50 protein-coding genes and 2 tRNA genes (1 of these 52 only partly in view) are annotated in these 57,159 nt (G+C 64.3%); 28 read left to right on the plus strand and 24 right to left on the minus strand.

What is annotated here, in order from left to right:
• The 5 genes from OIK40_RS00630 to thiE all read left to right on the plus strand — a co-directional run.
• Positions 1-978, plus strand: the 3' portion of a protein-coding gene (locus OIK40_RS00630) for a phosphoglycerate kinase (RefSeq protein WP_273675345.1). 225 nt of this gene lie to the left of the window's left edge; the window shows 978 of its 1,203 coding nt (coding positions 226-1,203); its start codon lies beyond the left edge, outside the window; it ends in the stop codon at positions 976-978.
• Position 979: 1 nt separating this feature from the next.
• Positions 980-1,405, plus strand: coding sequence for a DUF4440 domain-containing protein (locus tag OIK40_RS00635; RefSeq protein ID WP_273675347.1), 426 nt, complete (start codon positions 980-982; stop codon positions 1,403-1,405).
• A 10-nt stretch (positions 1,406-1,415) separates the two neighbouring features.
• Positions 1,416-1,868 carry a PaaI family thioesterase gene (locus OIK40_RS00640; protein WP_273675350.1) on the plus strand — a complete coding sequence of 151 codons (453 nt, stop codon included), beginning with the start codon at positions 1,416-1,418 and terminating at the stop codon, positions 1,866-1,868.
• A gap of 158 nt (positions 1,869-2,026) precedes the next feature.
• Complete coding sequence (locus OIK40_RS00645) at positions 2,027-2,911, plus strand: fructose bisphosphate aldolase (protein WP_273675352.1); 885 nt, start codon at positions 2,027-2,029, stop codon at positions 2,909-2,911.
• Positions 2,912-2,952: 41 nt separating this feature from the next.
• Entirely contained in the window at positions 2,953-3,585 is a 633-nt protein-coding gene (thiE, locus tag OIK40_RS00650) for a thiamine phosphate synthase (protein WP_273675354.1), read from the plus strand.
• Here the strand turns inward: thiE and OIK40_RS00655 are convergent.
• A complete protein-coding gene (locus OIK40_RS00655; RefSeq protein WP_273675356.1) occupies positions 3,582-4,004 on the minus strand; it encodes an elongation factor P in 423 nt (140 codons plus the stop codon). The genes thiE and OIK40_RS00655 overlap by 4 nt on opposite strands.
• A 169-nt stretch (positions 4,005-4,173) precedes the next feature.
• On the opposite strand from OIK40_RS00655, the gene efp reads away from it, so the two are divergent.
• The 5 genes from efp to OIK40_RS00680 all read left to right on the plus strand — a co-directional run bounded on the left by efp (position 4,174) and on the right by OIK40_RS00680 (position 8,964).
• A complete protein-coding gene (efp, locus tag OIK40_RS00660; protein WP_273675358.1) occupies positions 4,174-4,737 on the plus strand; it encodes an elongation factor P in 564 nt (187 codons plus the stop codon).
• 11 nt (positions 4,738-4,748) lie between these two features.
• Positions 4,749-5,567 carry an inositol monophosphatase family protein gene (locus OIK40_RS00665; RefSeq protein WP_273675360.1) on the plus strand — a complete coding sequence of 273 codons (819 nt, stop codon included), beginning with the start codon at positions 4,749-4,751 and terminating at the stop codon, positions 5,565-5,567.
• 55 nt (positions 5,568-5,622) lie between these two features.
• Positions 5,623-5,707 (plus strand) — tRNA-Leu (locus OIK40_RS00670).
• Positions 5,708-5,773: 66 nt separating this feature from the next.
• Positions 5,774-7,609: an SLC13 family permease gene (locus tag OIK40_RS00675; protein ID WP_273675362.1), complete on the plus strand. Its 1,836-nt coding sequence runs from the start codon at positions 5,774-5,776 to the stop codon at positions 7,607-7,609.
• 29 nt (positions 7,610-7,638) lie between these two features.
• Entirely contained in the window at positions 7,639-8,964 is a 1,326-nt protein-coding gene (locus OIK40_RS00680; protein WP_273675363.1) for an amidohydrolase, read from the plus strand.
• Positions 8,965-9,059: 95 nt separating this feature from the next.
• Here the strand turns inward: OIK40_RS00680 and OIK40_RS00685 are convergent, their stop codons facing one another.
• Positions 9,060-9,245 carry a hypothetical protein gene (locus OIK40_RS00685; protein ID WP_273675364.1) on the minus strand — a complete coding sequence of 62 codons (186 nt, stop codon included), beginning with the start codon at positions 9,243-9,245 and terminating at the stop codon, positions 9,060-9,062.
• Between the two features lie 93 nt (positions 9,246-9,338).
• Positions 9,339-10,937: an isocitrate lyase gene (locus OIK40_RS00690; protein ID WP_273675365.1), complete on the minus strand. Its 1,599-nt coding sequence runs from the start codon at positions 10,935-10,937 to the stop codon at positions 9,339-9,341.
• 176 nt (positions 10,938-11,113) lie between these two features.
• Between OIK40_RS00690 and OIK40_RS00695 the strand changes: the two genes are divergently transcribed.
• The 6 genes from OIK40_RS00695 (at position 11,114) to OIK40_RS00720 (ending at position 19,939) form a co-directional block, all read left to right on the plus strand.
• Positions 11,114-12,466: a helix-turn-helix domain-containing protein gene (locus OIK40_RS00695; protein WP_273675366.1), complete on the plus strand. Its 1,353-nt coding sequence runs from the start codon at positions 11,114-11,116 to the stop codon at positions 12,464-12,466.
• 121 nt (positions 12,467-12,587) lie between these two features.
• Entirely contained in the window at positions 12,588-13,973 is a 1,386-nt protein-coding gene (locus OIK40_RS00700; protein ID WP_273675367.1) for a TIGR03013 family XrtA/PEP-CTERM system glycosyltransferase, read from the plus strand.
• Complete coding sequence (prsK, locus tag OIK40_RS00705) at positions 13,952-16,099, plus strand: XrtA/PEP-CTERM system histidine kinase PrsK (RefSeq protein WP_273675368.1); 2,148 nt, start codon at positions 13,952-13,954, stop codon at positions 16,097-16,099. The genes OIK40_RS00700 and prsK overlap by 22 nt, the downstream gene beginning before the upstream one ends.
• Positions 16,099-17,463, plus strand: a complete 1,365-nt coding sequence (gene prsR, locus OIK40_RS00710; RefSeq protein WP_273675370.1) for a PEP-CTERM-box response regulator transcription factor — start codon at positions 16,099-16,101, stop codon at positions 17,461-17,463. Before prsK ends, prsR begins: the two co-directional genes overlap by 1 nt.
• Positions 17,447-18,928 (plus strand): tetratricopeptide repeat protein, encoded by a 1,482-nt coding sequence (locus OIK40_RS00715; RefSeq protein ID WP_273675372.1) that lies wholly within the window; start codon positions 17,447-17,449, stop codon positions 18,926-18,928. The genes prsR and OIK40_RS00715 overlap by 17 nt, the downstream gene beginning before the upstream one ends.
• Before the next feature lie 48 nt (positions 18,929-18,976).
• A complete protein-coding gene (locus OIK40_RS00720; RefSeq protein WP_273675374.1) occupies positions 18,977-19,939 on the plus strand; it encodes a bile acid:sodium symporter family protein in 963 nt (320 codons plus the stop codon).
• Here the strand turns inward: OIK40_RS00720 and OIK40_RS00725 are convergent.
• Together OIK40_RS00725 and panB are read right to left on the minus strand one after the other, a co-directional pair.
• Positions 19,917-20,984 carry a DUF475 domain-containing protein gene (locus OIK40_RS00725; protein ID WP_273675376.1) on the minus strand — a complete coding sequence of 356 codons (1,068 nt, stop codon included), beginning with the start codon at positions 20,982-20,984 and terminating at the stop codon, positions 19,917-19,919. The two genes, OIK40_RS00720 and OIK40_RS00725, sit on opposite strands and share 23 nt — an antisense overlap.
• 62 nt (positions 20,985-21,046) lie before the next feature.
• Positions 21,047-21,919 carry a 3-methyl-2-oxobutanoate hydroxymethyltransferase gene (gene panB / locus OIK40_RS00730; RefSeq protein WP_273675378.1) on the minus strand — a complete coding sequence of 291 codons (873 nt, stop codon included), beginning with the start codon at positions 21,917-21,919 and terminating at the stop codon, positions 21,047-21,049.
• Between the two features lie 138 nt (positions 21,920-22,057).
• Here panB and OIK40_RS00735 point away from each other — a divergent pair, with 138 nt between their 5' ends.
• The 7 genes from OIK40_RS00735 to OIK40_RS00765 all read left to right on the plus strand — a co-directional run bounded on the left by OIK40_RS00735 (position 22,058) and on the right by OIK40_RS00765 (position 32,606).
• Positions 22,058-23,461: a sodium-dependent transporter gene (locus tag OIK40_RS00735; RefSeq protein WP_273675380.1), complete on the plus strand. Its 1,404-nt coding sequence runs from the start codon at positions 22,058-22,060 to the stop codon at positions 23,459-23,461.
• Between the two features lie 208 nt (positions 23,462-23,669).
• A complete protein-coding gene (locus OIK40_RS00740; RefSeq protein WP_273676040.1) occupies positions 23,670-24,368 on the plus strand; it encodes a recA-like protein in 699 nt (232 codons plus the stop codon).
• Complete coding sequence (locus OIK40_RS00745) at positions 24,265-25,881, plus strand: DUF6504 family protein (protein WP_374211768.1); 1,617 nt, start codon at positions 24,265-24,267, stop codon at positions 25,879-25,881. The genes OIK40_RS00740 and OIK40_RS00745 overlap by 104 nt, the downstream gene beginning before the upstream one ends.
• 56 nt (positions 25,882-25,937) lie before the next feature.
• Positions 25,938-26,270: a PilZ domain-containing protein gene (locus OIK40_RS00750; protein WP_273675384.1), complete on the plus strand. Its 333-nt coding sequence runs from the start codon at positions 25,938-25,940 to the stop codon at positions 26,268-26,270.
• An 84-nt stretch (positions 26,271-26,354) separates the two neighbouring features.
• On the plus strand, positions 26,355-27,593 hold the full coding sequence (locus tag OIK40_RS00755; RefSeq protein WP_273675386.1) for a putative DNA modification/repair radical SAM protein: 1,239 nt from the start codon (positions 26,355-26,357) through the stop codon (positions 27,591-27,593).
• Between the two features lie 94 nt (positions 27,594-27,687).
• Positions 27,688-29,130: a UdgX family uracil-DNA binding protein gene (locus tag OIK40_RS00760; protein ID WP_273675388.1), complete on the plus strand. Its 1,443-nt coding sequence runs from the start codon at positions 27,688-27,690 to the stop codon at positions 29,128-29,130.
• Positions 29,130-32,606: an error-prone DNA polymerase gene (locus OIK40_RS00765; protein WP_273675389.1), complete on the plus strand. Its 3,477-nt coding sequence runs from the start codon at positions 29,130-29,132 to the stop codon at positions 32,604-32,606. Before OIK40_RS00760 ends, OIK40_RS00765 begins: the two co-directional genes overlap by 1 nt.
• Positions 32,607-32,622: 16 nt before the next feature.
• Here the strand turns inward: OIK40_RS00765 and phoB are convergent, their stop codons facing one another.
• The 8 genes from phoB to recJ form a co-directional block, all read right to left on the minus strand.
• Positions 32,623-33,312, minus strand: coding sequence for a phosphate regulon transcriptional regulator PhoB (gene phoB, locus OIK40_RS00770; protein ID WP_273675391.1), 690 nt, complete (start codon positions 33,310-33,312; stop codon positions 32,623-32,625).
• Positions 33,313-33,428: 116 nt separating this feature from the next.
• Complete coding sequence (gene phoU / locus OIK40_RS00775) at positions 33,429-34,097, minus strand: phosphate signaling complex protein PhoU (RefSeq protein WP_273675392.1); 669 nt, start codon at positions 34,095-34,097, stop codon at positions 33,429-33,431.
• The gene (gene pstB, locus OIK40_RS00780; RefSeq protein WP_273676042.1) at positions 34,097-34,864 is read right to left on the minus strand and encodes a phosphate ABC transporter ATP-binding protein PstB; all 768 of its coding nucleotides are present in this window, start codon (positions 34,862-34,864) and stop codon (positions 34,097-34,099) included. The genes phoU and pstB overlap by 1 nt, the downstream gene beginning before the upstream one ends.
• A gap of 17 nt (positions 34,865-34,881) precedes the next feature.
• Positions 34,882-36,192 carry a phosphate ABC transporter permease PstA gene (pstA, locus tag OIK40_RS00785; RefSeq protein ID WP_273675393.1) on the minus strand — a complete coding sequence of 437 codons (1,311 nt, stop codon included), beginning with the start codon at positions 36,190-36,192 and terminating at the stop codon, positions 34,882-34,884.
• Positions 36,189-37,574 (minus strand): phosphate ABC transporter permease subunit PstC, encoded by a 1,386-nt coding sequence (gene pstC, locus OIK40_RS00790; RefSeq protein ID WP_273675394.1) that lies wholly within the window; start codon positions 37,572-37,574, stop codon positions 36,189-36,191. Before pstC ends, pstA begins: the two co-directional genes overlap by 4 nt.
• A gap of 113 nt (positions 37,575-37,687) precedes the next feature.
• Positions 37,688-38,917: a sensor histidine kinase gene (locus tag OIK40_RS00795; protein ID WP_273675395.1), complete on the minus strand. Its 1,230-nt coding sequence runs from the start codon at positions 38,915-38,917 to the stop codon at positions 37,688-37,690.
• A gap of 118 nt (positions 38,918-39,035) precedes the next feature.
• Positions 39,036-39,110: transfer RNA gene (locus tag OIK40_RS00800), tRNA-Glu, on the minus strand.
• 92 nt (positions 39,111-39,202) lie between these two features.
• Complete coding sequence (gene recJ / locus OIK40_RS00805) at positions 39,203-41,002, minus strand: single-stranded-DNA-specific exonuclease RecJ (RefSeq protein ID WP_273675396.1); 1,800 nt, start codon at positions 41,000-41,002, stop codon at positions 39,203-39,205.
• Between the two features lie 85 nt (positions 41,003-41,087).
• Here recJ and OIK40_RS00810 point away from each other — a divergent pair, with 85 nt between their 5' ends.
• The 3 genes from OIK40_RS00810 to OIK40_RS00820 all read left to right on the plus strand — a co-directional run bounded on the left by OIK40_RS00810 (position 41,088) and on the right by OIK40_RS00820 (position 43,039).
• Complete coding sequence (locus OIK40_RS00810; protein ID WP_273675397.1) at positions 41,088-41,582, plus strand: flavodoxin family protein; 495 nt, start codon at positions 41,088-41,090, stop codon at positions 41,580-41,582.
• A 266-nt stretch (positions 41,583-41,848) separates the two neighbouring features.
• On the plus strand, positions 41,849-42,520 hold the full coding sequence (locus OIK40_RS00815; RefSeq protein WP_273675398.1) for a hypothetical protein: 672 nt from the start codon (positions 41,849-41,851) through the stop codon (positions 42,518-42,520).
• A complete protein-coding gene (locus tag OIK40_RS00820; protein ID WP_273675399.1) occupies positions 42,521-43,039 on the plus strand; it encodes an AHH domain-containing protein in 519 nt (172 codons plus the stop codon).
• Positions 43,040-43,046: 7 nt separating this feature from the next.
• On the opposite strand, the gene OIK40_RS00825 is transcribed toward OIK40_RS00820, so the two are convergent.
• The 4 genes from OIK40_RS00825 to OIK40_RS00840 all read right to left on the minus strand — a co-directional run bounded on the left by OIK40_RS00825 (position 43,047) and on the right by OIK40_RS00840 (position 47,142).
• Positions 43,047-44,051: an NAD(P)H-dependent flavin oxidoreductase gene (locus OIK40_RS00825; RefSeq protein ID WP_273675400.1), complete on the minus strand. Its 1,005-nt coding sequence runs from the start codon at positions 44,049-44,051 to the stop codon at positions 43,047-43,049.
• Positions 44,052-44,140: 89 nt separating this feature from the next.
• Entirely contained in the window at positions 44,141-45,184 is a 1,044-nt protein-coding gene (locus tag OIK40_RS00830) for an amidohydrolase family protein (RefSeq protein WP_273675401.1), read from the minus strand.
• A 60-nt stretch (positions 45,185-45,244) separates the two neighbouring features.
• On the minus strand, positions 45,245-46,024 hold the full coding sequence (locus OIK40_RS00835; protein WP_273675402.1) for a DUF2189 domain-containing protein: 780 nt from the start codon (positions 46,022-46,024) through the stop codon (positions 45,245-45,247).
• A gap of 77 nt (positions 46,025-46,101) precedes the next feature.
• Positions 46,102-47,142: a TIGR00341 family protein gene (locus OIK40_RS00840; protein ID WP_273675404.1), complete on the minus strand. Its 1,041-nt coding sequence runs from the start codon at positions 47,140-47,142 to the stop codon at positions 46,102-46,104.
• 184 nt (positions 47,143-47,326) lie between these two features.
• Here OIK40_RS00840 and OIK40_RS00845 point away from each other — a divergent pair, with 184 nt between their 5' ends.
• Positions 47,327-48,172, plus strand: coding sequence for a CPBP family intramembrane glutamic endopeptidase (locus OIK40_RS00845; RefSeq protein ID WP_273675406.1), 846 nt, complete (start codon positions 47,327-47,329; stop codon positions 48,170-48,172).
• Here the strand turns inward: OIK40_RS00845 and leuA are convergent.
• The 7 genes from leuA to miaA form a co-directional block, all read right to left on the minus strand.
• Positions 48,169-49,848 carry a 2-isopropylmalate synthase gene (leuA, locus tag OIK40_RS00850; RefSeq protein ID WP_273675408.1) on the minus strand — a complete coding sequence of 560 codons (1,680 nt, stop codon included), beginning with the start codon at positions 49,846-49,848 and terminating at the stop codon, positions 48,169-48,171. The two genes, OIK40_RS00845 and leuA, sit on opposite strands and share 4 nt — an antisense overlap.
• Positions 49,849-50,041: 193 nt before the next feature.
• Positions 50,042-50,488 (minus strand): hypothetical protein, encoded by a 447-nt coding sequence (locus OIK40_RS00855; protein WP_273675410.1) that lies wholly within the window; start codon positions 50,486-50,488, stop codon positions 50,042-50,044.
• Between the two features lie 102 nt (positions 50,489-50,590).
• Positions 50,591-51,739, minus strand: a complete 1,149-nt coding sequence (locus OIK40_RS00860; protein WP_273676044.1) for an alpha-hydroxy acid oxidase — start codon at positions 51,737-51,739, stop codon at positions 50,591-50,593.
• A gap of 67 nt (positions 51,740-51,806) precedes the next feature.
• Positions 51,807-52,826, minus strand: coding sequence for a ketol-acid reductoisomerase (gene ilvC / locus OIK40_RS00865; protein ID WP_273675412.1), 1,020 nt, complete (start codon positions 52,824-52,826; stop codon positions 51,807-51,809).
• Positions 52,827-52,865: 39 nt separating this feature from the next.
• Positions 52,866-53,387 carry an acetolactate synthase small subunit gene (ilvN, locus tag OIK40_RS00870; protein ID WP_273675414.1) on the minus strand — a complete coding sequence of 174 codons (522 nt, stop codon included), beginning with the start codon at positions 53,385-53,387 and terminating at the stop codon, positions 52,866-52,868.
• A 10-nt stretch (positions 53,388-53,397) separates the two neighbouring features.
• Positions 53,398-55,185, minus strand: coding sequence for a biosynthetic-type acetolactate synthase large subunit (gene ilvB / locus OIK40_RS00875; protein WP_273675417.1), 1,788 nt, complete (start codon positions 55,183-55,185; stop codon positions 53,398-53,400).
• A 146-nt stretch (positions 55,186-55,331) separates the two neighbouring features.
• A complete protein-coding gene (miaA, locus tag OIK40_RS00880) occupies positions 55,332-56,288 on the minus strand; it encodes a tRNA (adenosine(37)-N6)-dimethylallyltransferase MiaA (protein WP_273675418.1) in 957 nt (318 codons plus the stop codon).
• On the opposite strand from miaA, the gene serB reads away from it, so the two are divergent.
• Positions 56,281-57,153, plus strand: coding sequence for a phosphoserine phosphatase SerB (gene serB, locus OIK40_RS00885; protein ID WP_273676046.1), 873 nt, complete (start codon positions 56,281-56,283; stop codon positions 57,151-57,153). The genes miaA and serB overlap by 8 nt on opposite strands.
• The last annotated feature ends 6 nt before the right edge of the window (positions 57,154-57,159 follow it).

The following is a 57,159-nucleotide window of genomic DNA, read 5'->3' on the forward strand; positions in this document are numbered from 1 at the left end:
ACCAGCATGGTCATCGGCGATGTCGAGAAGGTGCTTGGCAAGGAAGTGATGTTCATTCCCGAAATCGCAGGGCCGGTCGTCGAACAGTCAATCGGCATCCTGCGTGCAGGGGACATTGGCCTGCTAGACAACACCCGTTTCTGGCCGGGCGAGGAAAAGAACGATCCCAACCTTGCACAGGCCATTGCCGCGCACGGTGATTTCTACGTCAACGATGCCTTCAGCGCTGCGCACCGCGCGCACGCCACCACCGAAGGTCTGGCACACTTCCTGCCCGCCTATGCAGGCCGTTCGATGGAAGCCGAACTGAAGGCACTGGACGCCGCGCTGGGCACGCCGGAACAGCCGGTCGCCGCAGTGGTGGGCGGGGCCAAAGTCTCGACCAAGCTCGCCGTGCTCGAAAACCTTGTCGGCAAGGTACAGCACCTCATCATCGGCGGAGGGATGGCCAACACCTTCCTCGCGGCGCGCGGGGTCGATGTGGGCAAGAGCCTGTGCGAGCATGACCTTGCGCCTACCGTGGCAAAGATCATGGACGAGGCGGATCATGCCGGTTGCACCGTTCACCTGCCTTACGATGTGGTGGTGGCGAAGGAATTCGCGGCCAATCCGCCGTCCTTGCGCACCTGCAACGTCCACGAAGTCGCCGCGGACGAGATGATCCTCGATCTCGGTCCGCAGGCGGTCGAAGCGCTCGCAGATGTGCTCAAGACCTGCCGCACGCTGGTGTGGAACGGGCCGCTGGGGGCCTTCGAGACCGAACCTTTCGATGCCGCTACCGTGGCGCTGGCACGTACTGCGGCGGCGCTGACGCTTGAAGGCTCGCTCACCAGCGTTGCCGGGGGCGGAGATACCGTCGCGGCGCTGGCGCAGGCCGGGGTGGCGGAAGAATTCTCTTATGTTTCAACAGCTGGTGGCGCATTCCTTGAATGGATGGAAGGACGCGTTCTACCTGGCGTCGCCGCGCTCGCAAGCTGATATGGCGGATGTTGCGGTCGAGATCGAAGCACTCGAACTGCGCCTGATGCGCGCATGGGTGGCTGGCGACGCCAAAGAGGCGAAGAAGCTCACCACGCGCGATTTTATGTGCATGGTCGGCACGCTGCCGCCGCAATTGCTTGACCGACCGAGCTTTGTTGCTGGTATCGAACGCGGTTTCGCCTGCACAAAGTTCGCCTTCCGCGAGGTGGTTGCGCGCCAGCACGGCAAAAACGCATGGTTCGTCGCCGGTGCCGAGCTTGAACTGGGCCTGGGCAATAAGGTTTGGTCGGGCCCGTTTCTGGTGACGGGGCTATGGCGCAAGGGCGCGATCGGCGGCTGGAAGCTGGCCGAGCGCAGCATTGCCCGGCTGGAGGAAGGCGAGGGTCTCGCCGCCGCAGTCGGCAAGCTGCAATTGTGGAAATAGGGGCAGCGCGATGAGCGAGATGATGGAGGCCAGTTACGGCCAGCTTTCCACCATGGACAGCGGCGAGTTTGCCGGGTGGCGATATTGGCAGGGCGATCCGTTCGAAACCCGCTCCGGCCCGTTCTATTACCGCCGCGAGGACGACGGCTCATATGTCAGCGCCTTCCGCGCCGAACCGCGCCACATGAACGGCGGCGGGTTCATGCATGGCGGGTGCATGATGACCTTCGCCGATTTCGCGCTGTTTGCGATTGCGACCGATGTTCTGAATGGCGATCATGCGGTGACGCTGAACCTGTCGGGCGATTTCCTCGGCCCGATCGCCAGCGGCGCGCTGGTCGAGGCGCGCGGCGAAGTCACGCGCGGCGGGGGCAAGACGATCTTCGTACGCGGTCTGGTGACCGGTGACGGCCAGCCTGCGCTCAGTTTTACGGGTATCATTCGCCGCCTTGCAAGGCGCTGATTCCCGCATCCTGCGCAGCCTTTTGTGCACATGCAGCATGGCCTGTTGCAGCGGCGCGAGGGCGGCGCTAAGGGCGCGGGCAAGCGGCTCTGCATAGGTATGCACAGGCGGGCCGCACCGCACCGGATTTCGCTTTTGCGCCACTGGAGAACGCCGCAATGAACACCCAGACCATGACTGATCGTATCGCCACCGGACAGGGGTTCATCGCCGCGCTTGACCAGTCGGGCGGATCGACGCCCAAGGCGCTGCGCGGTTACGGTGTCGAGGACAGCGAATGGTCGGGCGATGACGAAATGTTCGCGCAGATCCACGCGATGCGCGCGCGCGTCATCACCTCGCCGTGCTTCGGCAGCGGCAAAGTGATCGGCGCGATTCTGTTCGAAAAGACCATGGACGGCATGGTGGACGGCAAGAGCACCGCCGATGCGCTGAAGGATCGCGGCATCGTTCCTTTCATCAAGGTCGACGAAGGTCTGGCTGAGGAGGCCGACGGCGTGCAGCTGATGAAGCCGATGACAAAGCTTACGGCGCTGCTCGAAAAGTCGGTTGCCGCAGGGATGTTCGGCACCAAGATGCGCTCGGTTATCAAGGCGGCGAACCCCGCTGGTATTGCAGCCGTGGTCGCCCAACAGTTCGAGGTGGGCAAGCAGATCATTGCCGCCGGCCTGATGCCGATCATCGAGCCCGAATATGACATCACCTCCGATGACCGCGCCGAGGGAGAGAACATCCTGCTGGCCGAGATCACCAAGCAGCTCGAAGCGCTGCCGGAAGGCCAGCAGGTGATGCTCAAGCTGTCGATCCCGGCGACGGCGGGCCTTTACACCCCGCTGGTCAACCATCCCAAGGTGCTGCGTGTCGTTGCGCTGTCGGGAGGCTTTTCGACGGATGATGCCTGTTCGCGGCTTGCCCAGAACCCCGGCATGATCGCGAGCTTCAGCCGCGGCTTGCTCCAGGACCTGCGCAAGAGCCAGTCGGACGAGGAATTCAACACCGTGCTCGGCAAGGCGATCGACCAGATCGCCAGCGCGAGCGTGTGAACAGGTGACAGCTGACGCCTGAGCGATTAGCGAGGCGCGCCATGACCGACACCCAGCTTTATCTCATCTCGCCGCTCGACGTCGGCGGCGACTTTCCCCTGCGGCTCGAACGCGCGCTGGCGGCGGGGAAGGGGCTTGTGACCGCCTTCCAGTTTCGCGTGAAGGGGATCGACCAGCACGAGGCTGCCCGTCTTGCCGAGCCGCTTCAGGCGATCTGTGCGGCGCATGACGTGGCATTCATCGTCAATGATTCGGTCGCTCTGGCAAAGCGGCTGAAGGCGGACGGGGTGCATCTCGGGCAGGGCGACGGCTCGCCCAAGGATGCGCGCGCCGAATTGGGGCGCGATGCGCAGATCGGGGTCACCTGCCACGCCAGTCGTCATCTGGCGATGGAGGCGGGTGAGGCGGGGGCCGACTATGTCGCCTTCGGGGCGTTCTTTCCGTCCTCCACCAAGGATAAGGGCGATGCGGAACGACCCGCGCCCGAACTGCCGGACTGGTGGACGAACCTGTTCGAAATCCCCTGTGTCGCCATCGGCGGGATCACGCCGGAAAACTGCAAGCCGCTGGTAGAGGCCGGCGCGGACTTTCTGGCAGTATCGGGCGGGGTGTGGAACGGCGACGAAGTTGCCGCGATCGCAGCTTTTGCCGAAGCGATTGCGGCAGCGCGTTAACCCACGCTGCCCAGCCGGGTGCAGATCAGCTTTGACAGTGTGCCATCGGGGTTCATCTTCTGCAGGGTGTTGTCGCCCAGCACCTGGAAGCGTTCGTCCTTCTTGGGGCCGCGGGTGAAAACCAGTTCGGTGCCGCGCAACAGGTAGATGCCGTTGCCGGACGCGTTGCGGTAGCTCGAGGCATTGCCGATGCGGAAGCCTTCTTCGGGCAAGACGACATAGGCCTCGCCCCCGGCATCGCCGGGCAAGGCGCATTCCCATTCGCCGCGCTGCAAGGTGCCCAGCATTCCGCCACTGGGCGCAGCGGAGCGGCTAGCGGGTACCGCATCCTTGCGATCTTGCGCCCCGCCGATGCCCGAACCAAAGGCGGCGAGCGCGGCTGCACAAAGCGCGAGGATGATGATCGTGCGGGTACGCATGACGACGGCCCTACCAGCGCGCCGAGCCGGACGCCACGCCTTTCCGTTCGGATTTTGGCGGTGCTTGCCGTGTCGCCAGCTATCGGCTATCGGCGCGCATCATTTCCGGGCGAGCGCCTTTTGCGGTGCGGAGCCCTCCCGTCTCCCTTGCACAAAGGCCCGTAGCCCCATGAAGATCAGCGGCGTCGATATTCGCCCCGGCAATATCCTTGAATACGAAGGCGGCATCTGGAAGGTCGCCAAGATCCAGCACACCCAGCCCGGCAAGGGCGGGGCCTACATGCAGGTCGAAATGAAGAACCTGCAGGATGGCCGCAAGACCAACGTGCGCTTCCGCAGCGCCGACACGGTTGAGCGCGTGCGGCTCGACACCAAGGAATTCCAGTTCCTCTATGCCGAGGGCGAGGATCTGGTGTTCATGGACAACGACACCTACGAACAGATCACGCTGCCCGGTGACCTGCTTGGCGATGCGCGCCCGTTCCTTCAGGACGGGATGCAGGTGAACCTTGAGCTGTGGGACGAAAAGCCGATTTCGGTCGAGCTGCCCGCGCAGGTTGAAGCCACCATCGTTGAGGCCGACGCCGTGGTGAAGGGGCAGACCGCCTCGTCTAGCTACAAGCCCGCGATCCTCGATAACGGCGTGCGTATCATGGTCCCGCCGCACATCGGCAGCGGCACCCGCATCATCGTCGATGTGTACGAGCAGGCCTACGTCGGCAAGGCCGGCTGAGGACACGTCAGATGGCAGCTATTTCCGGCCTCATCCGCGTCATGGAACGCGCCGCGCGCAAGGCGGGCGGGCGTCTGCGTCGCGATTTCGGCGAAGTCGAGCACCTTCAGGTCTCCCGCAAGGGCCCGGCCGATTTCGTCAGCAAGGCCGATATGCGCGCCGAGCGCACGCTTTATGACGAACTCTCCGCCGCGCGGCCCGGCTGGGGTTTCGTGATGGAAGAGGCGGGCGTGATCGAGGGTGATCCCGGCATGCCGCGCTGGATCGTCGATCCGCTCGACGGCACCAGCAACTTCCTGCACGGCATCCCGCACTTCGCGATCTCGATCGCTGCGCAGGAACCGCGCCCGGACGGCAAGGGCTGGGGCGAAGTCGTGGCCGGTGTGATCTATCAGCCGGTTACCGACGAAACCTATTGGGCGGAAAAGTCGCGCGGTGCATGGCTTCACGATGCCCGCCTGCGCGTCTCGGCACGCTCGCGACTGACCGACGCGCTGGTGGCGACCGGCATCCCCTTTTTCGGCCATGGCGACTTTGCCGAATGGAGCCGCATCTTCGGTGCGATCGGGCCGGAAGTGGCCGGTATCCGCCGCTTCGGCGCTGCCTCGCTCGATCTGGCCTACGTGGCGCAAGGGCGCTTTGACGGGTTCTGGGAAAGCGGTCTCAATGAATGGGACACGGCTGCCGGGTGTCTGCTGGTGCGCGAGGCGGGCGGGTTTGTCTCGGACTTCCGCGGCCGTTCGGCCCCGATCCACGCCGATCAGGTGCTTGCGGCCAATGACGTCCTGCATTCGAAGTTGCACAAGCTGTTGGCGGGCAGTTTGCGGTAAGCCTTGTTGATTTGCGGGGGGCGGGCGGTTAACAGCCTGCCTGTCCGCGCGGGGCGCCCCTGTGGTGGAATTGGTAGACGCGACCGACTCAAAATCGGTTGGAGAAATCCGTGCCAGTTCGAGTCTGGCCAGGGGCACCACCCGCAGCACTTTCCCACAATCCGCTTGTCTTTGCCCCAAGTGATTGGCTAGCCACAGGGCTGACGATGCTGGAAGCCCCATCCTATCACGCGATAGCGGCCATGGCGGTGACCATCGCTATGTTCATCGCGTTTGCGCGCGGGCGCTATACGGTCGAGATCATCTCGCTCATCACTATCGCGGTGATCGGCGTTGGGCTCTATTTCGCGCCGCTCGAAGGCACCAAGCCGACTGACGGGCTGGCGCTGGCCTTCGGCGGGTTCGGGCATCAGGCGCTGATCACCATCTGCGCGCTGATGATCATGGGCCGGGGTCTGGTGGTGACCGGCGCACTGGAACCATTTGCCCGCCTGCTCGAACGCGTGTTCCGTACCAACGGCCAGATCGGGTTGCTGTTCGCACTGGTGATCGCCTTCACCCTGTCGATGTTCGTCAATGATACACCGGTGATGGTGCTGATGTTGCCGATCCTGGTTGCGCTCGCCGGCAAGGGCGTTGTCGCCTCGTCGAAGACGCTGATGCCGGTCAATGCCGCGGTGCTGATCGGCGGGATGGGGACTACCATTGGCACCTCGACCAATATTCTGGTGGTCAGCATTGCCGAGGATATCGGGATGGAGACCATCGGGGTTTTCCAGTTCACTCCGATCGTGCTGATCGCGGCGGTGGCTGCGTTGCCCTATCTTTGGCTGGTGATGCCGCGCCTGCTGCGCGACAACAGCGTGATACCGGAGAATGTCCGGCGCATCTTTCACACGCGTCTGCGGGTCGGCAGCAGCAGCCTGCTGGCCGGGGCGGAACTTGCCGCAGTTCAGGACAAGCTACCGCAAGGGATCATTTTTCACGATCAACCGACAGGCGCGCTCCAACCGCAGCAAAGGCTGCATATTTCCGGTACGCATGAAGCGATCGAGGAAGCCGCGCGCGCCTTGAAGGGCGAGCTCGCGCCCAGCTGGGTGCTTGACCGGATTCGCCGCGTTTCCAAGGATCAGGGCGAGGATATCGTCGCGGTCGAGATGACGGTGACGGCGGATTCGCGCCTCATCACCCGCACGCTCGCCAGCTCGGGCATTGCCGATCTCTATGGCGTGGCGGTGCTCGGCATTCACCGGCCCGACCGGGTGCTGGGCGAACGCGATACCTATTCCGAAGCGGGCGATCTGCGCATTCTCGAAGGCGACGTGCTGCTGGTGATGGGGATCGAGGAAGACCTCCAGAATTTCGCCAATAATGATGGCCTGCTGCGGCTTGAAGGCGCGCGCGAGCTGCCGCGCCGGTCAAAGGCGGTGCTGGCCGGCGCGATCATGCTGGGGGCGATTGCCACGGCCTCGCTCGGCCTGCCATGGTTTGATGGCGGTTCATATACCCCGATCAAGCTGCCGATTGCCATTGCCGCGCTGGCGGGTGCGATCCTGATGTTCGTGACCGGATGCGTGAAGTTCGACCGCGTGGGCCGCGCCCTCTCGGCCAAGGTGATCGTGCTGATCGCGGCCAGCATCGCCATCGGCCGCGTGATCGACGCCAGCGGTGCGGCAGAATTTCTGGGACAAGCGCTCGCGCTCGGCTTGGGCTACCTGCCGCCCGCGCTGGTGCTGGGCGCGATCATGCTGTTCGTGACCGTACTCACCAATTTCGCGTCAAACGCCACCGCCGCGACCATTGGGACGCCGATTGCCTTCAGCATTGCGACCGAGCTGGGAATGCCGCCCGAGCCGCTGGTCCTGGCGGTGCTGTTCGGCTGCAACCTCGCCTACGCCACCCCGATTGCCTATCAGACGAACATGCTGATCATGTCCGAAGGCGGATATGAATTCGGCGATTACACGCGGGCCGGCGCGCCACTGGTGGCGCTGATGGTCACGGTGCTCTCGGTGATATTGGTGCTGTGGTACGGGCTGTGAAAGCAATCGGGTCAAACAGGGAGAAGACCATGAAAATCGGTTTCGCATTGGCAGGGGCGAGCGCGCTGGCGCTGATCGCGGTGCCCGCGCAGGCGGACGAGTTGCGCGACGCGGTGGCGGCGGACATGCCTGCGCTTGTCGAGCTTTACAAGGATCTGCACGCCAATCCGGAGCTGTCGTTTCAGGAGGTCGAGACCGCAAAGAAGCTCGCCGCCCGCGCCCGCGCGCTGGGTTTCGAAGTGACCGAAGGCGTTGGCAAGACCGGCGTGGTCGCCGTGATGACGAACGGCGACGGTCCGGTCGTGATGTTGCGCGCCGATATGGACGGGCTGCCGGTGATCGAGCAGACCGGGCTACCCTACGCCTCCAAGCGCAAGGGCATTCCCGCGAGCGGGATCGAGACCGGCATTATGCACGCCTGCGGTCACGATACCCATATGACCGCGTGGATCGGCACCGCGCAGCTGCTGGCCGAGCGCCGTGACCAGTGGTCGGGGACGCTGGTGATGATCCTCCAACCGGCCGAGGAAATCGGGGAGGGCGCCAAGGCGATGCTCGACGACGGGCTGTATACCCGCTTTCCCAAGCCCGATTATGTGCTCGCCTTCCATGATGCGGCGCAGGCCCCCGCGGGCTTCATCGGCTATTCCAAGGGCTTTGCGCTGGCCAATGTCGATTCCGTCGACGTAGTGGTGCCCGGGGTGGGCGGCCACGGCGCCTACCCGCATACAACCAAGGATCCGATCGTGATCGCCGCCAGTATTGTCAGCCGGTTGCAGACGCTGGTGAGCCGCGAGCTTGATCCGCAGGAACCGGCTGTGGTTACGGTCGGCAGCTTCCAGGCCGGGGCAAAGCACAACATCATTCCCGATGAAGCGCGGCTCCAGATCACTGTGCGCAGCTATGCCGACAAGACGCGGCAGCACCTGCTCGACGGGATCGCCCGGATTGCGCGGGGAGAGGCGCTGGCGGCCGGGATGCCCGAGGACAAATTGCCCAAGGTGACGGTGCAGGATCCCTATACGCCCGCAACCTACAACACCCCGGAATTCACCGACCGCGTGATGGCGGGCCTCAAGACCCGTTTTGAAGGTCGGGTGATGGAAACCCCTGCGGTGATGGGCGGGGAGGACTTCAGCCAGTTTTACCGCGCCGACCGCGAAAACGTGGAGTCGCTGATCTTTTGGGTCGGCGGGGTGCGGGAAACCGAATGGGAAAAGGCGCAGAAAGGCGAGATCGAACTGCCTTCGCTCCACTCGCCCTTCTGGGCGCCGGATGCCCCTGTGGTGATCGCCACCGCCACCGAGGCGATGACCGCAGCGACGCTTGACCTGATGCCGAAAAAGGGCGGGTAGACAGCCGCCAGAAACGATTACGGCCGCCGGAGCGCCTCCTGAAAGGAAGCATTCCGACGGCCGTTTCTCCTCCCCAGGAGAACTTTTGAATTGGGTTATTCCGAAGCGGGCACGTAGGTCCCGAGGCGGTGGTGCAGGGCGTTGATCTTCGCCAGCTCTTCACGGTCTTCGGTGTTGCGCGCATGGCTTTCAAGCGCGCGGCGCAGCAGCTTCATATCCGCAGTCGAGAGCAGCGCACGGGCGCGGGCGGGTTCGGTCTTCGGGGTATCGGTATCGCTCATGGTCACTCTCCTCGGGTGAATATCCCGAGTCCTTAGGCGGCTTTGCGGTCAACCGGAAGGCCGCAAAACAGCGACCTTCCGGCAAACCACAAATTACGCAGCCTCGAACTGGTTCATGGTGTTGTGCGTTCCACCGGCCTTCAGCGCGGCTTCGCCAGCGAAGTACTCCTTGTGATCATCGCCGATGTCCGAACCGGCCATGTTCTGGTGCTTCACGCAGGCGATGCCTTCGCGAATTTCCTTGCGCTGCACGTTCTTGACGTAGCCAAGCATGGCCTGCTCGCCGAAGTACTCGCGGGCGAGATTGTCGGTGCTGAGCGCGGCCGTGTGATAGGTCGGCAGCGTGATGAGGTGGTGGAAGATGCCCGCCCGTGCAGCGCCATCGCGCTGGAAGGTGCGGATCTTCTCGTCGGCTTCGGCAGCCAGATCGGTGCCGTCGTAGTCCACGCTCATCAGGCGGTCGCGATCATAGGCCGAGACATCCTTGCCGGCTGCTTCCCACGCATCGAAAATCTGCTGACGGAAGTTCAGCGTCCAGTTGAAGCTGGGCGAGTTATTGTAGACCAGCTTGGCATTGGGCACGACTTCGCGGATCCGGTCGACCATCTTGGCGATCTGTTCGACGTGCGGCTTCTCGGTCTCGATCCACAGCAAGTCCGCGCCGTTCTGGAGCGAGGTGATGCAGTCGAGCACGACGCGGTCCTCGCCCGTGCCGGGACGGAACTGGTAAAGGTTCGACGGCAGGCGCTTGGGAGCGAGCAGCTTGCCGTCGCGGCTGATAAAGACCTGGCCGTTGGTGATGTTGGCCGGATCGACTTCATCCGCATCAAGGAAGCTGTTGTACTGGTCGCCCAGATCACCCGGCTCCTTCGAGAAAGCGATCTGCTTGGTCAGGCCGGCACCGAGCGAGTCGGTACGGGCGACGATGATGCCGTCTTCCACACCCATTTCAAGGAAGGCATGGCGGCAGGCGCGGATCTTCTGGAGGAAGTCCTCGTGCGGCACGGTGACCTTGCCGTCCTGGTGGCCGCACTGCTTTTCGTCCGAAACCTGGTTTTCGATCTGGAGCGCGCAGGCACCTGCTTCGATCATCTTCTTGGCGAGAAGGTAGGTCGCTTCCGCGTTGCCGAAGCCGGCGTCGATGTCGGCAATAATGGGCACGACGTGGGTTTCGTAATTGTCGATCGCGTTTTCGAGCCGCTTGGCCTCGACGGCGTCACCGGCTTCGCGGGCCTTGTCGAGCGCGCGGAACATCATGCCGAGTTCGCGGGCGTCGGCCTGCTTGAGGAAGGTGTAGAGCTCTTCGATCAGCGCGGGAACGCTAGTCTTTTCGTGCATCGACTGGTCGGGCAGGGGGCCGAATTCGCTGCGCAGCGCGGCGACCATCCAGCCCGAGAGGTAGAGGTAGCGCTGCTTGGTGGTGCCGAAGTGCTTCTTGATCGCGATCAGCTTCTGCTGCGCGATAAAGCCGTGCCAGCAGCCCAGAGACTGGGTGTATCGCGCGGGATCGGCATCATAGGCGGCCATGTCGGCGCGCATGATCTTGGCGGTGTGCTTGGCGATGTCGAGGCCGGTGGCGAAACGGTTCTGGATCACCATCCGCGCGGCGTTCTCGGGGTCGATTGCAGCCCAGCTCGGCCCGTTGGCGGTGACGATTTCGCGCATCCGGGTGATCGTGTTCTGGTAGGTCATATTCATCTCCTGTCCGTCCTGGGGAGCGGCGGGCCGTCGAAGACTCGCGCCATCGGATGGGCAGGGTTTGCCGTGTTGCGGCGCAGCATGACAGGAAAACTTACAAAAAATCGTGTCGCTATGCCGACATTCGGCTGTAATCTTGTGTCAATCAGTAAAGTAATTTACAAAGCGGAATGGCTGATACCAACCTCCTCGCCGGACCCGCACTGCGGCGTCTGCGCAAGCGCGAAGGGCTGACTCAGGCGGCGATGGCTGCCGCGCTCGGCATCTCGCCTTCCTACCTCAACCTGATCGAGCGCAACCAGCGGCCGCTGTCCGCGCGGGTGCTGGTGCAGGTCATCGAACGGTTCGATTTTGACCCGCGTTCCCTGCGTGAGGACGAGGCGATCGGCGGGCTCGACGGGTTGGTGCGGCGTATGACCGACAAGCGTTTCGCCGACCTCGCGATCGACCGCGAGGAAGTGCAGGAATTTCTTGCTGCTGCGCCGCAGATCGCCGCCGCATTTGCGCGCCTTTACGATCAGGCGGGCAGCGGGCGGCCCGAGGGAGAGGATGCCGCCGGTGCCGCGCGCCGCGCGATCGAGCGCTGGCAGAACCATTTTGCCGATCTTGATCATGCCGCCGAGGATCTGGCCGACGAATTGCGCCTGTCGCGCGGGGAGATCAGCGCAGCATTGGGCGAACGGTTGCGGGAAAAGCATCGCATGACTGTGCGCGTCCTTCCGGCAGAGGTGATGCCGGGGCAGGTTCACCGGCTCGATCTTCATGCGCGCCAATTGCAGCTTTCCGAAATGCTTCCCGGCGCAGCGCGGCGGTTCCAGATCGCCCGGCAGGTCGGCGCGCTGGAAATGCGCGAGGCGATTGAAACATTGGTGGCCGGGGTCAATCTGCCGTCGCCTGAAGCTCGCGAAATCTTCCGCGAACACATCACCGATTACCTCGCCGGTGCGTTATTGCTGCCCTATCGCCGCTTCCTGCGCGCCTGCGAGCAGACCGGTTACGATCTTGCGGTATTGCAACGCCGTTTTGCCGTGAGTTTCGATCAGGTCGCACAGCGGCTCACCACGCTAGGGCGGGTGGGCGAGCGCGGACTGCCGTTCTTTACCGCGACCATCGACCGCGCCGGACGGCTTGCAGGATTTACAGCGGGTGGTGCCGGAGCGCTCTATCCTCTCGACGGTGCGCGTTGGCCTGCGTGGATCCCCTATGCCGCCTTCGAACGGCCCGGCGCGGTGCTGACTCAGGCAGTGACCTTCAGCGAGGGCGAGGCCGCGCCGCGCCACTGGTTCACGATCACACGCACGGTCGACGGCGATGGCGTGATGTGTGCGGCCCGCCGCGCCGTAGTGCTAGGGATCGAAGCGCGCTTTGCTGGGGAACTGGCGCTGGCACGCGGTGTCTCGCTTGATCCGGCCGATGCGGTGCCGCTCGGGACACCTTGTCTGCGTTGCGGGCGGGCCGAGTGTCTCACACCCGCTCCGGCGCGCATGGCCAGCGCACCGTCGCGCCCCAGAGCGGGGTTCTGAGTGCGGTGTTAACCTTCGAAAACCGCGGAAAAGCAAGCCTAGCCAGAGGTGTAAAGTTTACCGACACTTAAGGTCTCATCGCTAAAACCGGGCCTCGCATGCACCAGAGGCCCGCTTCGTCATGATCCGCCTGTTCAAGCATTACATCCCGCACGCCGTGCTGCTGCTCGGCCTGCTCGATCTGTGCTTGCTGGTGTTGGCCAGCGAGCTGGCGTGGCAATTGCGCGCGGGCCAGATCGGGATGGAAATCGATCATTTCGCGTTGCGCTGGCTTCCGTTGACCGGCACGGCGATGATCATCTGGCTGGCGATGATCGCGGTCGGGGTCTACGGCCCCAACGCACTCAGATCGCTACGTTTTGCGGGCGCGCGGGTGCTGGTCGCGATCAGCCTCGGCATTATTGCGCTGGCAGTGATCGACTTCATCGTACCGAGCGACTTCTTCTGGCGATCGACGCTGCTCTACACCATGGGCCTCGCGATCCTTGTGCTCGTGGCCGACCGCTTGCTGCTGACCAGTTTCCTCGGTTCTTCGGCATTCCGGCGGCGGGTGATGGTGCTCGGCGCCAGCGACCGTGCAGTGCGGCTGCGCGACCTTGGCGACAGGCCCGAATCCGGCTTCGCGATCGTCGCCTTCATCGCCATGAGCGAAAGCGACCGCCGGTTGGACGAGGCGATCCCGCGCGCCGCGATTCACGATCTCGGCCGCTTCGTCGAAAACCTCGGCGTGTCCGAGGTGGTGCTGGCCTTGCAGGAACGCCGAAATGCGCTGCCGCTGAAAGACTTGCTGCGGATCAAGACCAAGGGCGTGCACGTCAACGATTTTTCGAGCTTTATCGAACGCGAGACGGGCCGCGTCGATCTCGACACGATCAACCCCAGCTGGCTGATCTTCTCCGATGGATTTTCCAGCGGGCGGATGTTTTCGAGCGCGGTGAAGCGCATCTTCGACATCATCGCCAGTTCGGTGCTGCTGGCTCTGACGCTGCCCGTCATCCTCCTGTTTGCGCTGCTGGTGAAGCTCGACAGCAAAGGGCCGGCTTTCTTCCGCCAGCAGCGCGTTGGGCTTTACGGCGAGCCCTTCACGCTCATCAAGCTGCGTTCGATGCGCACCGATGCGGAAAAGGACGGGGCCAAGTGGGCCGAGGAAAACGATCCGCGCATCACCCGGCTTGGCCGCTTCATCCGCAAGGTCAGGATCGATGAACTGCCCCAGACCTGGAGCGTGTTGAAGGGTAACATGAGCTTTGTTGGCCCGCGTCCCGAAGTGCCTTCCTTCGTAGAAAGTCTCGAAGAGGAAATTCCGTTCTACGGCGAACGGCACATGGTCAAACCCGGCATCACCGGCTGGGCGCAGATCAACTATCCCTATGGTGCCTCGGTCGAGGACAGCCGCCGCAAGCTCGAATATGATCTCTACTATGCCAAGAACTACACGCCTTTCCTTGATCTGGTGATCCTGCTCCAGACGGTGCGGGTGGTGCTGTGGCCGGAGGGCGCACGGTGAACGGCCTGCCGGAAACCATGGCGCTGGCCGCATGGTTCGCGTGGATCGCCGGTGCGGTGCTGAGCGGCGGTGCGCTGGTCTGGATCTGGAACTGCGGCGATCCGGCGCGTCCCGACCGCGTGCCGCTGGCGATCGCCAGCGCGACGGGCTGCGCGGCCTGCACTCTGTTTGCGGGGCTTGGCCCCGATCACGTGACGGGCACGCTTGCGATAATGGCGCGCAACCTTGCACTGATCGCGGCGATTTTCTTCATGTTCTCCGCCGACGGCCGTGCCGCCAGCCTCAAACCGATCCGTCCGGTGATCATAACGCTGGTGATGGTGCAATTGTGCCAGCTGCCGGTGCTGGGCCTCGAACTGCGTGGTGCGGGTTTCCCGGCCATTGCCAGAGCCGCTTTCGAAGTGCGGATGCTGATCGATATGCTGATGGCGATCGGCGCGTTGATGCTGCTGCACAATCTTTACGCCGGCGCTGCCACAGGATCGCGTTATATTCTACGGTGGTCGGTGATCGCGCTGTCCGGCATTTTTGCCTACGATCTCAACCTTGCAACCATCGCCTATCTGGGCGGCGACTATCCGGGCCTCCTGCGTGACGGCCGCGGGGTGTTCGCGGGTGTCATGGGTGTGCTGTTCGCGCTGGGCATCAGTCCTGCAGGGCCCCGGGTGCAGTTCAGCCCTTCGCGCGCGGTGACCTTCCGCACGCTGTCACTGGTGCTGATCGGGGTTTATCTTGCCTTGATGGTGGTGGTCGCGAAGTCGCTGCCGCTGGTGGGCGGGGACTTTGCGCGGACCAGCCAGATCGCCTTCATCGCCTTGGCCGCTGCTGCGGCGATTGCCGTTCTGCCGTCGCCGCGCATGCGCGGCTGGCTGCGGGTTACGGCGACAAAGCACCTGTTCCAGCACCGCTACGACTATCGCGAGGAATGGCTGCGGTTCACACGCACGATCGGCCATGGCGGTGCGGGGGGCGCGAGCCTTGAAGGGCGCGCGGTCAAGGCATTGGCCGACATCACCGAAAGCCCCGCCGGCCTGCTGCTGATGCCGAACGAAGAGGCCCAGCTGGAACTGACCGCGCGCTGGAACTGGCCGACCATTGCAGTGCCTGCCGCTGCCGCGGAACACGGGCTGGCCGGGTTGCTCGAACAGCATAATCTGATCATCGCGCTCGACGAGGTACGCGGGGGCATCGACCATCAGGGCGAGACTGCCCATCTGCCCGAATGGCTGGTGGAGGCGGAGGATGCCTGGGCGCTGGTGCCGCTGATCCATTTCGACCGGCTCGTCGGCGTCATCATCCTCGCGCGTCCGCGGATCGAACGGCGGCTCGACTGGGAGGATTTCGACCTTCTGCGCGTTGTGGGCCAGCAGCTCGCGAGTTATCTCTCGGAGCAGGCCGGCCAGCAGGCGTTGATGGACGCCAGCCGTTTCGATGACTTCAACCGCCGCATGGCATTCGTCATGCACGATATCAAGAACCTTGCCAGTCAGCTTTCCCTGCTGGCGAGCAATGCCCAGAAGCACGCTGATAATCCCGATTTCCGGGCCGACATGCTGGTGACGCTGCGCAATTCGGCCGACAAGCTTGCGGCGCTGCTCGCCCGGCTCGGCCGCTACGGCGCGAGCCCGTCGCATGAATTGGTGTCGATCGATCTGGCGCAACTGGCCCGCAAGATCGCCGAGCGGTTCCGTCCGGTGCACCCTGTCATGCTTACCCGGGAGGACAGTGTGGAGGTGATGGGCGATCCAGAAGCGCTGGAACAGACACTCGTGCATCTGGTGCAGAATGCCGTCGACGCCAGCGGGCCGGGCATGCCGGTCTGTCTCGATGTCACCACTCAGGGGCTTAACGGGATGATCGACGTGATCGACACCGGCTGCGGCATGAGCCCTGAATTCGTGCGTAGCGGCCTGTTCAAACCCTTTGTATCGTCCAAATCGGGCGGGTTCGGCATTGGCGCCTTCGAGGCGCGCGAATTGGTCAAGACGATGGGCGGCCGGGTAGCGGTTGAATCCCGCGAGGGGCTCGGCACCCGCTTTTCCGTCGTGCTGCCGCTGAGCGATGCAGCACGTTTGATCGGCCGCGCTACGCAATCCGATGATCCAACTTCCCGGGAGGTCGCCTGATGGCTGACAAGAAACCCCCGCTGCTCGTGATCGAGGATGATCCGGGCCTGCAGGCACAGCTGAAATGGGCCTATGACGATTTCTCGGTGATCATCGCCGGGGATCGCGACAGTGCGCTGGCCGCGCTGAGGGCCGAGGCGCCCGCTGTGGTCACGCTCGATCTTGGCCTGCCGCCCGATCCCGACGGCACCAGCGAAGGCTTTGCCGTGCTCGACGCGATCATGGCGCTGAAGCCCGATACCAAGGTGATCGTTGCCAGCGGCCATGGCGCGCGCGAGAGCACGCTGCAGGCGATCGAGCGCGGGGCTTATGATTTCTACCAGAAGCCGCTCGATATCGACGCTCTCGGGCTGATCGTGCGGCGCGCCTACAACCTGCACCAGATCGAGGAGGAGAACCGCCGCCTGCTTGCCAGCGCGAGCGCCGACAAGACAGTGCTCGGGCGGCTGATCACCGGTGCGCCGGAGATGGTGAAGGTTGCGCGCACGATCGAGCGCGTTGCCAAGACCAGCGTTTCGGTGATGCTGCTGGGCGCAAGCGGGACGGGCAAGGAGCTGCTGGCCAAGGGGCTGCACGATGCGAGCGACCGTGCCGATGGCCCCTTCATCGCGATCAATTGTGCGGCGATCCCCGAAAACCTGCTCGAAAGCGAGCTGTTCGGGCATGAAAAGGGCGCGTTTACCGGGGCGGTCAAGACCACCGAGGGCAAGATCGAGAGCGCCCATGGCGGCACGCTGTTCCTTGACGAGGTGGGCGACATTCCGCTGCCCTTGCAGGTCAAGCTTCTGCGGTTCCTTCAGGAACGCACCATCGAGCGCATCGGCGGGCGGCGCGCGATCGCGGTGAACACCCGGATAGTGTGCGCAACCCATCAGGATCTGGAAAGCATGATCACGGCGGGCACTTTCCGCGAAGATCTGTTTTACCGCCTCGCTGAAATCGTGGTCCGCATTCCCGGCCTTGCCGAAAGACACGGCGATTCGGTGCTGCTGGCCAAGGTGTTCCTCAAACGCTTTGCCGCCGAAATGAACCCGCAGGTGACCGGCTTTGCCCCCGATGCGCTGGCCGCGATTGATGCGCATGACTGGCCGGGCAATGTCCGAGAGTTGGAAAACCGGGTGAAACGCGCGGTGATCATGGCCGATGGCAAGCTGGTTCATGCAGAGGATCTCGATTTCGGTGACGCGGACGAGGAAAGCGCCGAGGTGCTCAACCTCAAGGCGGCACGCGAGGCCGCCGATCGCCGTGTGATCCGTCATGCGCTTGCTCGCAGCGAGGGCAATATCTCCAGTACCGCCAAACTGCTCGGGATAAGCAGACCGACATTATACGATCTGCTCAAGCAATATGATCTTCAGGCTTAGGCCTATCGCGCTGCTGTTGGCGCTGGCGTTGGCTGGATGCTCTGACAGCCGCAGCACTCCGCCGGAACAGGCCGCTTCTGGTGCGCCGGAGCCTGCCTTCGCGCGCTTGCTCGATGATGCCGATGCGGCCATGGCGGGTGGTCGGCTGGCTGAAGCCGGGCGCATCCTCGACGAAGCGCGCGCGCGTGACCCCGATGATCCCGATCTGTGGGTTGCGATTGCCCGTCTGCGGTTTCGCGGAGGCGAGCATCTGACCGCAATCGCGGCGGCCGAGCGGGCGCTGGAGCTCGGCCCGGATCATGCTCCGGCGCTGCTCATGCGCGCGCTGATGGTGCGCGACGCCCATGGTTTTGCCGACGCGCTGCCGTGGTTCGAGGCCGCGCTGACCGCGGATCCTTCCAACGCCGATGCGCTGGCGGAATATGCCGCGACGCTGGGTGATCTAGGCCGGCACCGCGACATGCTGAGGGCGGTGCGCGAGCTGGCTGAAATCGCGCCGCGCGATCCGCGGGTGTTCTATCTGCAGGCCGTTCTCGCACAGCGCGGCGGTAAGCCGGTGCTGGCGCGCAGCCTGCTGGAACGCAGCGGGATGACTGCGCGCGGCGTCCCTGCGGCGTTGTTGCTTGATGCGCTGATCAGCCTTGATCAGGGCAATGATGCCAGCGCGGCGCAGCAGCTTGAACGCCTTGCCGCGCGCCAGCCTGCCAATACACGGGTGCGCGATCTGTTTGCCCGCGCCTTGCTGCTGAGCGGGCGCGAGGGGGAGCTGGTGGAACGCTTCTCGGCTGAGGCGGCCAGGCCCGAAGCTTCCGCCTATCTCGCGATGCTGGTGGCGCGCGGATACGAGCGGCTGGGTGATCGCGTCCGGGCGGCGCCTTTGCTTGAGCGTGCTTATGCGTCGGGGGAGGATGTTCCGGCGACGCTGGCATTGCGTCCGGGCTTACCGCAACCGGTGGCCGAGCTGCGCGGATTGGCGGTGGCGGGCAATTGGGTGGCTGCGCGTGGCACCGCGCAGGCTTATCGCGCGCGGTTTCCGGCTTCCGCGGATTTTGCCCAGCTGTCAGGTGATGCAGCCCTAGGCAGCGGACAGCCTGAGGTTGCGCTGGCAGATTACGCATCTGCGGCGCGTGTCCGGCGGCCTTGGCCGCTGACCCGCAAGGCCGTTCATGCGTATCGCCTGATGGATGACGATGTAGCGGCCGATACGCTGTTGGCCCGCCATGTCGCAGGCGAGCCGCAAAATGTTGCAACAATCCTCGCGCTGGCACAGACGCTGGCCCGTCGCGGAGAATGGCAGCGCAGCGCGATGTTGCTCGATCATGCGATTGCTATGGGCGGAGGGCATGATCCGGTGCTGCTTGCCCTGCGTGCCCAGGCCGCCCGCGAGCTCGGACAGAGTGACGAGGCCGCACGCTTTGACATCTTGCGCGCCGAACTTCGCCCGCCGCCGCTGGCGAAGCGCTGAATCGGGGCGCTCGACAATTGTCTTGAGGCGGGGCAGGGCGCTCGTCCCATGCTGCTGCGTCGTCTGCCTTTGCTGTCCGATCCGATGATCGCCGTGCTGTTGATCGCAACGGCGCTGGCTTTTGTCGTGCCTGCCGCAGGCGAAGGGCGCGATGTCGCGCGCCACGTTTCCAATGGCGGCATTTTCCTGCTGTTCCTCGTCAACGGCATGCGCATCCGCCGCAGCGAGATTGCGCGGGGGATCGCCAACTGGCGCTTTTTCGGACCGCTGATGCTTTTCGTGTTCGGGGGCATGGCTCTCGCAGGACTGGGCTTTGCGAGCCTTGCCGCGGGCATGCTGACGCCGCTGGTGGCAATGGGATTCATCTATCTCGGCTGCCTGCCATCAACCATCCAGTCTGCAACGTCCTATACCAGTCTGGCGCATGGTAATGTCGCGCTGGCGGTCGTGGGCGCCGCGCTGATCAATATCGCAGGCGTGTTCATCAGTGCGCCGCTGTTCGCGCTGCTAGGCGGCGGCGAGGCGGGGGAGATCGGCAGCGAGGCGATTATCCGTATCGGCCTGATCCTCGTGCTGCCCTTCGTGATCGGGCAAGTGGTGCAAGACCGGGTGATCGAGCGCATTGCCGCGCACCGTGCGCGCATCGCGTGGCTGGATCGTGCGGTAATCGGGCTGGCGGTCTATGTCGCCTTTTCGGGTGCCGTCGAACAGGGACTGATGCGCCTGTTCGCGCCGGCCGACTGGGCGGTGCTGGTGACGCTGGTGCTGGTGCTCCTGGCGCTGGCGCTGGGGGCGGCGTGGGGCACGGGCGGACTGCTGGGCCTACCGCGTGCGGACCGCATCACTTTCCTGTTTGCCGGATCGCAGAAGAGCGTGGCCATCGGCGCGCCGCTGGCGGCGATCCTGTTTCCGCCCGATAATGCAGGCTTCGTGATCGCCCCGCTGCTGCTTTATCACCTGGCCCAGCTGGTGCTGGCCGCGCCGCTGGCTACGCGTCTGGCGCGGGGTTAGCGAGGCGTTCGGCCTTCTGGTGGCGCACCGACCACCAGAACGAAAGCCCGATCAGGATCGCGCCGATCAGACCGGTTATGGTCTCGGGAATGTGTACCACCGCCGAAACCAGCATGATCGCGCCGAGCACCACGATCGCCCAGAACGCGCCGTGTTCGAGATAGCGGTATTCTGCGAGCGTCCCCTGCCGCACCAGATGCACTGTCATCGAGCGCACGAACATCGCGCCGATCGACAGGCCCAGAGCAATCACGATCATGTTGTTCGACAAAGCGAAGGCACCGATCACGCCGTCAAAGCTGAAGCTGGCGTCAAGGATGTTGAGATACAGGAATCCGCCAAGCCCGCTGCGTACGACCGCGCCGGCGGCGCGCGCCGCCTCCTCGCGCATTTCGAGCCAGTGGCTGACCGCTTCAACTGCGATGAAGGTGACGAGGCCCAGCATCCCGGCGACGAGGAAGGTGTGGGCATCCTCAACGGGAAGCAGCGTCGAAATGCCCCACATTCCCAGCAGGAGGACGGCGATTTCGATGGCCGGTAACGCGGACACTTTCGCAAGCGCCTGCTCGATGCTGTCGATCCAGTGAATGTCCTTTTCGGCGTCGAAGAAGAACTTCATCCCGACCATCGCCAGAAACGCGCCGCCAAAGCCGGCGATGCCGATATGCGCCGAACTCACCAGTTCTTCGTACTTCGCCGGATCATTGAGCGACAGATCCAGCGCCTCCATCGGGCCGATATTGGCGGCTATCGCGACGATCGCGAGCGGGAAGACGATCCGCATCCCGAACACGGCAAAGGCGATCCCCCATGTCAGGAAGCGCTTCTGCCAAATCTCGTCCATTTCCTTGAGGACCGATGCATTGACCACGGCGTTGTCGAAGCTGAGCGAAACCTCGAGCACTGACAGGATCACGACAATCCAGATCACCTGCGCCATGCCGATCAGCGTGCCGGAACTGGCCATGCCGTACCACGCGGCAAGGCCGAGGCATACGACGGTGAATATCAGCGAGAAGGTGTAATACCGGAACAGCGTTTGCATGATGCAAATCGGACCTTGGATGGGCAGGCCGGATGGGCGCGTGCCGTTGATAGTGAAAAGGTTCAGTCTTTGGGCTGGTAGGTCTGCTCTTCGCCCGGGAAAGCGCGGCTGCGCACTTCCTTGGCATAGTGCGCAACGGTGCGGTCGATCACCCCGGCAATGTCCTCGTACCGCTTCACGAAGCGGGGCACGCGTTCGAACATCCCGAGCATGTCCTCGGTCACCAGCACCTGACCGTCGCATTGCGCCGAAGCACCGATCCCGATGGTGGGGCAGGATACCGCCTGCGTTGCGGCGATGGCGATGGGTTCGACGACGCCTTCGATGACGATCGCGAAGGCACCAGCCTCATCAAGCGCCTTGGCGTCGGACACGATCTTTTCCGCTTCCGCGTCGGAGCGTCCGCGCGCACCATAGCCGCCCAGCACGTTGACCGCCTGCGGCGTGAGGCCGACATGGCCCATCACCGGGATCCCGCGGCTGTTGAGGAATTCGATCGTCGGCGCCATCGCCGCGCCGCCTTCAAGCTTCACGGCCGCCGCACCCGTTTGCTTCAGAAGATAGGCCGCGCTTTCGAAGGCCTGCTGCGGCGATGCTTCGTAGGAGCCGAAAGGCATGTCGACCACAACCACCGAGTGATAGGAACCACGCACCACCGCCGCGCCGTGATTGGCCATCATCTCCAGGGTCACCGGAATGGTCGAAGGCAGGCCATAGATGACCTGACCGAGCGAATCACCCACCAGCAGCAGATCACAATGCGCATCGAGCAGTTGCGCCTGACGGGCGGTATAGGCGGTGAGCATCACCAGCGGTTCGGTTGTGACGCCGTCCTGTTTGCGGGCACGGATGCGCGGCACAGTCAGGCGACGCATAGGCTGCGGGGTGGGATTGGCCCGGCTGGTGCTGGTGTCGAGCTGGAAAGTGGTGGACATGACGCCGCCTTTAGCGTTCGTGCGTGAAGAACGCAAAACCTCCCCCTTGGCGCGGCCCTCGAAACATTGCACACAGGCGACAAATGCGCTGACGCGTCGCGACGCGTCCGGGACAGGCGACAAGAGGGCTTTTCAATAATGGTAGCGACTTCGGGAACACCGCGCGACGGCTGGTCATCGCGCACGGCTTTCGTGCTGGCGGCAATTGGTTCGGCGGTCGGGCTGGGCAACCTTGTGCGCTTTCCGGCAGAGGCCGGGGCCAATGGCGGCGGGGCCTTTGTTCTGTTCTATATCCTGTGCATTGTCCTGATCGGCCTGCCGGTGCTCTTGTGCGAAACCCTTATCGGGCGGCACGGACAGGCCGCCGCCCCAGAAAGTTACCGCAAGCTTGCGGTGGAATCGGGCGCGTCCAAGGTGTGGGAACTGGTTGCCTCGCTGGGCGTGTTCTCGGCTTTTCTTGTGCTCAGCTTCTACTGCGTTCTGGGCGGTTGGGTGCTCTATTACATCGGGACCTTCGCCGCCGATCTGGTAGCGACCGGCGTGACGGGTCCGGCGTTCGACGGTGTTCCTGTCGAAGAGGTCGAGGCGCTGTTTCCCGCAATGATCGGTGACGGGATGATCACCAGCATGCTCGATCTGCTGTTCCTCGGCATCACGCTGGTGTTTGTGGCGCGCGGGGTTTCGGGCGGGATCGAGAAGGTTGCGGTCTATCTGATGCCGACCTTCTTCGTGCTTCTGCTGGGGATCACCGTCTACGGTTTCTTCGGCGGAGCGATGGAGCAGACCTTCAGTTACCTCTTCACCTTCGAACCCGAAAAGCTCACGCCCGAAGTGATGCTGGCCGCAGTCGGGCAGGCGTTCTTCTCGCTCTCGCTCGGGGTGGCGGGGATGGTGACTTACGGTGCCTATGTCGGACGTGACGTCAATCTGGCGGGGACTTCGGTGATCATCGCGGGGGCCGATACGGCCGTGGCGCTGATCGCGGGGCTGTGTATTTTCCCGATTGTGTTCGCTGCGGGTCTTGCGCCCAATGGCGGGCTTGGCCTGATGTTCCAGACGCTGCCGCACGCGTTCCAGGAAATCCCGTTCGGATCGCTGATCGGGCTGGCCTTCTTCGTCATGGTGGCTTTTGCCGCGCTCACCAGTTCGGTCGCGCTGATGGAAGTGCCGACCGCGTGGGTGATCGATCGCTTCAACTTGCGCCGTGGTGCGGCCGCCGTGTTGGTGACGCTCGGGGCGGCGGTGCTGGGCGTGCTTTCGGCGCTTTCGACCGGTGCGTTGGCGGATTTCCATCCGCTCGGCTTCATTCCGCTGTTCGAAGGCATGGGCACCCTCGACGCGCTCGACGGGCTGACCAGCAAGCTGACTATGCCGATTGCCGCGTTGCTGACCTGCATCTTCGTCGGCTGGATTGCCGACCGGCGGCTGGTCGATAGCGAGAACGGTCTTTCAGGCGGCACCCATCTGCTCTGGCGCTTTCTCGTTCGCTTTGCCTGTCCGTTGGCGCTGGCGGCGATCATGGTGTTCGGCCTCATCGGCTGACCCGCTGCGCGGGGCGAAGACTGCGGGGCCTGCGGGGGCGTTGCAATCGCACGCCCGATATGGAACATAATAGGAACGAAATGGACTCTCCGGAGTCCTGCAAGCGAGTCGTTCCATGTCCGAAGTCCCTCTCACCATCCCCGCACCTGCGCCTGTCGCCTTGCATCGCGCTGCGATCTCGCGCGGCTTTTCCGTGCCGCGGCGGGATATGCGCTGGCGGCCGGGGCTGGGTTTGCAACCGATGCACTCCGAAATCTTCGCCCGCTCGCATGAAGCCAGCGGGGCGGGCTTGGCGCTGGCTCTGGCGCGTGACGCCTTGACGTCATCGGCCGGCGACAAGGCAGGGGCGGAAGATACGCGTCAGGTCCTGTGGGTGCAGGACCGTGCGGCGATGCGGCTGGGCGGGCGGCCCTGCGTGCAGGGATTGCCGCCCGATGTGCGTCACCGCCTGATCCATGTCGCGGCGAACACGCCCGAGGATGCGCTTTTCGCACTGGAGGAGGGGCTGCGCTGCCGCGATCTAGCCTGTGTAATAGGCGAGATCGCAGGCAATCCGCGCGCGCTGACCTTCACCGCCTCGCGCCGGTTGAGTCTTGCGGCAGAGCGGCACGGGATCGCCCTGTGGCTGGTGCGGATCGATGCCGAGCCCGATCTCAGTTCGGCCCGTATGCGCTGGCGGGTGCGCGCCGCAGCCTCGCCGCGCCCGCGCTGGAATCCTGCCGCACCCGGCCATGCCGCCTGGCATGCCGAATTGTTCCGCGCCCGTGCCCACCCGCCGGGTGAATGGATATTGAGCGATGCCGATGGAACATTGCGCCACGCCCTTGCCGCCGATGAAGCGCCGGATCCTCGCGATCTGGTTCGCCCGACTGTCGGTCGATCGCTGGCGGCTCGCGCTCGCGCCTGAGCAGCGCGACGTCGCAGATAAAGCGCCCACCGCGCTGATCGCCGAGACAGCGCACGGCCCGCGCATTGCCGCAGCCAATCAGGCTGGGCTGGCCGCCGGTGCGCGACCGGGGATGCTGCTGGCCGATGCCCGCGCGCTGTGCCCGCAACTGGCTACCGCGCCGTCCGACCCGGCAGGCGATCTTGCCGCGCTGGAAAAGCTCGCCTTGTGGGCGCAGCGCTGGGGGCCGTGGAGCGCCCTTGATCCGCCCGATGGCGTGCTGGTCGACGTGACCGGCGTCGCCCACCTGTTCGGCGGCGAGCAGGCCTTGCTGGCCGATGTCGCCCGCGCCTTTGCCCGGCGCGGCCTGACGGTGCGCGCGGCGCTGGCATCCACTGCGGGCGCGGCCTGGGCGCTCGCCCATTACGGTCTGCCTGCCGCCATCCTTGCCCCACAAGACGATCCGCTGCGCCTGCTCGGCGGGCTGCCGGTGGCGGCCTTGCGGCTTGACGACGATGTGCTCGCGGTGCTGCGGCGGTTGGGGATCAAGCGTCTCGGCGAACTTGCCGGGGTAAGCGGTTCGGCCGATGATCCGGCAGGCGAGGCTGCCGCGCGCGATGCGCTGCGCCGCCGGTTCCGCAACCGCCGCTCGCCCGCCGCCAACCCGCTACTGCGGCTCGACCAGCTGCTTGGCCGCGTGCCCGAACCGCTGCTGCCGGTGATCGCCCAGGCAATCCCAATGGTGCAGCGCCGCCTGATGGAACCGATCCGCCATCGCAGCCTGCTCGATCGGGTGGTGGAAGACCTTGCGTTCGACATGGTGCGCACGCTGGAGGCGCGGGGTGAGGGGGCGCGGCGGCTCGAACTGGCGCTGTGGCGAGTTGATGGAGAGGTGCTGTGGCGTCGGATCGAGCTTGCCGCCGCGACCCGTGAGGTCACCCATATGCTGCGCCTGTTCGCCGCACGGCTTGATGATGTGGAGGCCGGGTTCGGGATCGAGATGGTGCAGTTGCGCGCCAGCTGGAGCGAGCCACTGGCATTGTCGCAAGCCGATCTCGATGCTGCGGCGGAACGTCACGGCACCTCATTGGCCGCCTGCATCGACCGGCTCGCCGTGCGGCTTGGTAGCGGGGCTGTCACCCGCCCGGTCCCGCGTGCCAGCCACATTCCCGAACGTGCGCAGGGCTGGCAACCGCCGCTTGATCCGGTCGCGCCGGTGCAGGGCTCGCTCGCCTTCCATGCCCGACCGCTGAAACTGCTGGACCGGCCCGAACCGATTGCGGTGCTCTATGCCTCGCCCGATGGCTATCCCCAGCGCTTCCGCTGGCGCGGAGCGGTGCGCGAGGTGGTGCGGGTGGACGGGCCGGAGCGGATATCTCCCGAATGGTGGCGCGAACGTTCCAGCGTGCGGTTGCGCGACTATTACCGGATCGAAGATGCCGCCGGCGGGCGTTACTGGATCTATCGTCAGGGCATCGCTGGCGATGGACGGGGCGGGGTCCCCGACTGGTTTCTGCAAGGCCTGTTCGCGTGATCTGCCTTTACCAGTCTGATTAGGCTTTATTTACGGCTCTGTGCGAAAGTCTCGTCATGAACCTTGATTCGATCCCTCGCTCCTCGGAGCGTCGTTCCCTCAGCCTGATGGTGAAGAGCAGGGTGCGTTCGCGCGTCGTGTTCGTCGATCTGCTCGACATCTCCGAGGGCGGTTGCAAGATCCGCGGCAAGTCGGGCTTTGCAGGCATCGGCGACCGGGTGACGATGAAGGTCGCCGGAATCAACGCGCCGCTCGGCACGATTGCCTGGATTGACGGGCAAGTCGCCGGGGTTGCTTTTGAAGGGATGATGCATCCCGCGGTGCTCGATCACCTGTGTGCCCAAGGCGTTATCAAACCCGATGAAGCACCGGCCTATCGCGCTGTCTGAAAATAGCGTGCGGCGGGCTTGCAAGCTTTGCATTTGGAACTGCAAGGGTTGGAACATATAAGGAACACTTGAAAGGTGTTCCCGATGGTTCAGCAAACACTCCGCCAAAAGCTCGAAATTCTTGCCGATGCGGCGAAGTACGATGCTTCATGCGCATCATCCGGTACGGCGAAGAAGAACTCGCTGGGCGGGAAAGGCGTCGGCTCGACCGAGGGGATGGGCATCTGTCACGCCTATGCGCCGGACGGACGCTGCATTTCGCTGCTCAAGATCCTGCTGACGAACCACTGCATCTTCGATTGCCATTACTGCATCAACCGCAAAAGCTCGAATGTCGTCCGCGCCCGCTTCACCCCGCAGGAAGTGGTGGACCTCACGCTCAATTTCTATCGCCGCAACTATATCGAGGGTTTGTTCCTGTCCTCCGGTATCGTGAAGAGCGCTGATCACACGATGGAGCAGCTGGTCGAGGTGGCGCGGATATTGCGCGAGGAGCATGACTTCCGCGGCTATATCCACCTCAAGACCATTCCCGAGGCGGATGCGGAGATCATCCACCGCGCAGGTCTTTATGCCGACCGGGTCTCGATCAATGTCGAACTGCCGACCGACAGCGGGCTGACGCGGCTCGCGCCCGACAAGAACGCAAGCCAGATCGAGGGGGCGATGGGGCGCACCAAGGCGCGGATCGTGCAGGCAAAGGACGAACGCAAACGTTTCCGCCACGCCCCGCGCTTTGCACCGGCGGGCCAGTCGACCCAGATGATCGTCGGCGCTGACGATGCCAATGACGCTGCGATCATCGGCAAGGCGAGCCGTCTCTACAACGCCTTCGGCTTGAGACGCGTCTATTACAGCGCCTTCTCGCCGATCCCCGATGCCAGCGCCGTGCTGCCGCTGAAGCGCCCGCCGCTGCTGCGCGAACACCGGTTGTATCAATCCGACTGGCTGATGCGGTTTTATGGCTTCGCGCCGCAGGAAGTCGCCGACGCGGCGGAAGCGGATGGCAACCTGCCGCTCGACATCGATCCCAAGATGGCCTGGGCGCTGAAGTTCCGCGAAAGCTTCCCGGTCGATGTGAACCGGGCAGCGAAGGAACAATTGCTGCGGGTGCCGGGGCTGGGAACCCAGGCGGTCGGGCGCATCCTTGCGGCGCGGCGGCACCGGCGGCTGCGGCTCGACGATGTGGCGCGTCTGACCGCTTCGATCGCCAAGGTGCGCCCGTTCATCTGCACCATCGACTGGCGCCCGACCTTGCTGACCGACCGCGCCGACCTGCGCCGCCTGCTCGCGCCGAAGCAGGAACAACTGGAGCTGTTCTGATGGAGAAGAGCGCTTTCATCCGTTCGCCTCGAGCGAAGTCGAGAGGCTTTGGCGCTGGGTGTCTCGACAGCGCTCGACACGAACGGAGAGGGGCATGACTGCAATGCAGAACGTCTCGCTCGGCTCTCACTACGCGGTGCATCTGCCTGCACCCGACGATTTCGCCTTCTGGCGCGAGCGGGCGCGGGGGCTGATCCAGTGCGATGTGCCGCCTGACCGGGTGTCGTGGATCGAGCCGGGCGGGACGGGCGATCTGTTCGCCGCCGAATGCCCGTCTCGCGGCGAGAAACGCCTGCCCGTGCCGCCTGCAGACGCCCCGCCGGTGCGCGTCAGCCGGCGCTTCCTGACCCTCGCCCGCAGCGCTGCACTCCACACCGATCCGGCGCGTTTCGGGCTGCTCTACCGCGTATTGTGGCGGCTCCAGCGCAACCCGCGCACAATGGAAGACAAAGCCGATCCGGAGGTGCGCCGGATCGAGGAACTGGCCAAATCGGTGCGCCGCGATGCGCACAAGATGCACGCCTTCGTCCGCTTCCGCGAGGTTCAGGAGGAAGACGGCACGCCCCATTTCGTCGCCTGGTTCGAACCCGATCACCATATCGTCCGGGCAGAGGCGGGCTTTTTCATGCGCCGTTTCGCCAATATGCGCTGGTCGATCCTGACTCCGCGCGGAAGCATCCACTGGGATGGCGAGGTGATGCGCGAAGGCCCGTCGGCGAAGGCAGAGGACGCCCCCGGCGGCGATCCGGTAGAGGATCTGTGGCGCTCCTACTACGCCTCGATCTTCAATCCGGCGCGACTGAAGGTCTCCGCGATGCTGTCGGAGATGCCGAAGAAATACTGGAAGAACCTGCCCGAAGCCGAGCTCATCCCGCAGTTGATCGCAGGCGCACAGGCGCGTGAGGCAGCGATGGTGAAGGCGGGCGCACGCGAGGAACGGGCGCGCCCCGGTTCGCTGGCGGAAATCGCGCAAGCTATCGCTGCCTGCCGCGATTGCCCGATTGCCGATTGCGGCACCCGCGCCGTTGCGGGCGAGGGGCCACAGCAAGCGGCGCTGATGATCGTCGGCGAACAGCCGGGGGATCAGGAGGATCTGGCCGGTCGCCCCTTCATCGGCCCGGCGGGGCAATTGCTGGACGAATATCTGACCCGCGCGGGGATCGATCGCAGCGCCGCCTATCTCACCAACGTGGTCAAGCACTTCAAGTTCACTTGGAAGGGCAAGCATCGCCTGCACCAGTCTCCCGCCGCAAAGGAGATCGATACCTGCCGCTGGTGGCTCGATGCCGAGCGGGCCATCGTCAAACCCCGCATCGTGCTGGCGCTGGGGGCGAGCGCCGCGCGGGGGATGCTGGGCCGCACGGTCAGCGTCACTCGCGAACGGGGCAGGGCGATCCGGCTTGATGACGGCGCGGAGCTGCGGGTGACGGTGCACCCGTCCTATCTGTTGCGGTTGGACGGCACGGCCCGCGAGGAGCAGGCCCGTTTGTTTGCGGCCGACCTGACGGCGGTTCGGGAGCGGCTCAAGGCAGGCTGATGCCCGACGCGCCGCTCACCCCCGACAAGCGCACCTTGCAGCTCGATCCCGATGGAATCGCCCTCCCGCCGCGCGCGCCGTTCGTCGAACTTGGTCTGCTCAGCTGCTTCAGCTTCCTGCGCGGTGTGTCGGATGCGGTCGATCTGGTGCTGGCGGCGCATGCGGCGGGTTATGATGCGCTGGGCATTGCGGACGTCAATTCGATGGCCGGCGTGGTGCGGCTCCATACCGAGGCGAAGACGCTGAAGCTCAAGCCCGTGATCGGCTGCCGGATCGAGACCGTCGAGGGGCTGGCCTTCCTCGCCTACCCCGAAACCCGCGCCGCCTATGGCCGCCTGTGCCGTCTCATCAGCGCAGGACGGATGCAGACGCCAGAGGGCGAGTGGCAGGATAAGGGCGTGTGCCAGATCACGCTTGGGATGCTGACGGAGCATTCCGAAGGCGTGCAACTGATCCTGTTGCCGCCCGACAATCTGGACACCGCGTTCATGCTGAAGGTGCCGAGCAATGTTGTCCCCTTCCGTCGTCCCGGACTTGATGCGGGACCGCTGGCCGACAGCGATCCCGGCCTGCGCCTGGATGGCGCAAGGGAATTGCCCTTTGCCGACATCCTCCCCCATCTCGTCCGCCAGCTGCCGACCTTGCGGCATATTGCCGCCAGCTACCTTTATCGCGGGGACGACATCGCCCGGATCGAGCGACTGGATGCTCTCGCGCAGGAAAACGGTCTTGCGCTGCTGGCGACCAACGAAGTCCACTACCACACGCCCGAACGCCGCGCGCTGCAGGACGTGATGACCGCGATCCGCCACAAGACCACGGTCGCCAAGGCCGGGCATCTTCTCCATCCCAATGCCGAGCGGCACCTGAAGTCACCTCAGGAAATGCAGCGCCTCTTCGCCCGCTGGCCGCACGCCATCGCTGCGGCGCGCGAGGTGGCCGATGCCTGCCGCTTCAGCCTCGACGAACTGCGCTACGAATATCCGGAGGAAATCTATCCCGATGGCCAGACCCCGCAGCAATTCCTTGAAAGCGAGGTCTGGAAGGGGGCGGGGCGGCGCTATCCCGATGGCCTGCCTGATACCGTGCGTCAGACGCTCACTCGCGAACTCGCGCTGATCGCGAAGCTCGATCTGGCGCGCTATTTCCTCACCATCAAGGACATCGTCGATTTCGCGCGGGGCTGCGATCCGCCGATCCTGTGTCAGGGGCGCGGCTCTGCGGCCAATTCGGCGGTATGCTATGTGCTCGGCATCACCTCAGTCGATCCGGCCAAGCATCAGCTGCTGTTCGATCGCTTCATCTCCGAGGAGCGGAAAGAGCCGCCCGATATCGACGTCGATTTCGAGCATGAGCGGCGCGAGGAGGTGATCCAGTACATCTACCGCAAATATGGCCGTCACCGCGCAGGGCTTTGCGCGACCGTCATCCATTACCGTCCGCGCATGGCGATCCGCGAAGTGGGCAAGGCGATGGGGTTGTCGGAGGATGTGACCAGCGCCTTGGCCCGCACCGTGTGGGGCGGATGGGGGCGCGAGATCAGCGAGAAGCACGCTGCCGAAACCGGGCTCGACATCACCGACCCGCACCTGCGCCGCGTGCTCAAACTCACCGAGCAGATGATCGGCATGCCCCGCCACCTTGGCCAGCATGTCGGTGGCTTCATCCTCACCGAGGGTGCCTTGAGCGAGACCGTTCCGATCGGCAACGGCGCCATGCCCGAGCGTAGTTTCATCGAATGGGACAAGGACGATATCGAAGCGCTCGGCATCCTGAAAGTCGACGTGCTGGCGCTGGGGATGCTGACCTGCATCAGGAAGTGCCTGGATCTGCTGGCCGATCACCACGGGCGCAGACTCACCCTTGCTATCGTCCCGCGCGAGGACCCGGAGACCTACGCTATGCTCCGCAAGGGCGACTCGCTCGGGGTGTTTCAGGTCGAAAGCCGGGCGCAGATGAACATGCTGCCGCGCCTGCGCCCGCGCGAATTCTACGATCTCGTCATTCAGGTCGCGATCGTGCGCCCCGGCCCGATTCAGGGCGACATGGTGCACCCCTATCTCAAGCGCAGGCGCGGCGCGGAGCCGGTGCAGATCCCCGCGCCCGCGCCCGAACACGGCCCGCCCGACGAGCTCACCAGCATCCTCGGGCGGACTTTAGGCGTGCCGATCTTTCAGGAACAGGCGATGAAAATCGCGCTGGATGCCGCGAAGTTCTCCAGTCTCGAAGCCAACCGCTTGAGGAAGGCGATGGCGACCTTCCGCAGCCGGGGGATGGTGGACGAATTGCAGGACATGATGGTCGAACGCATGGTCGCGCGCGGATATGATCGCGACTTCGCGCAACGCTGCTTCAACCAGATCAGGGGTTTTGGCGAATACGGCTTCCCCGAAAGCCACGCAGCAAGCTTCGCGCAACTGGTCTATGTGTCGAGCTGGCTCAAATGCCATTACCCGGCCGCCTTCGCCGCCGCGTTGCTCAATTCGCAGCCGATGGGTTTCTACGCCCCCGCACAGATCGTGCGTGATGCGCGCGAGCACGGGGTCGAGGTGCTGCCGGTGGATGTGAACCATTCGGCATGGGACTGCACGCTGGAAGGTGAGGCTCTGCGCCTTGGCCTGCGCCAGATTGACGGGCTGCCCGAACACGTCGCCGCCGCGCTGGTGGCAAGCCGCGCAGAGAATGGCGATTATCGTGACGTGGCCGACCTGCGCGTGCGCGCCGGGCTGTCGCCCGCCCATGTCGAACGGCTCGCCAGCGCCGATGCCTTTACCTCGCTGGGCCTCTCGCGCAGGCAGGCGCTATGGGATGCGAGGAGCCTCATATCCGCGCCCGATCTGCCGCTGTTCCGCGCGGCCGGCGTGCGCGAGGAAGGGGCCGAGCGCGCGGCGATACGCCTGCCCGGCATGCCCTTGTCGGAAGAGGTGGTCGCCGATTACCAGACCACCCGATTGAGCCTGAAGGCGCATCCCATGGCCTTCCTGCGACCCGGTCTCGCCGCGCGCGGCTTTGTGCGTGCCTGCGATCTCAGGGAGAGAAAATTCCGCAGCATGGTGCAGGTGGCGGGCGTGGTGCTGATCCGGCAGAGGCCCGGCAGCGCGAAGGGGGTCACTTTCATCACGCTCGAGGACGAGACGGGGGTGATAAACCTCGTTGTCTGGCCCGACCTCAAGGAGAAGCAGCGCAAGGTGGTGATGGGCGCGCGGCTGATGGAGGTGAGGGGGCGCGTCGAATATGATGACGAGGTGATCCACGTGATCGCCGCCCACATGACCGACGCGACCGCGGCGCTGCACGCTTTATCGGATGATCTGCTGGAAGCCCCGCTCGCCCGCGCGGACGAGGTCAACCGTCCGATGCCCGAAAGAGGTCCCCCGGCTTCGCGCGACATGATTGATGAAATCGCCCCCCGGCCCAATGTCACCGGACATCCGCGCGATCACCGGATTTTGCCGAAATCGCGTGATTTCCATTAGGGCTGTAGAGCAAACCTCAGCTGGCTTCGAGCGCGTATCCCGCCGAGCGGACGGTGCGGATCGGGTCTTTCGCGCCCTCGATCCCGATCGCCTTGCGCAGGCGGCGGATGTGCACGTCGACCGTGCGCAGCTCGATGTCCGAACCAGTGCCCCAGACGCCGTCAAGCAACTGGCCGCGGCTGAAAACCCGCCCAGGGCTTTCCATGAAGAACTTGAGCAGGCGGTATTCGGTCGGCCCGAGTTGCAACGGACGCCCGCGGCGCTGGACCTTGTGGGCGACCGGATCGAGCCGCAGGTCGCCAACCTCGATCGTCTCGCCGGCCAGCGCCGGACGGATGCGGCGCATCACCGCCGCCACGCGGGCGAGCAGTTCACGCGGGGAGAAAGGCTTGGTCAGGTAATCGTCCGCGCCCGTCTCCAGCCCGCGCACGCGATCATCCTCGGCCTCGCGCGCGGTGAGCATGATGATCGGAACGTGGGCGGTTTCCTTGTCGCGGCGCAACCGGCGGCAGACCTCGATCCCGCTGGTGCCTTCGATCATCCAGTCGAGGATGATGAGATCGGGCACATCCTCTGCCGCCAGCACCAGCGCCTCGTCACCGTCGCCGGTGCAGCGGACGTTGTAGCCCTCGTTCTGGAAACGGTATTCGAGCAGTTCGGACAGCGCGGGATCGTCTTCGACCAGCAGCAGTTTGGCAGCGGACATGCGGTGATGCCTCCTCAAGCCCCCTCAGGAGCGATGCCCGACCCTATGTTTCACTTCGGCTACAATTTGATGAAACTGCACCCGAAGAGTTTTCCACACAAGCGGGCAGGGCAATCCTACCTGTCGCCTTCCGGCGGATAGGCGCCGGTTGCGGCAAAGTGCACCATCTCCGCCACGTTGGTGGCGTGATCGCCGATCCGCTCGATATTGCGAGCCACGAACAGCAGCTGTGCTGCGCTCGAAATGGTCGAAGGATTTTCAACCATATGGCTGACAAGATTGCGGAAAATGCTGTTGTAGAAGGCGTCAACCTTGGCGTCGGTGGCGATCACCTCGCGGGCCAGATCGGGGTCGCGCGCGGCATAGGCGGTCAGCACATCGTGCACCATCTCGCCCGCCAGTTCGCCCATCGCGGGCAGCAGGGTGAGCGGTTCGAACCGGGCGCGCCCTTCGATCATGCCGACCCGCTTGGCGATGTTCTTTGAATAATCGCCAATCCGTTCTACCACGCCGCCGATCTTGAGCGCAGCGATCACTTCGCGCAGATCGTCTGCCATGGGCGCGCGCAAAGCAATGATGCGCACCGCCAGCTTGTCGACCTCGGTTTCAAGCGCGTCGATCCGCTTGTCGCGGGCAACCACCTTCTCGGCCAGTTCCTCGTCCCCGCGCACGAGCGCGTCGAGCGATTCCTGAATGGCGACTTCGGCCAGCCCACCCATCTCCGCGATCAGACCGCGCAGGCGGGTAATGTCCTCGTCGAATGCCTTGACGGTATGTTCGGCCATCAGCCGTACCTTCCTGTAATGTAATCCTTCGTCCGTTCCTCGATAGGATTGGTAAAGATTTCAGATGTGGGGCCGTATTCTACCATCTTGCCCAGGTGGAAGAAGGCGGTGCGCTGGCTGACGCGGGCGGCCTGCTGCATCGAGTGGGTGACGATCACGATGGCATAACGACCCGAAAGCTCGTCGATCAGTTCCTCGATCTTGGCGGTGGCAATGGGATCGAGCGCGGAGGCCGGTTCGTCCATCAGGATGACTTCGGGATCGACAGCGATAGCGCGGGCGATGCACAGGCGCTGTTGCTGGCCGCCCGAAAGCGCGGTGCCCGAATCCTCGAGCCTGTCCTTGACCTCGTCCCACAGACCAGCGCGGGTCAGCGAGCGTTCGACGATCACGTCGAGATCGGCCTTCTTCTCCGCCAGACCATGGATCTTCGGCCCGTAGGCGATGTTTTCGTAGATCGATTTGGGGAAGGGATTGGGCTTCTGGAACACCATACCGACGCGGGCGCGCAGCTGCACCACGTCCATCCGATCGCCATGGATGTCATCACCTTCCAGTTCGATCAGGCCCGTGACACGCGCGGAGGGAATCGTGTCGTTCATGCGGTTGAAACAGCGCAGGAACGTCGACTTGCCGCAGCCCGACGGGCCGATGAAGGCCGTCACGTAATCGGGCGAGATATCGATCGACACGTGATCGATCGCCTGTTTGTCGCCGTAATATACGCAGACGTCACGCGCGCGAATCTTCGCGTTTTCGTCGGCCATGTTGGGATGGATCACAGTCACCAGCGTTTCTCGAACTTGTTGCGAAGGTAGATGGCAAGGCCGTTCATGGCGAGCAGGAACACCAGCAGCACGATAATGGCTGCGCTGGTGCGCTCGACAAAGCCGCGGTCGATCTCGTCCGACCACAGGAAGATCTGCATCGGCAGCACCGTGGCGGGCGAGGTAAAGCCGTCTGGCGGGGTCGCGACAAAGGCGCGCATCCCGATCAGCAGCAGCGGCGCGGTTTCGCCCAATGCGCGAGCCATGCCGATGATTGTGCCCGTCAGCATCCCCGGCAGGGCGAGCGGAAGGACATGGTGGAACACCACCTGCACCGGCGAAGCGCCGACCGCGAGCGCGCCGTCACGGATCGAAGGCGGCACTGCCTTGATCGCGTTGCGTCCAGAAATGACGATCACCGGCATCGTCATGAGTGCGAGCGTCATCCCGCCGATCAGCGGAGCCGAACGCAGGTTCGGGAACAGCGACAGGAAAATCGCCAGACCCAGCAGGCCGAAGATGATCGAAGGCACCGCAGCCAGATTGTTGATCGACACCTCGATCAGGTCGGTCCAGCGGTTCCGCGGCGCGTATTCTTCCAGATAGAGCGCCGACAACACGCCGATCGGGAAGGCCAGCACCAGCGTCACCAGCATCGTCAGGATTGAACCCTTGAGCGCGCCCCAGATGCCAACGGCCTGCGGGCTTGTCGCGTCAGAGCGGGCAAGGAAGCCCCAGTCCCATTTCTTCGCCAGTTTCCCATCGGCGGATAGTCTTGCAGCAAGCGCCTGTTCTTCGGGCGAGCCTTCGCCCTCAAGGCCGGCAGCAAGGCCGGAAGAGGCCGGCAGATCGAAGGTTTCGCTGCGGTTGATGAGCGAGGGATCATTTGCCAGCGCCGCGGCGACATCGCGCCATGCGTCGGGGGAAAGTTCGGCAGCCGCGTCGGCCCCGAGCTGTTCCTCGGCATAGAAGGCCACCACTTCGGACAGGCCCTGCATCTCGAGCGTCTGGGTCGCGCTCGGCGCGGTAAGCGACACGGCATCGCCGGTGACGCCGCTTTCGGGGAAATCGATGGTCACAGTCAGTTCGGCGCGCTGGAAGCCACCGATACCGTTCACCAGCATGTTGCCGAGCAAGAACACCAGCACCGCGACCGAGAAGGCCACGGCAGACAGGCCCATGAGGCGGAAATTGCGTTCGGCGCGGTAACGCTTTGCAAGCCGCTTTTCGAAGGCGGGCGTACGCGTCGGGCCGAGCGCGTCGTGGCGGCCCGCGGCCAGCGCCTCGGCAATCGATCCGCCGGAGGGGGGAGGGACGGAACTACTCATTCATAGGCCTCCCGGAAGCGCTTGACGACGCGTAGGGCGATGAAGTTGAGCGCCAGCGTCACCATGAATAGCACGAAGCCGAGCGCGAAGGCGCTGAGCGTTGCCGGGTGATCGGTGCTCTGTTCGCCGGTCAGCAGCTTCACGATCTGCACCGTCACGGTCGACATCGGTTCGAGCGGGTTGAGGGTAAGGTTGGCGGCAGGCGAGGCAGCCATCACCACGATCATGGTTTCGCCGATAGCCCGGCTGACGGCGAGCATGATCCCCGCAACGATGCCCGGCAGGGCCGCCGGAAACAGCACGCGCCGGATCGTTTCCGACTTGGTCGCGCCCATCGCCAAACTGCCATCACGCATCGCGCTGGGCACGGCAGCCATCGAATCGTCCGCCATCGACGAGACGAAGGGAATGATCATCACCCCCATCACAACGCCTGCGGCCAGCGCGCTTTCGGTCGAGGCGCCGGAAATGCCGATCGCCACCGCCGCATCGCGGATTGCCGGCGCGACGGTGAGCGCGGCGAAATAGCCATAGACCACCGTGGGAACCCCCGCGAGGATCTCCAGCAGCGGTTTGACCCAGGTGCGCACGCGCGGATCGGCATACTGGGTGAGATAGATCGCGCTCATCAAGCCGAGCGGAATGGCGACGATCATGGCGATGATCGCACCGATAAAGATTGTCCCCCAGAACAGCGGCACCGCGCCGTAACGGGACGGGTCGACCGCATCGGGGCTGACCATCGTGTCCGGCCCCCATTTGGTGCCGAACAGGAATTCGATCGGCGAGACCATTCCGAAAAAGCGTACGGTTTCGAACACGAGGCTGGCGAAGATGCCGAAGGTGGTGAGAATCGCCACCAACGATGCCAGTAGCAGGATCGCCATCACCGTGCGTTCAACCCGCGTGCGGGCGCGGAAGTCGGGGCGCAGTCGCAGGAAGGCAAAACCGCCGCCCGCGACCGCGATCAGCACCGTCACGATCACGCCGATGATGTTGTAGCGCGTCATCGCCTCGCGAAAGGGTGCAACCAGCGGTTCGGCATCGCTGTTGAACACGCCCGGCGCACTGCCCTGCGCCACCGCGCGCGCTTCGCCGAGAAAGGCATCGCGTTCGAATCCGAAGGCGGGGAGTTCGGCAGCGGCGGGCGAGGCGAGCACGCTTTGCGTCACCAGCTGCGGGGCAATCGCCGACCATATGGCGACGAAGGCCAGCACCGGCAGGGCCACCCACAAAGCCACATACCAGGCATGATAAATCGGGCGCGACACCGGACGATGCGCCGGATCGCTGCTCTGGAAGCTCCATGCCTTGGCACGGCCCGCGAGCCATCCGGCAAGACCGAGCCCGATGGCAATCAGGATGAGCGTGATCGGCGACATTGAATGAACCTGTTATCCCCGTTCCGAGGCGTGCGAGAATCAGCGGACTGAATTGCGTGATGTAGCCCGACCGTTAAGCAATGGCGGGCGCATGTTGAAGAAATAAGACACCTCTATGACAGTTCTTCGGTTTCCGCCTCTTGCGAACCATCCGTCAGGGGCGGTTCGCGTTCGGACAGAGGGATGCGAACCACCACACGGGTGCCTTTGCCCAGTTCGCTGGTGATGTCGAGCCGTCCGCGGTGACGTTCGACGATATGCTTGACGATAGCCAGGCCCAGCCCGGTCCCGCCCGAGGCGCGGCTGCGGCCGGGATCGGTGCGATAAAAACGGCGGGTGAGATGCGGGATCTGTTCGGGCGCAATGCCTTCGCCCTCGTCCTCGACACTGATCCGCGCCTGATCGCCTTGGACAAGGTCAAGCATGACCTTCACCGGCTTGTCATTAGCGCCGTATTTTAGCGCATTGTCGACAAGATTGCGCACCACCTGTTCGAGCTGCTGCTGATCGCCCACGACAATCGGTGCGGCGGCAAGTTCGAGTTCAAGCCGATCGATCCGCGCAGACCCGGCGGCGTCGCGTGCAGCGCGCTCGACCAGCGGCGCAAGCTCGATGCGCTCGGTCGGCAGCTCATGCTTTTCCGCCTCGACCCGCGACAGGCTCATCAGATCGCTCACAAGCGCGTGCAGTCGCTGCGCCTCGCGTTCGATGATGCCGAGGAATTTCTGCGCGGTTGGCGTGTCGACCCTGCCTTCATCTTCGCGCAGCGTCTCGACATAACCGAGGATCGCGGCGAGCGGGGTGCGCAGTTCGTGACTGGCATTGGCGACGAAATCCGTATGCGCGCGGCTGATATCGGCCTCGGCGGTCTGGTTGGTCAGTTCCAGCATCGCAAGCCGGTCGCCGATCGACTGGCGATGGATCTGCCAGATGTCCTGCCGCCGAACGAGCCCGCGCACGATCGCCTCGCCGCTGCGGTTTTCGTTGAGCAGCGTGATCGCTTCGGGCTGGCGCAGCGCCACGCGCGCATCCTGACCGACAACATGGGTACCCAGCATTGTGCGCGCGGCGCGGTTGGCCAGCGCAATGGCGTTGCGATCAGTGATGAGGATCGGGGTCGAGAAATTTTCGATCAGGTCGCGGATTGATTCAAGATCAAGGGTCCGCTTGACGGTGGCGCGCGGCGGTTCGGGCGGACGACCGGCGGCAACCAGCAGCGATCCGACCCAAACCAGCAGCACCGACAATGCGATAACGGCGTCGACGCCGAGCAGCATCATTGCCACGAAGGTGACCGCAGCCAGCGCGATTCCCGCGACCGGAAAGTTCTGGCCCATGCCCATGGCGCAGCGCCTTACAGCCAAGTGGAGAAAGTGGAAAGCGCAAGCCGCGCCAAGCCCGCAAAAGCAAAAGGGCGGCAAGGCCGAAGCCTGCCGCCCGTTTGTTTCGCAACCGGAAGAGTGGTGACCCCTACGGGAATCGAACCCGTGTTTCAGCCGTGAAAGGGCCGCGTCCTAACCGCTAGACGAAGGGGCCACATCCGTTGCGAGAGCGCGCAACTAGGGGGGTGAATCGGATCGGTCAAGCCCCGTTTGCGCACAGGGGCAGGAAAAATCGTACAAGCCTGCTCAATCGGCGAAGGCGGCATCCTCAAGCTGCAATTCGGCTGCCGGACGGCTACCCCAGTCGTCGATGCGTGCGCGTCCGGCAAGGTGGAAGCGCCGCCCCGCGCTGCGGTGGAGCAGCGTCTGCGCCATCTCGGTCTCGGCAGCGCGGAAAGCGATTGCCTTGAAAGAGCGTCCGTCATTGCCGCTGGCGATCAGCCGCAGATGATCCTTGCCGACGATATCTGCTTTGACGATCCGCACCGGGCCGACGGCGACACGCGGAGCAGGCCAGCCAACGCCGTAGGGCCCTGCAGCCTCAAGCGTTTCGACCAGTTCGGGCACAAGCCCGCCGGGGGCAAGTGCGAGATCCAGCAGCATCGCCGCCCCGGCGCGGGCGCGTTCGACATCGCGGGCGAGTCGTTCGTCAAGGAAGCCCGCAAAATCGGCCAGCCGCCCGCTTTCGATGGTAAGCCCCGCCGCCATCGCGTGCCCGCCGCCAGCCAGCAGCAATCCGCTCTCGCGCGCGGCCATGATTGCCGCACCCAGATCGACGCCGCTGATCGATCGGCCCGAACCTTTGCCCTGGCTATCGTCCAGCGCGATGACGATCGCAGGCTTGCCGGTCTTTTCCTTGATGCGCCCGGCGACGATCCCGATCACGCCCGGGTGCCAGCCGTGCCCGCTAAGGACCTGCACGGCCATGTTGTGCTGGCCTGCGAGCTGCGCTTCAGCGGCTTCCTGCACCTCGGCTTCGATCGCGCGGCGTTCCTCGTTCAGCTGGGAAAGCTGCATCGCGATTGCGCGGGCTTCCTCGGCATCGGTGGTGGTGAGCAACCGCACGCCCAGCGTCGATTCGCCGATCCGTCCGCCTGCATTGATGCGCGGGCCGAGCGCGAAGCCGAGATCGCTCGCCTGGGGTGCGCGATTGAGCCTGCTGGCATCCATCAACGCCGCCATGCCGATCCGTTCACGCCGGGCAAGAACCTTCAGGCCCTGAGCGACAAAGGCGCGATTGAGCCCGTGCAGAGCGGCGACATCGGCAACCGTGCCCAGCGCCACCAGATCGAGCAGACCGATCAGGTCCGGCTCGCGCCGCTGCGCGAACCAGCCCTTGCCGCGCAAGACCCTCACCAGCGCCACGCCCAGCAGGAAAGCGACGCCGACCGCCGCGAGGTGGCCGTGCGCCGCGCCCAGATCGCTTTCGTCCAGCCGGTTAGGATTGACCAGCGCCGCAGCAGGCGGCAGCTCGGGCGAGCATTTGTGGTGATCGACCACGATCACGTCGACGCCCGCCTGCTGCGCCATCGCCAGCGCTTCGTGCGCCATCGCCCCGCAATCGACCGTGACAATCAGGCTCGAGCCCGCTTCGGCCAGTTTGACCAGCGCCTCACCGCTCGGGCCGTAGCCTTCAAGCAGGCGGTCGGGGATATAATAGCCCGCATCGTGACCGAGCTGGCGCAGCAGTTCCACCAGCAGAGCGGCGCTGGTCGCGCCGTCGACATCGTAATCGCCGTAAATCGTCACCTTCTCGCCGGTCATCACCGCATGAGCGAGCCGTTCCGCCGCGGCATCCATGTCGCGGAAAGTCGAAGGATCGGGAAGGAAGTCGCGCAATGTGGGCCGGGCGTGACGGGCCAGATCGTCCTCAGCCACGCCGCGGGTCAGCAACAGCTGGTCAAGGATCGAGCGATCGAGACCCTGGGCTGCCTCTGTCCCCAGTTCCATATTGCCGCCACGCCAGCGCCACGCCTTGCCCGAAAGCGACGCGGTAACCCCCAGGACGTGGGCATGGGGTGCAAGGGACAAAGAGGGGGAGGCCATGGCGAGTGTCCTATCGCAAGACGGGCACGGCGGACAGGAGCAGATGATTGACAATCGACAGAAATGCCGGGCAGGCAAAGGGGCGATGGACGATGCGCAAGCCTCCGCAACCCTGCTGATCGTGTGGCACAGCCGCACAGGCGCGAGCGAGGCGATGGCACGGGCCGCTGCGGAAGGGGCCGGCAACGCGCTGCTGCTCCGCGCCGATGAAGTCGGACCGGACCATCTTCTTGGTGCAGGAGGCTACTTGTTCGTCTGTCCCGAAAACCTCGCCACCATGAGCGGGCTGATGAAAGAAATGTTCGACCGCAACTATTACGATGTGCTGGGCCGCATCGAAGGGCGTCCCTATGCCACGATCATTGCGGCAGGTTCCGACGGGCATGGGGCGCAGCGCCAGATTGACCGGATTGCGACCGGATTGCGACTGAAGCGTGTGGCCGATCCGGTCATTGTCAATTTCGGTGCCCAGACCCCGGAAGCAATTGCTGCGCCGAAACAGGTCGACGCCAACACTCTGAAACAATGTCGGGAACTTGGTTCAGCTCTGTCCGAGGGGCTTTGCCTGGGTATCTTCTAAGTTATGACCCTTATCGGGACAGCACCGCCTATTGGGGACTCGACGATAGCTGTCAAACAGGCCAAGGTTGAGGGCCGGTTTGCGGCCCGGCAAAGCGCAAAACGAAAAGAGGGGGCTCGACAATTTCACTGCCGCCGCACGCTGATGCCGCTGGGCTGCGCCTGCTGTTCGCGCCGGGCAAGCGGCCGACGCGCGCCGCGATCATTTCGTTCCTGTCGCGCCAGCATGTCGTATCGTTAAGCCATGATCCTTCAGAGGACGCCGCGTTGCGACTGGTCGCAGCGGACGGGGAGCATCTGCGCACCACAAAGGCGGCGTCTGGCCCGCCGGATGAATTGTGGTTGGAACTGCTGCGTGAAGGCCTGACATTCGATCTTCGTGGACTGGCCCCCGGTGCGGCGTGCCCCGCGCCGGAGATCGCACACCGGCTTGATCTTGCGCCGATAGCTGGAAATGTCGCGTTCGAATCGCTCGTGATTGCGCCCGGACCGCACCTTTCCGGCGGAGAGCGCAGCATGCCGGTGCTCAAGGGCATGCTCGCACTGGCGCGCGATCTGACCCAGCATTTCGATGATTTGCAGGCGGTGTACTGGGAACCATCGCGCAGCGCCATTGGCCGACGGTTCTTCGAATCGGTGGTGACCGCATGGCTGGAGGGCGGGGCCTTTCCGGCACTCGGCCTTACGGCATTCGAGGAAGCGCCGGACGGCGCCTTGCAGACCGTCGGGCTGGATCTGTGGATCGATCAGGAACTGCGGATCGAGCCGCCGCTTGCGACTGACAAGGTCGCGGGGACCCGGCTCGGTGTGCGGCTGATCAACCATCTGGTGATCGTCGGCGGGCTGGACCAGAGCGAGCGTATCATGGCTCCGGATGGTACCCGCCTTGTCATGCAGGCATCGCGCAACAGCCAGTTCATCCGGGTGAGGCGCGAGTAGATGGCGCTGCCGGGTCGCACCGTTTCTCGCACCATCATTGCCTTCCGCGCAGTCAACCGCCGTGGCGCCCCGGGTTACGACTCTTCGCTCCAGCGCCACCACCTGCTGCCGCGCCAATTGCTGTCGCGTCGCTGCTTTGGACGGATCTTCGCGCTGATGGGGCGCGAACGGGTGGGATTCGACGATTTCCGTTCCAACGGCCTTCTGCTCCCCGCCAACGAGGAGGCCACATTGCGCACGGGAATGCCGCTGCATCGCGGCCCGCACCGGCGGTATAACGAGGTCGTGATTGCCCGTGTCGGACGGATCGAGGAAGCGTGGGCACTTGGTTGTCCGCGCAATCCTGAGGCGGCGCTGGAAGATGCGCTGATGCGGCTTCAACTGCTGCAGACCGCCTTGCGCCGCCAGCTTCTGTCCGATCGCCGGCGGGTCCTGCTCAATCGCAGAGACCCACTCGGCACCGGTTTCGACTTCAGCGAACTCGACGCCATGGCCGAAGCGATTTGGACGGCGGGCTAGGCGTTTGTTACTCCGCCGCTTCGGCCAGCGTGCCCCACGGGGTGTAGCCCGAATTGGCCAGAAGCTGCGCCTTGGCGGCGTGATATTCGCGTTCTAGCCGGGCGACGAGATCTTCGACCGTGCCGACCTGCTTGATCGGGCCGATGCCCTGACCCGAACCCCAGATGTCCTTCCATGCCTTCGCCTTGGTGTTGCCACCGCTGCCGAAGTTCATTTTGGAAGGATCGCTGACCGGAAGATCGTCTGGATCCAGTCCGGCCGCTTCGATCGAGGAACGCAGGTAGTTGCCATGCACCCCGGTGAACAGGTTGGTGTAGACGATGCCTTCCGAGGAACCCTCGACGATGCCCTGCTTGTAGCCTTCGGTGGCATTGGCTTCCTTCGTCGCGATGAAGGCGCTTCCGGCATAGGCGAAGTCCGCGCGCAGGGCCTGTGCGGCAAGGATCGAGGCCCCGTGACCGATCGATCCCGACAGCGCCACCGGCCCGTCGAACCATTCGCGGATTTCCTGCATCAGCGCGAAGGGGGACAATGCGCCCGCGTGCCCGCCCGCACCGGCCGCCACCGGGATGAGGCCGGTCGCCCCCTTTTCGATGGCCTTCATGGCGAAGCGGTTGTTGATCACGTCGTGCATCGTGATCCCGCCCCAGTTCTTCACCGCCTGATAGACTTCCTCCCGCGCGCCGAGCGAGGTGATGACCATCGGCACCTGCCACTTCTCGCAAGTGGCCATGTCGGCCTCGATCCGATCATTGGTCTTGTGAACGATCTGGTTCACCGCGAAGGGCGCGGCCGGACGGTCGGGGTTTTCGCGATTGTGCTTGGCCAGTTCCTCGGTGATCTGGTGAAGCCATTCGTCGAGCAGCGACTGGGGCCGGGCGTTGAGCGCGGGGAAGCTGCCGATAATACCCGCCTTGCACTGCGCGATCACCAGTTCGGGGCCGGAGACGATGAACAGCGGCGATCCGATCAGCGGCAGACGCAGGCGATCGAACGGGGCGGGAAGGGGCATCGGTTTCTCCTTAAAACTGTATTCTTAACCCGCGTCTCTAACGCGAGTTCCGGCGCTGCCAAGCACGATTTTGACGAGCGGCGAAGCGCCTAGGCGAGCAGTTCCTCCAGCCCGTAGAAACGCGCCGCCGTGCCTGCATAAAGCGCGCCCTTTTCGTCCGCGCTGGCCGAGCGGGTGAGGCGCTTGAAGGCGTTCCACAGCACCGCATAGTCCGCACCCCAGTAATCGACCGGGTAGTTACTTTCGAACATGGCGCGGCCGGGTCCGAAGGCCTCGATGCAGGTTTCGATATAAGGGCGCCATAGCGCGGCGAGATGCTCCGAGCCGAAGCCTGCTGCCGGGCCTTCCTCGGGCAGGGCGCAGAAGGCCATGGCGAGCCCGCCGAGCTTCACCACCACGTTCTCGCACTTGGCAAGCTCGTGGATATTGTGCCGCCAGGCGTCGAATCGCTCGTGCAGCTTGCCCTTATAGGCAGCCACCCCCAGCGGCGTGCCGCAGTGATCAAGGCAGATCGGCTGATCGGGAAAGGCGCGTGCCAAGTCGATCACGTCGGGCAGCTGCGGTTCCAGCACCCATGCGTCGAAAGTCATGCCGCGCTTGCCCAGTTCGGCAAAGCCTTGGCGGAAGGTGGCGTCACGATAGAGGCCTTCAGGTGCGTGGAACGGCGGGCCGAGCACCTCCGGATCGGCATCCCATGCGCCCTGATGGCGGATACCCTTGAAGCGGCGCGGTGCGGCGGCGTGGAGTGCGTCGAGCACTTCGCTAGCCTTGCTCCCCAGCATCAGATCGGCATGACCAACAATCCCCGCGCATGGCCGGCCGGGTCCGTAAAGCCCGCTTGCCCCCTGCGCCGCGACGCCGTTGACGAATTCCACCTCGCCCACCGGCTTCAGCGCATCGCCATAGGCCCCGTTGTAAAACGCGCCGCATTCCATGAAAACGGTGGCGATAATGTTGTGTCCGCTGGTCAGATGCGCGTTGAGCTGGTCGAAGGTATAGTGTGCATTGTCCACCAGACCGGCGATGAAGTGGTGCCGCGGTTCCGGGAACATCGACAGCATGCCCCGCAGGTCCCACAGGTGATGGTGCGGATCGATGATCGGCAGATCGGGTTCGAGGATTTCTTCTGTCATGTGTCTCTCCCTGATCGGCTTTCTAGGCAGGCGTGTCCCCCGCGGCCAAGCGCAAAAGCGTCAGGCGACCGCGCGGCGATAGAGGTGCCACGTGGCATGGCCGAGCACAGGCAGGGCAACCATCAGGCCCACGAATGCCGGGATCATCGCCACGAACAGCAACACGGCAATGATCGCCGCCCAGCCTAGCATCACAATGAAATTACGCCGTACGACCGTGAAGCTGGCGATGATTGCGGTGAGGAAATCGACCTTGCGTTCGACCAGCATCGGCAGGCTGATCACGGTCATGGCGTAGAAGGCGAATGCCATCACCGCGCCCACCGCACTGCCGACCGCCAGCATCATAAGGCCCGCAGGCGTGAGAAAGGCTTCGATCGATTCCCCGCCCATTCCGCTTTCAGCCATGAAGATCGCGAATATGGCGTGGGCGACGATCATCCAGAAGGAGAACGCGACGAATACGATCACCCCCATCGACAGGATCTGGTCATCGCCGTGTCCTTTCAGCGCGCCGAGCACCGCGCGCCACGACAGGGGCTGTCCTGCCTCCCGCCTCCGGCTCGCCTCGTAGAGGCCGACTGCCACGAAGGGCGCGACCAGGGGGAAACCCGCCATGGCCGGAATGAGCCATGTCGGTTCACCGCCGGTAATTGCCGCCCAGCCCATTGCCAGCCCTGCAACGACATAGACCCCGCCGAAGAACATCCCGAATTGCGGCATGCTGCGAAAATCGCGCCAGCCCGCAGCCAGCGCTCTGCCGAGATCGCCGAAAGCCAGATCGCCCGCCACCTGCGGCGGTGTGGGCGGTATGGCGGTGTCATGATCCAGCACTTCCATCGGCGACGGCCCTCCCGTTGTCGCGAATTGAAGTCTGCGGCGAAAACCGTCTGCCTGCAAGCGTCGCCTGCAAGGGATCAAGGGGCAGGGGTGATAAAGGCGATGTTGCCGATGCCGAGAACCAGCCAACCGGCAGCAATCAGTGCGACCACCACAAGGATAGCCGTCCATGCCGCCAGCAAACCGAGCGTGATTCGCCAGTTCTTCGGCGGCAGGCCTTCGATCAGGAACATCACGATCCCTGCGACATTCAGACACACCAGATTGCTGGCGAACAGAAACACCGCGCCTCCCGCCATGCCCCATTCGCCCGCGCCGAGAAAAATCCCGGTTGCTGCGAGCGGCGGCACCAGCGCCACCGCGATCATCACGCCCACCAGCGAGAGCGATGCGGCGCGGCTCATTGCAAGAACGCCTGCTGCCCCGCATGCCAGTGCCAGTGCGATGTCAGCGGGCTGGACCAGCGCGCGGTTGCGCAGTTCGGGTTCGGCAAGATCGATGGAAAACAGACTGCCGACAAGCATGCCGGAAAGCACCGCCAGCAGCGCCCCTGTCGCCATTGCCAGCGCCGCCTTGCCGCCGCGCCGCGCATCGCCCACCGTCGCTGCCAGCGCGACCCCCATGCTTGGCCCTAGCAAGGGCGCGATTACCATGGCGCCGATAATCACCGCCACCTGTCCGCTGCGCATCCCCAGCGCGGCGATGATCGAGGACAGGATGACGGTGAACAGGAAGCTCGGCGTGATCCGAAGGCTGTCCTCGATGTCCTCGTACAGCTCGCTGGTGCTGATTCGGTCGCGGCTGAAGAACCGTTCAATCGCGGTCGGCGGCGGAAGATGGGGATCGGCGGGAAGCGCGGTATCGGGCGTTTCGAGCACCGGCGGGATCACCGCCTCGAGTTCGGACACCTGCGCAAGGAAGCGCGGTTCATTGCCGAATTCGGCGGTGAGATCGTCCAGCAGCCGCTCGGTATAGCGTTGCTGGACGAGGCAGGTGTATTTCTCCATCCCGCCCGGCACGCTTTCGCGCCAGAAGCGCCGCGAGTGTTTCGCGAGAATGCCCTCCAGCGTGCCTATCGCGCTTTCGGGCAGAAATATCTCGACCAACCTTGCTGTCATAACGCCGGACTATAGGGGCGATGCTGTGGCCGGGGAAGAAGGCCTGGCGGTCCCGACCTCATCTGTCGCGACCATTGCTCTTGTCGGCCAATGCGAGGCTTGCACGAATGCCCGGAAGCATATCATATCTCGAGCGCCGAGTAATGATGTGCAAAGGCTTCCCGGACGCAAGGTGACCCGACCCGTGATCAGGATCAGGCCGAATTCTTCCGCCATGTTCGCGGCGATCGTGCTTGCCGGAATGTTGGCTGTCACCATCGCCAACATTGTGTTCTTCTCGCGCGAGAGCAGCGTTGTATGGGTGCTGCATTTCGCAAGCAATGGCTGGATTAACGCCAATCTGACGATGTTTGTGCCGATGACGTTGTTGGTGATTGGCGGATTGGTGATGGCATGGGGCGGGCAGGGCTTGTCCGATCTCGGACTAAACGCGGGCTGGGCGCTGCGGTTGCTGCTGCTGCTCGGCGCGGGTTGGGTCGCTGTACAATTGCTTGCAGCTATAGTGGCGCTTGTCAGCGGCATCGGACTCGTCGTCCATCCCGCTTGGGCCGAACATGGTGCTGGAACATTGGTTGGCCTGCTGCTGGCTATGGTGCTGGGTACGGCCCCGTTCGAGGATGGCCTGTTCCGCGGTTATGTTCTGCCCCAACTCTATCTGCTTATGGGGTCGCGTTTCTCGGGCGAAACAGAGCGGCTGATCGCGGCGCTGTTGCTGTGTTCGATAATCTTCGCGCTGTGGCACCTGCCGACGATTTTGCTCAACCGTGAGGTCACCTTGGTGGCTGTGGCAGGGGCATTGGCCTATATGTTCCTCGGCGGTGTGCTGCTCGGCCTGCTTTATTTGCGCACCGGAAGGCTTGAAGTCGTGTTCGCGGGACACGCGCTGGTGAACGCGCCAACCTTGCTGGTGGAGACCCCGCTACCCGGATCACTGCTCGCAGGAATTGTCGGGCTGGGGGCCATCATCGCAGGGCCGATGCTGGCCGGACGGCCATGGTCAACCCGCCTTGTGCGGATCGTGCCGCGCTAAACAGCCACCGCGCTGTTTGCCGCCGAAAGGACTGCGCGGACGCTGGCAGTCGCCACGTCCTCGTCTATCCCGCAGCCCCATATGGTGCGCCCGTCGCCGGTGCGGCATTCGAGATAGGCCGCGGCCCGTGCATCGGTTCCGGTGCCGAGGGCGTGTTCGGTATAGTCGGCCACGTCGAGATCGACCCCGAAGGCTTCGCGCAGGGTGCCCATCACGCTGGAGATGAGGCCGTTGCCACGCCCCGAGACGCTCTGCTCCTCCCCGTCCACCGCGATCGTGCCGGCAAAGATGCGGGTGCCGTCCGACGCGCGACTTTCCTCGTAGCGCACAAGCTGGAAGTGCTTGGGGTGCGTCTTGACGTGGTAGGCCTTGCGGAAGGCGTCCCAGATGTCGGCGGCGTTCAGTTCACGGCCCAGTTCGTCCGCCATGCGCTGCACGTGCTTCGAGAAATCGGCCTGCATCTTCTTGGGCAGCTTCAGGCCCTGATCTTTCTCCAGCACCCAGGCAAAGCCGCCCTTGCCGGACTGCGAATTGACACGGATCACCGCTTCGTAACTGCGCCCGAGATCGGCCGGATCGATCGGCAGATAGGGCACACGCCACGCTTCGTCGTTCTGGGTGTCGCGCGCTTCGAAGCCCTTCTTGATCGCGTCCTGATGGCTGCCGGAGAATGCCGTGTAGACCAGTTCGCCGCCATAGGGGTGGCGCTGATGGACGGGGATGTCGTTGCAATATTCGACTGTCTCGATCACGCGGTCGATGTCCGAGAAATCGAGGCGCGGATCGACCCCTTGCGTGTAGAGATTCAGCGCCATCGTCACGAGGCAGCAATTGCCGGTGCGCTCGCCATTGCCGAACAGGCAGCCCTCGACACGGTCGGCTCCGGCCATCAGGCCGAGTTCCGCCGCCGCCACGCCCGTACCGCGATCATTGTGGGTGTGCAGGCTGATAACCGCGCTTTCGCGGTTCGGCAGGTTGCGGCAGAAATACTCGATCTGGTCGGCGTAGATATTGGGCGTTGCCGCCTCGACCGTGGCCGGCAGATTGAGGATGATCGGGTGTTCTGGCGTAGGCTGGAGAACGTCCATCACCGCCTCGCACACGGCGATGCTGAAATCGAGTTCCGCGGTAGAGAAGGTCTCCGGCGAATACTGGAAATGCCAGTCGGTACCGGGGCGCCTGGCCGCCTCGTCGCGCATCACCTTTGCGCCTGCAACGGCAATGGCTTTCACCTCGTCCTTGCTCATGCGGAACACGATGTCGCGCCATGCCGGGCTGACCGCATTGTAGAGGTGCACGATGGCTGCGTGCGCGCCGTCGAGGCTGTCGAAGCTGGTGCGGATCAGATCTTCGCGGCTCTGTGTGAGCACCTGCACGGTGACGTCATCGGGAATATCGCCCGAACGCACGAGGCCGGAGATGAAATCGAACTCGGTCGCGCCCGCGCTGGGGAAGCCGACTTCGATCTCCTTCACGCCGACTTCCACCAGCAGATCGAAAAAGCGGCGCTTCTTCACGGCATCCATCGGATCGATGATCGACTGGTTGCCGTCGCGCAGATCGGTGGAGAGCCAGCGCGGCGCTTTTTCGATCAGGCGCGAAGGCCACTGGCGGTCGGGCAGGTTGATCTGGCCGAACGGGCGATACTTGACGGAAGGGTCACGGAGCATGGGCATGGAAAGAAGCTCGTCGCGGTAGAGGGTGGGAAGCTGCGGCGGGTTACCCTTGGGAGTGGGCCGCTCGCGCCCTGCGCGTGCGACTGCCTACGCCCAAGGGCGCATAAGTCGAAGCAGCGCAAGTCCGATCCGCGTCATGCGATGAGTCTTTGCCGATTATTGCGCGCGGCGCAAGCAGGGAATGCGCCGGGCATTACCCGCATCGTGCGTCGCGGATGATGTTGCCCGCGTCGAGCATCAGGCTGAGGCGCGGATTGGTGGGGTCGGGATTGACGTAGCCGGGGGTGCCGTGTGCAACGAAGCGCAGGTTGTCGCTGCGGCCCAGCGCTTCGACGATTTGCGCGCGGGTCGCCTCGTCTGCCGGCTTGCCGATGAACGGGCCCATGAGGTTGGCGCCGCAGGTCGACGATGCCGGATCGGTCAGCGTGCCGGGCGCAAAGACGCCGGGGGCGGCGCCGGGCTGGGGGGCGGCCACCTGAGGGGCGACGGCACCCTGCGGCGCGGGCGTGGCGGTGCCGTTCTGGTTAATCCGCGCAGCGAAACTTTCTGCATCATTGGCTGAAGGATCGGCCTCGCCGCCGCAGGCGGTCAGCGCAAGCGCGATGGGGACGGCGAGGAGGAACTGCGCGAGTTTGTTCATGGTTTCGGTCCGTGGGTAAGGTCTGCGGCCTGAAACGCCTCTTTCATTACCCGATTATGACATTCTTGTTTGCCCTACCGCTTTGCTGCTTGAGGGCGGGGGCTATTTGCGCCGCATCCGGTCGGCGGTAAGCTGGTCCACTGCGGTCACGCCCATCAGACGCATTCCGCGTTCGATCTCGTCCTTCAGAATGCCGAGCGCGCGCTCCACGCCTTCCTGTCCCGACGCCGCGAGCGCATAGAGATAGAGCCGCCCCCCCGACGCCGCAGTCGCGCCGCTCGCCAGCGCCTTCAGCACATGCGTGCCGCGCCGCACGCCGCCGTCGCAGATGATTTCGATCTGGCCGCCCACGGCATCGACGATCTCGGGCAGCTGGTCGAACGGCGCGCGGCTGCCGTCGAGTTGCCGTCCGCCGTGGTTGGAAATCATGATCGCATCCGCGCCCATCTCCACCGCGCGGCGGGCATCGGCAACGCTCATCACGCCTTTCAGGACGAAGGTGCAGCCCCATTGCTGGCGGATCGCGGCCGCCGTGTCCCAGTCCATCGCGGTGTCGAGCATGGTGTTGAAATATTCCGCGATGCTCACCGCCTTGTTCGTCCCCTCGGTGACATGGGTGTCGAGATTGGGAAGGCGGAACTTCTCGCGAAAGAGATAGTCGAGCGTCCAGCGCGGGCGCGTGGCGTAGCTCCAGATACTTGCGGGGGTAAAGCGCGGCGGAGTGGTGAAGCCCGATCGCAGGCAGCGCTCGCGCTTGCCCGAAACGATGGTGTCGACCGTCAGCGCCAGCGCATCGAATTTCGCCGCCTGGCAGCGTTCGATCATGTGGGTGTTCAGACCCTGGTCCTTATGGACGTAGAGCTGGAACAGCTTTGGCCCGCTGGTCAGCGCGGCGATTTCCTCGATGCTGCGCGTCGCAAGGCTGGAGATGCCGAACCACAGGCCGAACTTCTCCGCCGCCTTGGCCACTGCGGTTTCACCCTGCCAATGGAACGCGCGCTGGACGGCGGTGGGTGAGAGCATCAGCGGCAGCGCCGATGTACGACCGAGGATGGTGCAGGAGGTGTCGATGGTTTCGACCCCGGCGAGCACGTCCGGCACCAGATCGACGGTGTCGAAACTGGCAGTGTTTCGCGCCTTGGTCAGCTCGTCATCCGCCGCGCCGTCGATATAGTCGAACACGGGAAAAGGCAGGCGAGCCTTCGCCAGCCGCCGGAAATCGTCGATATTGTGGCAATCGGAGAGGCGCATGGACATGCTGTCGCGCAAGGCGCGGCGCCGGACAAGTCCGAAGCGCCGCGCCCCACGCGTTGCAGCGTCAGTTCTTGGCCTTGTCGACCAGCTTATTGGCGCTGATCCACGGCATCATGGCGCGCAGCTGGGCGCCGGTCTTTTCGATCGGGTGTGCCTCGGCAGCCTTACGGGCGGCCTTGAGTTCGGGCTGCCCGGCGCGGTTGTCGAGCACGAAGTTCTTCACGAAACGGCCCGATTGGATGTCGGCCAGCACGCGCTTCATTTCTGCCTTGGTCTCCGCGGTGATGATGCGCGGCCCGGTGGTGATGTCGCCATATTCGGCGGTGTTCGAGATCGAATAGCGCATGTTGGCGATCCCGCCTTCATACAGCAGATCGACGATCAGCTTGGTTTCGTGGAGACACTCGAAATAGGCCATTTCGGGCGCGTAACCGGCCTCGACCAGCGTTTCGAACCCGGCCTGGATCAGGTGGGTGATCCCGCCGCACAACACGGCCTGCTCGCCGAACAGATCGGTTTCGCACTCTTCCTTGAAGTTGGTTTCGATAATGCCCGAACGCCCGCCGCCGACGGCGCTGGCATAGGCGAGGGCGACGTCATGCGCCGCGCCGCTGGCGTCCTGATGGATCGCGATCAGGCAGGGCACCCCGCCGCCGCGGACATATTCGCTGCGCACGGTGTGGCCCGGGCCCTTGGGCGCGATCATGATGACGTCGATATCGGCGGGCGGTTCGATCAGGCCGAAATGGATATTGAGCCCGTGTGCGAAGGCAAGCGCGCTGCCGGGCTTCATGTGACCCTTGAGATCATTTTCCCAGATGCCGGCCTGATGTTCGTCGGGGGCGAGTATCATCAGGATGTCGGCCCACTTAGCAGCTTCGGTGTTGGAAAGCACCTTGAACCCGGCGGCTTCGGCCTTCTTCGCGGTGGCCGAACCTTCGCGCAGGGCGATGGCGACTTCGGCCACGCCGCTATCGCGCAGGTTCTGGGCATGGGCATGGCCCTGCGAGCCATAGCCGAGGATCGCGACCTTTCTGGGCTTGATCAGGTTCAGATCGGCATCGGCGTCGTAATAGACTTTCATCACTATTCTCTCTTGTGGATTGTATTCGCGAAAAAAGGTTCAGGCCCCTTCGGCCCCGCGCATCATGCCGACGATGCCGGTGCGGCCGACTTCGACCAGCCCCAGTTCGCGCATAAGGGCGATGAAACTGTCGACCTTGTCGGGCGGGCCGGTGATTTCGAATATGAAGCTTTCGGTGGTCGTATCGACGGGGCGGGCGCGGAAAATGTCGGCAAGGCGGAGCGCCTCGACCCGCTTTTCACCCGTGCCGGTGACCTTGATGAGTGCGAGTTCGCGCTCGACGTGGGGTCCGGCCGTGGTGAGGTCGGTGACCTTGTGCACCGGCACCAGCCGCTCGAGCTGCGCCTCGATCTGGTCGATCACCTGGGGCGGCCCGTTGGTGACGATGGTGATACGGCTGACCGCGTGATCTTCGGTAATGTCGGCCACGGTGAGGCTGTCGATGTTGTAACCACGCGCGGTGAACAGCCCGGTGATCTTGGCGAGGATCCCCGGTTCGTTGTCGACCGTGACGGCGAGCACGTGACGCTCGGAAGCTGCTTCGGCAATTTTCAGGGGCATTGCGTGTATCCTAGACCAGCGCCTTGGCTTCGTCGTCCATCGTCCCGTCGACCTTGTCGCCGTAGAGGATCATGTCGGTGTGCGCTGCACCTGACGGGATCATCGGCAGGCAGTTGGCATCCTGCGCGACGAGGCAATCGACCATCACCGGGCCATCATGCGCGAGCATCGCGGCGATGCCTTCGTCCAGTTCGCTTTCGTCGTGGATTCGGATGCCCTTCCAGCCATAGGCTTCGGCGAGGCGCACGAAATCGGGCAGGCTGTCCGAATAGGAATTCGAATAGCGGCTTTCGTAGGTCAGTTCCTGCCACTGGCGGACCATGCCCATATATTCGTTGTTGAGGATGAACACCTTGACCGGCAGGCGGTATTGCGAGGCGGTGCCGAGTTCCTGGATATTCATCTGGATCGAGGCTTCGCCCGCAATGTCGATCACCAGCGCATCGGGGTGCCCCAATTGCGCGCCGATTGCGGCAGGCAGGCCGTAGCCCATCGTGCCGAGCCCGCCCGAGGTGAGCCATTTGTTGGGATCATCGAACCCGAAATACTGCGCTGCCCACATCTGGTGCTGGCCGACCTCGGTCGAGATGATCGGCTTTTGCGCATGGGTGAGCGCGTGGAGCCGCTCGATCGCCTTTTGCGGCATTATCATGTTCGGATGCTTGGCCGAGCGTGCGGGGTAGGCGAGGCATTCGCGCGCACGCCAGCCGGCGATGCGGGCCTTCCATTCGCCCAGATCGCGCGCCTTGCGGCTGCCCCACGCCTCCACCAGCTGGCCGAGCACGGTGGCGCAGTCGCCAAGGATGCCAAGGTCCACCGCAACCGTCTTGTTGATCGATGACCGGTCGATATCGATGTGGATCTTCTTCGAATCCGGCGAGAAGGCATCGAGCCTGCCGGTGACCCGGTCATCGAAGCGCGCGCCGATGCAGACCATCACATCGCACTTGTTCATCGCCATGTTGGCTTCGAAGGTGCCGTGCATCCCCAGCATGCCGAGCCAGTCGGGATGGGTGGAGGGGAACGCGCCGAGGCCCATCAGCGTCGAGGTGACGGGCGCGCCGGTCAGATCCTGGAAGCGGCGCAGCAAGGTGCTGGCCTCCGGCCCGGAATTGATAATCCCGCCGCCGGTGTAGAGGATCGGACATTCGGCATTCGCAATCATCTCGATCGCTTCGACGATCTGTTCGGCCGGCGCGACCATTTGCGGGGCGTAACGGTGCGATCCCGGACGCACGAAGGCACGGCGTTCGCTGGGCACGGCGATCTGCACATCCTTGGGAATGTCAATCACCACCGGGCCGGGGCGGCCAGTGGTGGCGATGCGGAACGCCTCGGCAATGGTCGCGGCGAGATCGGCCGGGTCCTTCACCAGATAATTATGCTTCGTGCAGTGGCGGGTGATGCCGATGGTGTCGGCTTCCTGAAACGCGTCGGTGCCGATCAGCGCGGTCGGCACCTGACCGGTGATCACAACCAGCGGTATCGAATCCATCCACGCGTCGGCAATGCCGGTGATCGCGTTGGTTGCGCCCGGGCCGGAGGTGACGAGCACAACGCCCGGTTTGCCCGTCGCGCGGGCATAGCCTTCGGCTGCGTGGGCCGCGCCGGCTTCGTGGCGGACAAGGATGTGCCGAATGCGTTCGTCGCCGAACAATTCGTCATAGATCGGCAGCACCGCACCGCCAGGATAGCCGAACACGTATTCCACGCCCTGTTCGATCAGACACTGCACGAGGATCGCCGCGCCGCTGCTGAGGGCGCTTTGGGACTGGGCAGAGGCCTGTTGGCGGGACACGGGAAACTCCATAAGCTTGCGACCGGGGCAGAACAGTGCCTGCCGGGAAACGGGGCGTAAATAACAAAAAACCGGCCCGATGCAGGGGGGATCGCATCGGGCCGAGTGACAATGCCGCTATCGGTTATAATCTGATAGGTCAACCCCTAATCGCGCAACAATGATGCAAAATACGTGCCTATGTCGATACTTTCGGATTCACATTCAGGGCCAATCCGCGCCCATTCCGCAGGCGGTTGCCGCCGGAACCAGGTGAACTGGCGCTTGGCATAATTGCGGGTGGCCTGCTGGGCGGCGGCAATCATCGCCTCGCGGCTTGTCTCTCCGGCAAGGAAGGCTGCAATTTCCGGCACGCCGATAGCACGCATCACCGGCAGATCGGGATCAAGCTCCCGCGCGAGCAGGGCCTCCACCTCTTCGACGGCGCCGTCTTCCAGCATTGCCTCGAACCGCCGGTCACAGCGTTCGTACAGCCATGTCCGGTCGGGCAGCAGCAGCAGCGGGTGCAGCGTCACTTCTTCTGCAATGCCGCCGGCCTTGGCCATCTGCCAGTCGGCCAGCGTCACCCCGGTCGAGCGTTTGACCTCCAGCGCGCGAGCAATCCGCTGACGGTCGCCCGGATCAAGCTCGGCTGCGCGCAACGGGTCTTCAACCTGAAGCAGCTTGTAGGCCGCATCCTCGTCCAGTGCGCGGACGGTAGCGCGCACCGCAGGGTCGATCTGCGGGATCGGCGCAATGCCTTCAAGCAGCACTTTCAGATAAAGCCCCGTGCCGCCGACGAGGATCGGAACCGCGCCGCCCGCGTGAATGTCGGCGATCTCTTCCCTCGCGCGCGCTGCCCACGCCGCCGCCGAGCAGGCTTCCGCACCGTCCCACGCGCCGAACAGCCGGTGTTCGACGCCGGCCATTTCTTCTTCGGAAGGGCGCGCGGACAGCACGCGCAGATCGGCATAGACCTGCGCGCTGTCGGCATTGACGATAACGGCCTTGCGTCCCGCCTCTGCCAGCCGGTGGGCGAGAGCCAGTGCAACCGCGCTCTTGCCGCTGGCGGTCGGCCCTGCGATGAGCGCCAGCGGTAGGTTTGGAGAAATCATGATGCTCATTGCCCGGCTGATAGCAGACACAGCCGACAGGGAAACACGTCTCGATGCGCTGGCCGATGCTTTGAAGGCGACTGGCACCGCGATCGCCTCGGCAGCGATGCTGGCCGAAGGCGACGTGATGGAACTGCGCTTTGCCGAGGCCGACCCGTCCGTCGTGCTCGAAGCGATCGACCGGACGTTCGCCCCTGCGGACATGCTGGTGAGCGATGGAGAGATCGTGGTGCCGAAGGTGTTCGTGTCCGACATGGATTCGACCATGATCGGGCAGGAATGCATCGACGAGCTGGCCGATTATGCCGGGATCAAGCCGCAGATCGCCGCGATTACCGAGCGCGCGATGCAGGGTGAGCTCGATTTCGTGGAGGCGCTGTGCGAGCGGGTGGCGCTGCTCAGGGGGCTGGACGAAGCGGTGGTCGAAGTCTGCCTCAACGAACGGATCACGCCCACGCCGGGCGCGCGCACGCTGGTGGCGACGCTTTCCGCGCTCGGCACGCGATCGGTGCTGGTAACCGGCGGCTTTCACCATTTTGCCGATCCGGTCGCGCAGATGCTTGGGTTCGAACGGGTAGTGGGCAACCGGCTCGAGGTGGCGAACGGACAATTGACCGGCAACCTGCTGGGGCCGATCACCGATAGCGGGGTTAAGGCGGCGGTGTTGCGCGAGGAGGCCGGGCAGGGCGCCGTCACGCTCGCCACCGGCGATGGTGCCAACGACATTCCGATGATTGAAGCGGCAACTTACGGCTTTGCCTATCGCGCCAAGCCCAAGGCGCGGGCGGCGGCCAATGGCCGGGTCGATCGCGGCGATCTGACGGCGGTGCTGTGTCTGCTCGGCATCCCGCGCAAGGATTGGCGCGGGGGATAGCGCCGG

This window comes from Erythrobacter fulvus, from assembly GCF_028595285.1.
In the GTDB taxonomy this organism is placed as follows: domain Bacteria; phylum Pseudomonadota; class Alphaproteobacteria; order Sphingomonadales; family Sphingomonadaceae; genus Erythrobacter; species Erythrobacter fulvus.

What these genes read in the sequence shown, in the direction of transcription:
- OIK40_RS00635 (WP_273675347.1), top strand. Translation starts at nt 980, where the DNA reads ATGGCGGATGTTGCGGTCGAGATCGAAGCACTCGAACTGCGCCTGATG.
- OIK40_RS00640 (WP_273675350.1), top strand. Translation starts at nt 1,416, where the DNA reads ATGAGCGAGATGATGGAGGCCAGTTACGGCCAGCTTTCCACCATGGAC.
- OIK40_RS00645 (WP_273675352.1), top strand. Translation starts at nt 2,027, where the DNA reads ATGAACACCCAGACCATGACTGATCGTATCGCCACCGGACAGGGGTTC.
- thiE (WP_273675354.1), top strand. Translation starts at nt 2,953, where the DNA reads ATGACCGACACCCAGCTTTATCTCATCTCGCCGCTCGACGTCGGCGGC.
- OIK40_RS00655 (WP_273675356.1), bottom strand. Translation starts at nt 4,004, where the DNA reads ATGCGTACCCGCACGATCATCATCCTCGCGCTTTGTGCAGCCGCGCTC.
- efp (WP_273675358.1), top strand. Translation starts at nt 4,174, where the DNA reads ATGAAGATCAGCGGCGTCGATATTCGCCCCGGCAATATCCTTGAATAC.
- OIK40_RS00665 (WP_273675360.1), top strand. Translation starts at nt 4,749, where the DNA reads ATGGCAGCTATTTCCGGCCTCATCCGCGTCATGGAACGCGCCGCGCGC.
- OIK40_RS00675 (WP_273675362.1), top strand. Translation starts at nt 5,774, where the DNA reads ATGCTGGAAGCCCCATCCTATCACGCGATAGCGGCCATGGCGGTGACC.
- OIK40_RS00680 (WP_273675363.1), top strand. Translation starts at nt 7,639, where the DNA reads ATGAAAATCGGTTTCGCATTGGCAGGGGCGAGCGCGCTGGCGCTGATC.
- OIK40_RS00685 (WP_273675364.1), bottom strand. Translation starts at nt 9,245, where the DNA reads ATGAGCGATACCGATACCCCGAAGACCGAACCCGCCCGCGCCCGTGCG.
- OIK40_RS00690 (WP_273675365.1), bottom strand. Translation starts at nt 10,937, where the DNA reads ATGACCTACCAGAACACGATCACCCGGATGCGCGAAATCGTCACCGCC.
- OIK40_RS00695 (WP_273675366.1), top strand. Translation starts at nt 11,114, where the DNA reads ATGGCTGATACCAACCTCCTCGCCGGACCCGCACTGCGGCGTCTGCGC.
- OIK40_RS00700 (WP_273675367.1), top strand. Translation starts at nt 12,588, where the DNA reads ATGATCCGCCTGTTCAAGCATTACATCCCGCACGCCGTGCTGCTGCTC.
- prsR (WP_273675370.1), top strand. Translation starts at nt 16,099, where the DNA reads ATGGCTGACAAGAAACCCCCGCTGCTCGTGATCGAGGATGATCCGGGC.
- OIK40_RS00715 (WP_273675372.1), top strand. Translation starts at nt 17,447, where the DNA reads ATGATCTTCAGGCTTAGGCCTATCGCGCTGCTGTTGGCGCTGGCGTTG.
- OIK40_RS00720 (WP_273675374.1), top strand. Translation starts at nt 18,977, where the DNA reads ATGCTGCTGCGTCGTCTGCCTTTGCTGTCCGATCCGATGATCGCCGTG.
- OIK40_RS00725 (WP_273675376.1), bottom strand. Translation starts at nt 20,984, where the DNA reads ATGCAAACGCTGTTCCGGTATTACACCTTCTCGCTGATATTCACCGTC.
- panB (WP_273675378.1), bottom strand. Translation starts at nt 21,919, where the DNA reads ATGTCCACCACTTTCCAGCTCGACACCAGCACCAGCCGGGCCAATCCC.
- OIK40_RS00735 (WP_273675380.1), top strand. Translation starts at nt 22,058, where the DNA reads ATGGTAGCGACTTCGGGAACACCGCGCGACGGCTGGTCATCGCGCACG.
- OIK40_RS00740 (WP_273676040.1), top strand. Translation starts at nt 23,670, where the DNA reads ATGCGCTGGCGGCCGGGGCTGGGTTTGCAACCGATGCACTCCGAAATC.
- OIK40_RS00745 (WP_374211768.1), top strand. Translation starts at nt 24,265, where the DNA reads ATGGAACATTGCGCCACGCCCTTGCCGCCGATGAAGCGCCGGATCCTC.
- OIK40_RS00750 (WP_273675384.1), top strand. Translation starts at nt 25,938, where the DNA reads ATGAACCTTGATTCGATCCCTCGCTCCTCGGAGCGTCGTTCCCTCAGC.
- OIK40_RS00755 (WP_273675386.1), top strand. Translation starts at nt 26,355, where the DNA reads ATGGTTCAGCAAACACTCCGCCAAAAGCTCGAAATTCTTGCCGATGCG.
- OIK40_RS00760 (WP_273675388.1), top strand. Translation starts at nt 27,688, where the DNA reads ATGACTGCAATGCAGAACGTCTCGCTCGGCTCTCACTACGCGGTGCAT.
- OIK40_RS00765 (WP_273675389.1), top strand. Translation starts at nt 29,130, where the DNA reads ATGCCCGACGCGCCGCTCACCCCCGACAAGCGCACCTTGCAGCTCGAT.
- phoB (WP_273675391.1), bottom strand. Translation starts at nt 33,312, where the DNA reads ATGTCCGCTGCCAAACTGCTGCTGGTCGAAGACGATCCCGCGCTGTCC.
- phoU (WP_273675392.1), bottom strand. Translation starts at nt 34,097, where the DNA reads ATGGCCGAACATACCGTCAAGGCATTCGACGAGGACATTACCCGCCTG.
- pstB (WP_273676042.1), bottom strand. Translation starts at nt 34,864, where the DNA reads ATGGCCGACGAAAACGCGAAGATTCGCGCGCGTGACGTCTGCGTATAT.
- pstA (WP_273675393.1), bottom strand. Translation starts at nt 36,192, where the DNA reads ATGAGTAGTTCCGTCCCTCCCCCCTCCGGCGGATCGATTGCCGAGGCG.
- pstC (WP_273675394.1), bottom strand. Translation starts at nt 37,574, where the DNA reads ATGTCGCCGATCACGCTCATCCTGATTGCCATCGGGCTCGGTCTTGCC.
- OIK40_RS00795 (WP_273675395.1), bottom strand. Translation starts at nt 38,917, where the DNA reads ATGGGCATGGGCCAGAACTTTCCGGTCGCGGGAATCGCGCTGGCTGCG.
- recJ (WP_273675396.1), bottom strand. Translation starts at nt 41,002, where the DNA reads ATGGCCTCCCCCTCTTTGTCCCTTGCACCCCATGCCCACGTCCTGGGG.
- OIK40_RS00810 (WP_273675397.1), top strand. Translation starts at nt 41,088, where the DNA reads ATGGACGATGCGCAAGCCTCCGCAACCCTGCTGATCGTGTGGCACAGC.
- OIK40_RS00820 (WP_273675399.1), top strand. Translation starts at nt 42,521, where the DNA reads ATGGCGCTGCCGGGTCGCACCGTTTCTCGCACCATCATTGCCTTCCGC.
- OIK40_RS00825 (WP_273675400.1), bottom strand. Translation starts at nt 44,051, where the DNA reads ATGCCCCTTCCCGCCCCGTTCGATCGCCTGCGTCTGCCGCTGATCGGA.
- OIK40_RS00830 (WP_273675401.1), bottom strand. Translation starts at nt 45,184, where the DNA reads ATGACAGAAGAAATCCTCGAACCCGATCTGCCGATCATCGATCCGCAC.
- OIK40_RS00835 (WP_273675402.1), bottom strand. Translation starts at nt 46,024, where the DNA reads ATGGAAGTGCTGGATCATGACACCGCCATACCGCCCACACCGCCGCAG.
- OIK40_RS00840 (WP_273675404.1), bottom strand. Translation starts at nt 47,142, where the DNA reads ATGACAGCAAGGTTGGTCGAGATATTTCTGCCCGAAAGCGCGATAGGC.
- leuA (WP_273675408.1), bottom strand. Translation starts at nt 49,848, where the DNA reads ATGCCCATGCTCCGTGACCCTTCCGTCAAGTATCGCCCGTTCGGCCAG.
- OIK40_RS00855 (WP_273675410.1), bottom strand. Translation starts at nt 50,488, where the DNA reads ATGAACAAACTCGCGCAGTTCCTCCTCGCCGTCCCCATCGCGCTTGCG.
- OIK40_RS00860 (WP_273676044.1), bottom strand. Translation starts at nt 51,739, where the DNA reads ATGCGCCTCTCCGATTGCCACAATATCGACGATTTCCGGCGGCTGGCG.
- ilvC (WP_273675412.1), bottom strand. Translation starts at nt 52,826, where the DNA reads ATGAAAGTCTATTACGACGCCGATGCCGATCTGAACCTGATCAAGCCC.
- ilvN (WP_273675414.1), bottom strand. Translation starts at nt 53,387, where the DNA reads ATGCCCCTGAAAATTGCCGAAGCAGCTTCCGAGCGTCACGTGCTCGCC.
- serB (WP_273676046.1), top strand. Translation starts at nt 56,281, where the DNA reads ATGCTCATTGCCCGGCTGATAGCAGACACAGCCGACAGGGAAACACGT.
- miaA (WP_273675418.1), bottom strand. Translation starts at nt 56,288, where the DNA reads ATGAGCATCATGATTTCTCCAAACCTACCGCTGGCGCTCATCGCAGGG.